Raw genomic sequence first — 57671 nt, 5'->3', positions numbered from 1 at the left:
CGCTGCTGCGAGGGGCCGTTCGGCGCGGTCAGCCCGTTCGAGGCGCCGTCCTGGTTGACGGCGCTGCCGCGCACCACCGCCAGCACCTGGTGCCCGTTGCGCCGCGCGTCGGAGAGCCGCTCCAGGACGAGCACCCCGACGCCCTCGGACCAGCCGACCCCGTCGGCGCCGTCGCCGTAGGCCTTGCAGCGCCCGTCCGGGGAGAGCCCGCGCTGGCGGGAGAACTCGATCAGCGAGGTCGGGGTGGACATCACCGTGACGCCGCCGGCCAGGGCCAGCGAGCACTCGCCGGCCCGCAGTGCCTGCATCGCCCAGTGCATCGCGACCAGCGAGGAGGAGCAGGCGGTGTCCACGGTGACGGCCGGGCCCTCCAGGCCGAGCACGTAGGAGACCCGCCCGGAGGCGATGCTCGGCGAGGTGCCGCTGCCCTGGTACCCCTCGTACTGACCGCCGGTCAGGTGGGCCGCGTAGTCGTTGTACATCACACCGGCGAAGACGCCGGTCCGGCTGCCGCGCAGCGAGAGCGGGTCGATCCCGGCGCGTTCGACCGCCTCCCAGGAGGCCTCCAGCAGCAGCCGCTGCTGGGCGTCGGTGGCCAGCGCCTCGCGCGGGCTCATCCCGAAGAACGCGGGGTCGAACTCGGCGGCCTCGTGCAGGAAGCCGCCGTAGCGGGTGTAGGCGGTGCCGAGGTGGTCCGGGTCCGGGTCGTAGAGCGCGTCGAGGTTCCAGCCCCGGTCGGTGGGCAGCCCGGAGATCGCGTCGGTGCCCTCGCTGACCAGGCGCCACAGGTCCTCGGGCGAGGCGACCCCGCCCGGGTAGCGGCAGCCCATGCCGACGATCACGATCGGGTCGCCGTCGGCGGCGACGGCGGGCGCGGCCTCGGCCGGCCGGTCGTTCCGGGCGCCCATCAGCTGGTCCAGCACGTGCCCGGCCAGCGCCGTCACGGTGGGGTAGTCGAAGACCGCGGTGGCCGAGGTCCGCAGGCCGGTGACCGCACCGAGCCGGTTGCGCAGTTCCACGGCGGTGAGCGAGTCGAAGCCGAGGTCCTGGAACTGCCGCAGCGGGTCGACGTCCGCCGGGCCGGCGTGCCGCAGCACCGCGGCCACCTGGGCGCGGACCAGCTCCACGACCGCCTCGGTGCGGGCCGCGCCGTCCAGCCGGGAGAGCCGCTGCGCCAGGCCCGCGGCCGCCTCCGGGCCGGCCACCACCGAGCGCCGGACCGGGGTGCGGATCAGCCCGCGCAGCAGCGGCGGCACCTCGCCCCGGGCGCGCAGCGCCGCGAGGTCCAGGCGCACCGGCAGCAGCGCGGGCCGGTCCAGGGCGAGCGCGGCGTCGAAGAGCGCCAGGCCGTCCCGCTCGGCGAGCGCGGGCGTGCCCAGCCGGGCGAGCCGCGCCAGGTCGGCCTCGGTCAGGCCGCCGGTCATGCCGCCGGTCGCCCCGTCCGACGGTGCCCAGGGGCCCCAGCCCAGCGAGACGCCCGGCAGCCCCTCGGCGCGGCGCAGCCGGACGAGGGCGTCGGCGAAGGCGTTGGCGGCGGCGTAGTTGCCCTGCCCGGCCGCTCCGACGGTGCCGGAGAGCGAGGAGAAGACGACGAAGGCGGCCAGGTCGAGCCCGCGGGTCGCCCGGTGCAGGTGCCACAGCGCGTCGGCCTTGGGGCGCAGCACCGCGCCGATCCGCTCCGGGGTCAGCGCGTCGATCACGCCGTCGTCCAGCACGCCGGCCGTGTGCACCACCGCGGTGAGCGGGTGTGCGGCCGGTATGCCGGCCAGCAGCCGCCGCAGCGCGGCGCGGTCGGTCAGGTCGCAGGCCGCGACGGTGACCAGCGCGCCCAGGCCGCGCAGCTCCTCGGCCAGTTCGGCGGCTCCCTCGGCCGCCTCGCCGCGCCGGCTCGCCAGCAGCAGGTGCCGTACGCCGCGCGCGGTGACCAGGTGCCGGGCCAGCACCCGGCCGAGCCCGCCGGTGCCGCCGGTGACCAGGACGGTGCCCTCGGGGTTCCAGTCGCTGCCGCCGCCGAGGTCGGCGGGGGCGCCGGCCCTGGTCAGCCGGGCCACCAGCACCGCGCCGTCCCGTACGGCCAGCTGCGGCTCCTCGGCGGCGAGCGCCTGCGCGGGGACGACCACGCTGTCCGGGTCCAGGTCCAGCAGCCCGAACCGGCCGGGGTGTTCGGCCTGCGCGGAGCGCACCAGGCCCCAGACGGCGGCGGCCGCCGGGTCGCTGACGGCCTCGCCGGTCACGGCCACCGCGCCGCGGGTCACGACGACCAGGCGCGCGTCGGCGCGGGCCTCGTCGCGCAGCCAGGACTGCAGCCGCTCCAGCACCCGCGCCGTCAGGGCGTGGGCGGCTTCGACCGGACCGTCACCGGTGGCACCCGCCACCGGGAGCAGGACCACCGGGGGCAGCGGAGCGGTACCGTCGGTCGGTTCGAACCCGAGCCCGAACGGGTCCTCGCCGAGCACCGCGACCGACCCGGGGGGGTTCACCGAGCCCGCGCGCAGCCGGGGCCAGCTCAGCTCGAACAGCGCCTCCCTCGGCAGCGCTCCTGCGGCGCCCGGCCGGCCGTCGGGGAGCGCGCGCAGCACCAGCGACCCGATCGAGGCGACCGGGCCGCCCTCGGGGTCGGCCACCGCGATCGACACCGCGTCGTCCGCGGCCCGGCCGAGCCGTACCCGCAGCGCCGAGGCCCCGCCGGCGTGCAGGGTGACGTCCTGCCAGGCGAACGGCACCGCACCGGAGCCGAGGCCGCCGGGCTCGCCGGGCTCCAGGAAGGCGCAGGCGTGCAGCGCCGCGTCCAGCAGCGCGGGGTGCAGACCGAAGGCCCCGGCCTCGGTGCCGCTCCGCCCGGGCAGCGCGACCTCGGCGAACACCTCCTCGCCACGGCGCCAGACGGCGCGCAGGCCCCGGAAGACCGGCCCGTACCCGAAGCCGCCGTCGCCGAGCCGCTCGTAGAGCCCGTCCAGGGCCAGCGGCTCCGCGCCGGCCGGCGGCCAGGCCTCGGCGGCGAACCGCTCGGTCGCGGCCCGCTCCTCACCGGCCGCCAGGACGCCCGCGGCGTGCTGCGTCCACGGCCGGTCCTCGGCACCGTCCGGCCGGGAGTGGATGCCGAGCGTCCGGCGGCCCGACTCGTCGGGGCTGCCGACCCACACCTGCACCTGGACCGCGCCCTGCTCGGGCAGGGTCAGCGGAGCGGTCAGCGTCAGCTCCTCGACCAGCTCGCAGCCGACCTCGTCACCGGCGTGCACGGCCAGTTCCAGGAAGGCGGTACCGGGCAGCAGCACGGCGCCGCGCACGGCGTGGTCGGCCAGCCAGGGGTGGGTGTGCACGGAGAGCCGCCCGGTCAGCAGCAGGCCCTCCGAGTTCGCCAGCGAGACGGCGGCGGCCAGCAGCGGGTGGTGCGCCGCACCGAGCCCGGCGGCGCGTACGTCGCCGGTGCGGCCGAGCACGCTCCTGGGCCAGAAGCGGCGGTGCTGGAACGCGTAGGTCGGCAGGTCCACCGGCCGGGCGCCGGTGCCGGCGAAGTACGGCTGCCAGCGGACCGGGATCCCGCGCACGTGCAGGCCGGCCACCGCCTCGGTGAGCGTCCGGGTCTCCGGGTGGCCCGCGCGCAGGACGGGCAGGGCCACCGGGCCGCCGTCGCCGGTGCCGTCGCCGGCCCCGTCCAGACAGGTCTGGGCCAGGGCGCTGAGCACGCCGTCGGGGCCGAGCTCCAGGAAGGTCCGGGTGCCGTGGCCGCTCAGCCAGGAGACCGCGTCGGCGAACCGGACGGTCCGGCGGGCGTGGTCCACCCAGTAGGCGGCGGAGGTCAGTTGCTCGACCGTGGCGGGCACGCCGGTCAGCGTCGAGACCACCGGCAGCGCGGGAGCCTGCGGCGACAGCCCGGCCACCACCTGCCGGAACTCCTCCAGCATCGGGTCCATCAGCGGCGAGTGGAACGCGTGCGAGACCCGCAGCCGCTTGGTCGTGCGGCCCAGCGCGCCGAAGTGGTCGGCGACCGCGGCGGTCGCCCCGGCCGTCCCGGACACGACCACGGCGGCGGGGCCGTTGACCGCGGCGATCGACACCTGCTCGGCCCGGCCGTCGACCAGCGGCGCGACCTCCTCCTCACTCGCCTCCAGCGAGATCATCGCTCCGCCGGCCGGCAGGGCCTGCATCAGCCGGCCGCGCGCGAGCACCAGGGTCGCGGCGTCGGCGAGCGAGAAGACCCCGGCCACGTGCGCGGCGGCGATCTCGCCGACCGAGTGGCCCAGCAGGAAGTCCGGCCGGACGCCCCAGGACTCGACCAGGCGGAACAGCGCCACCTCGATCGCGAACAGGGCGGGCTGCGCGTAACCGGTCCGCTCCAGCAGCTCCGCCTCCGGCGTGCCCGCGGCCGCGAACAGCACCTCGCGCAGCGGCCGCTCCAGCCCGGCGTCCAGCTGACCCAGCACCTCGTCCAGCGCCTCGGCGAACACCGGGAACCGGGCGTGCAGTTCACGCCCCGCCCCGAGCCGCTGCGAGCCCTGGCCCGCGAACAGGAAGGCCAGCCTGCCGCGGCCCTGGGTGCTGCCCCGCAGCAGCCCGGCCGGCATCGGGTCCCCGTCGGCCAGGCCCCGGAGGGCGGCCAGCGCCTCGGACCGGTCGGCGGCGACCACGGCCGCGCGGTGCTCCAGGCCGGACCGGGTGGTGGCCAGCGAGAAGGCGGTGTCGGTGGCGCTCGGCGCCGCGCCGACGGCCTCGACATGTTTGACGTGCTCGGAGCGGTCGGAGCCGTCGGGGTCCAGGAAGGCCACCAGCCGTCCGGCCTGGGCCCGCAGCGCGTCGACGCTGCGGCCGGACACCAGCCAGGGCAGCACCCGGGCCTCGACCGAGGGCTCCGGCGCCTCGCCGGTCCCGGGCGCCTCGCCGACCTCCGACGCGTCGTCGATCTCCGGCGCCTGCTCGATGATCGCGTGCGCGTTGGTGCCGCTGAGCCCGAAGGAGGAGACGCCGGCCCGGCGCGGCTCGGCCCCCTGCGGCCAGGCCGTCCGCTCGGTGAGCAGGCGCACCGCCCCCGACGCCCAGTCGACGTGCGAGGACGGCGCATCGACGTGCAGCGTCTTCGGCAGCACGCCGTGCCGCATCGCCAGCACCATCTTGATCACCCCGGCGACGCCGGCCGCCGCCTGGGTGTGGCTGATGTTCGACTTGACCGAGCCGAGCAGCAGCGGACGCTCCGGGTCGCGGCCCTGCCCGTAGGTGGCCAGCAGTGCCTGCGCCTCGACCGGGTCGCCGAGCGCCGTCCCGGTGCCGTGCGCCTCGACCACGTCGACCTGGTCCGCCGAGAGCCTGGCGTTGATCAGCGCCTGTTCGATCACCCGCTGCTGCGAGGGGCCGTTGGGCGCGGTCAGCCCGTTCGAGGCGCCGTCCTGGTTGACGGCGGTGCCGCGGACCACGGCGAGCACCCGGTGCCCGTTGCGGCGGGCCTCGGAGAGCCGCTCCAGCACCAGGACGCCGACGCCCTCGGCCCAGCCGGTGCCGTTCGCCGCGTCCGCGAAGGACCGGCAGTACCCGTCGGCGGCCAGCCCGCCCTGCCGGGCGAACTCGACGAAGGTGGTGGGGCTGGACATCACCGTCACGCCGGCGGCCAGCGCCAGCGTGCTCTCCCCCGCGCGCAGCGACTGGGCGGCCAGGTGCAGCGCCACCAGCGAGGAGGAACAGGCGGTGTCCACGGTGACGGCCGGGCCGACCGCCCCGAAGAAGTAGGAGAGCCGGCCGGAGATGATGCTGGTGGCATTGCCGGTCAGGACGAAGCCCTGCACGTCGTCGTCCGGCCCCACCCGGTAGTCCTGGGGCATCGCGCCGACGAAGACGCCGGTCCGGGTGCCACGGACCGAGGCGGGGTCGATGCCCGCCCGCTCGAAGGCCTCCCAGGAGGATTCCAGCAGGACGCGCTGCTGCGGGTCCATGGACAGCGCCTCGCGCGGCGAGATGCCGAAGAAGTCGGGGTCGAACCGCGCCGCGCCGTGCAGGAACCCGCCCCGGATCCCGGTCGGCCCGTCCTCGGCGTCGAGTTCCCAGCCCCGGTCGGCCGGGAAGCCCGAGATGCCGTCCTCGCCGTTGACGAGCATGGTCCAGAGGTCCTCCGGGCCGGCCACCCCACCGGGGAAGCGGCAGCTCATCCCCACGATGGCGATCGGCTCGTTCGCCGCGGCCTCCAGCTCGTTCACCCGAAGCCGTGAGCGCTGGAGGTCCGCGCTCGCCCGCTTGAGGTAGTCCCGGAGCTTCTGTTCCTTGTCCATAGCAACTCAACCCATCTGGAAGACCGGCGGACAGCAGGCGATTCGATGTGGACAGCCGGCGTGGACCGCACGTGCAGCGCTCGCATTCCTGCACACCAGCGATCAGTCTCGGGTCGGCCCGGCCGGGAAACCCCTAGGGTCACCGGGCCGAGCCGGGCCCGGCCGGGCCACCGGACCGCCGGGCGGACGGGGTCCGTCAGGAGCCGGCCGCGGGCCCCGGTCCGCCGCGCCGGGCGACGGCGTACAGCGGCCAGCCGTACTGGTCCGGACGGGCGGACACGTCGGTGTACCGGGGGTCGCCGCCGAGCAGCCCGGGCACCGCCGACGCATGCAGGTGGCCGTGCTCGACGACCAGCGTGCCGCCCGGCCGCAACAGCCTCGCCGCCAGCTCCACCACCTGCCGGATGACGTGCAGACCGTCCGGCCCGCCGAAGACCGCCCGGTGGGGCTGGTACACCCCGAACTCGGCGGGGACCTCGGCGCCTTCGGGCATGAAGGGGGGATTGGTCACCACCAGGTCCACCGCGCCGTCCAGTTCGGCCAGCAGCCCGGGTGCGAACACATCGGCCTGGTGCAGCTCGATCGGCGGGTCACCGAGCGCGGCCCGCCGCGCGCTGTTGGCCCGGGCGAACTCCAGCGCCACCGGGTCGCAGTCCACCGCGTGCACCGTGGCACGCGGCCGGTGGTGGGCCAGTGCGAGCGCGATCGCCGCGGAGCCGGTGCAGAGGTCCACCGCGAGCGGTCGGTCGACGCCCTCGATCGCGCGCAGCCCCTCCGCGAGCATCGACTCGCTCTGCGCCCGCGGCACGAACACGCCCGGCCCGACCGCCACTTCGACGCCGGCGAGCTCGGCCACCCCGGTCAGGTGGCCGAGCGGGACCCCGGCGGCCCGCCGCGCCACCAGCTCCAGGTACCGCGCGGCCTCCCGGTCGCCCGGCACACCGTCACGTTCCGACCCGGCGGGGCCCGCGCCGAAGAGATGGACGGCCAGCGCCTCGGCGTCCGGCCGCGGGCCGATCACCGTCCCGGTGTCGACCAGGGTCCGCACCGCGTCCTCGATCAGCATTCCGATGGTCGTTCCCACAGCGGCCTCCCTACGCTCCGTGCCGCCGGCTGCCGCCGGACGGCCTCGCGCGGTTCGCGCCCGCGCGACGAACAGCCACTATGCGGCGGGCGGAGCTAGGTGAGACCCGAGACTTTCGCTGCCGCGGCGGCCGTTTCAGGGCCCGAGGCGGCCGAATCTAGGGATTTGCCGGGCGCTCCGGCGGGACGATCGCTGGGCGAGCCATCGGCCCCCGGGACCGTGCCCGGCCGCCGACTTCCACGAGGATGCCTGCCATGCCCGAACCCGTTCTCCGCGGCGACCCACCGGCTTCCGTCACCGCCCTCGACGCGGGCAGCCCGGACGGCAGCACCGGGCGCGCCGAGCCGGTCGACCGTGCCGGTCACGCCCATCTCGCCGATCACGCGGGCCTCACCGGCCACGCCGGCCACACCGACCCGGCCGACGTCGCCGACGTCGCCGACCTGGCCGAGCTCGACGGGCAGCTCATCGCCCAGCTGCTGCGGCGCGCCCGGTGCGCCCGGGCGCAGCAGCTGGGCCGGCGCGCCGCGGGTCTCCCGGCCAGCACCCTCAGCCAGGAGAACGCGATGCTGCGCCAGTACTCGAGCCGACTCGGCCAGCCGGGCGCCGAGATCGCCCTGGCGATCCTCGCCCTGTCCCGGCCGCCGGCGACCCGGACCCGCGAAACCGACCGCCGACAGTGACCCGACGGAAGCGACACGCCGGCAGCGACACGGCGGCACTGACCCGACGGGCCCGTCGGTCACCCGGTGGCAGCACCGGCCGACCCACGGGCCCGGCTTCCCGGCCGGCGGCCGGCTACCGCCGCCCCGCGCTCACCAGCGCACCCCGGAGAGCGCCGAGCCGTACTCCCGTACCAGCCGCGCCTGTTCGAGGTCCGATTCCACCATCATCCGGATCAGTCCGCCGAAGTCCACGGCCGGCTCCCAGCCGAGCGCCTTGCGCGCGTTGCCGGAGTCGGCGCAGAGCGTCTCCACCTCCGCCGGCCGCACCAGCCCCGGGTCGATGACCACGTAGTCCTCCCAGTTCAGGCCCACGCACTCGAACGCGACCCGGGCCACGTCGCGCACCGTGTGCATCCGCCCGGTGCCCACCACGTAGTCCCCCGGCTCCTCCTGCTGGAGCATCAGGTGCATGGCGCGGACGTAGTCGCCCGCGAAGCCCCAGTCCCGCTCGGCGTCGAGGTTGCCCAGGCTGAGCTTCGTCTGGAGGCCGAGCTTGATCTGCGCGACCGCCAGCGAGATCTTGCGGGTCACGAACTCGGCACCGCGGCGCGGTGATTCGTGGTTGAAGAGGATCCCGGACACGCCGTACATGCCGTAGGACTCGCGGTAGTTCCGGGTGATGTAGTGCCCGTAGGTCTTGACCACGCCGTAGGGGCTGCGCGGGTGGAACGAGGTCGTCTCGGTCTGCGGCGACTGCGTCACCTTGCCGAACATCTCGGAGGAGGACGCCTGGTAGAAGCGGATCTGCCCGGCGGCCCCGGCCCGCGCCGCCGGCTTGTTGAGCCCGCTCACCATCCGGATCGCCTCCAGCACCCGCAGGACGCCGGTGCCGTTGACCTCGGTGACCAGCTCCGGCTGCTGCCAGGACATCGGCACGAAGGAGATCGCCCCGAGGTTGTAGACCTCGTCGGGCTGGACGGCGTTCACGGCGGACACCAGGCTGCCCTGGTCCATCAGGTCGCCGTCCACGAACCGCAGATCGGGGATCAGCCGGCTGACCCGGTCCTTGCGCGGGTTCGCCTGCCCCCTGGTCAGCCCCCAGACCTGGTAGCCGAGGGAGATCAGGTGCTCGGCCAGATACGATCCGTCCTGCCCGGTGACCCCGGTGATCAGCGCACGCTTGGACACATCATTCCCCTTTCACCACCATGGATGAGCCCGTCGAGCGGTCGTAGCCCTCAGCGCGGCAGGCCGTTTGTCGGCACAGTCAGCGAAGCAGAAAGAAGCTAAGGAATTTTCGAGACTTCGCCCGCGCCCGGACGGCCGCCCGGCTGCCATGCTGGGCCCATGGCGGAACTGAACGGCGTCCCGGTGCGCGCGGACGAACTCCAGACACTGGCCCTCACCAACTTCGGGCACTTCACCACGATGCGGGCCGAGGCCGGCCGGGTCCGCGGGCTCGGGCTGCACCTGGAACGGCTGGTCCGCGACTGCCGGGCGGTCTTCGACGCCGACCTCGACCCGGAGCGGGTACGGGCGTACGCGCGGCGGGCGGCGCCCACGGACGCGGTCACCATGGTCCGGGTGACGGTCTTCGACCCGGCGCTGGACATCGGGCACCTCGGGGCGGCCGCCGAGCCCCGGGTGCTGGTGACCACCCGCCCCGCGGGCGGCCTCGCCCTCCCGCCGCTACGGGTCCGTTCCGTCCCGTACGTCCGCGACCTGCCGGCGGTCAAGAGCGTCGGCCTGTTCGGCGCGCTGCACCACCGCCGCGAGGCCCAGCGGGACGGCTTCGACGACGCGCTCTTCGTCGACCGGCGGCAGCTCGTCTCCGAGGGCGGCACCTGGAACATCGGCTTCGTGCGGGGCGACCGGGTGGTGTGGGCCGAGGCCGAGCACCTGCCCGGGACGACGATGGAGCTGCTGCGTCGGGCCCGGCCGCACCGTGCGGAGGAGGTGCCGCTGGCGGCCCTCGACGGTTTCGACGCGGCCTTCGCCACCAACGCCGCGATCGGCGTCCGGCCGATCGCGGCCGTCGACAAGGTCGCCTTCCCGGCGGATCACCCGATGATCGCGGCCCTGCGCGACGACTACCTCGGCCTGCCGGGCGATCCGCTCTGACCGGGAGCCGGACCGGTCCCCGGGCCCCGGCGCCTCACGCCCCCACCTCCCGGGCCCGGCGGCGGCCGACCCGGCGCCAGACGTCCCGTTGCAGGCGGAGCGTGCCGGTGCCCACCGCGATCAGCACCACGATGTTGACCAGCAGTTGGAGGAGCGAACCCCAGGCCGACCTCCAGCTGGCGAAGGCGGCGGACACCGCGATGTCCGCCGCCGCCGGAATCGTGGTGACCGAGATGAACACGCCCAGCAGGGCGCTCGTCCTCGCCTCGGTGAGCGAGACGATGCCGACCACGCCGGCCAGCCCCGCCACGGCGAAGGAGAAGAAGTCGGGAGTGTCGATCAGCTCGGAGACCGGCCGCACGCCCCGGCGGAACGCCTCCGATTCGAAGCCGAATCCGCGGATCAGCAGGCTGAAGACCAAGGTGGCGGCGATGGCGAGGAGGAAGCCCAGGCAGAGGGCGGACAGCCCCTGGCGGATCCGCCGGCGGTCGTGCTGGTCGATGCCCAGCGCGACGGCCACGATCGCCCCGTACTCGGGGCCGACGACCATCGCGGCGACGATCAGGATCTGGGAGTTGGTGACGATCCCGACCGCGCCGATGAGACCGGCGACGACCAGGTAGAGGTAGAAGCTCGGCGCGTACGTCCCCTGGGCGCGGATCCGTGCCTCGACCTCCTCCCAGACGGGCGCGTGCGCGAGGGCGCCGAGCCGGCTCTCCCCGGCCTCGGCGCCGCCGCCGACGAAGGCCATGTCGACCGGTTCGATGACGATGGAGCCCTGGCGGTCCAGGTGCACCGCGCGCAGCGCGCGCAGGACGTCGTTCGCGGCGCCGGTCAGCACGTCGCAGACGATCGCGTCGCCGTCCGGGTTCCGCGCCGCACCGGGTTGCACGATCAGGTTGAGGACGGACGGGTCACCGGCGAGGAGGGCGACGATCCGGTCGGTGAGATCCGGTGGGCTCACCATCCGGACGTGGATCATGTCCAATCCTGCACCTCCACGGGATTCGGCGGCCCGGCCGGCCGCCGACCCTGGCAGGATCCCCCATCCGGACCGCTCCTTCGCGGCAACGCTCCGCAGCGGGTGCGCGCCTTGCCCCGCCGCAGGTCCACCGGCCGGGGCGGCCGCAAACGGGCACATCGGTCGGGCCGGGTCGATAGTGAGAGGAAAGGACCCTACCGACCCGGGGACCCTCATGGATCGCTACCCGCCCATCGCCGAGCACGGCCTCATCGGGGACCTGCAGACCGCCGCACTGGTCACCTCGCGGGGCGTCGTGGACTGGTTCGCCGCTCCGCGCTTCGACTCCCCCAGCATCTTCGCGGCCCTGCTCGACCACGACCGCGGCGGCTACTTCCGGCTCGCGCCGAACGACCCCGACGTGGCCTGCAAGCAGCTGTACTACCCGGACACCGCACTGCTCGTCACCCGGTTCATGTCGCCCGACGGGGTCGGCGAGGTGATCGACTGGATGCCGCCGAACACCGGCCGCACCCCGACCGACCGGCACACCATCGTCCGGACGGTACGGACCGTGCGCGGCACCGTCCACTACGACATGGAGTGCCGCCCGCGGTTCGACTACGGCCGGGCCGACCACGACCTCGACCTGCGGCCCGATCTCGCCGTCTTCCGGGCACCGGGCGTCTGCGCCTACGTCCGCAGCACCTTCCCGGTGGAGCGGGACGGCAACGACCTGCGGGGCTCCGTCACGCTGAACGTCGGCCAGTCGGCCGCGGTCGTCCTCACCGTGTGCGAGCCCGGCGGCGAGCCGCCACCGCCGCCCACCGTCGACGGGATCACCCGGGACCTCTGGGGCGCCGCCGATTTCTGGCAGGGGTGGGTGCACGGCTCCAACTACCGAGGCCGCTGGCCCGACATGGTCAACCGCTCCGCCATCACCCTCAAGCTGCTGACGTACGCCCCGACCGGCGCGCCGGTGGCCGCGGCCACCATGGGCCTGCCCGAGCAGGTCGGCGGCGAGCGCAACTGGGACTACCGCTACACCTGGGTGCGCGACGGCGCGCTCTCCGTTCGCGCCCTGCTCGACCTCGGCTTCGTCGAGGAGGCGACCGCCTTTATGCACTGGCTCGGTGACCGCGTGCGCGAGGCGCCCGAGCGGGCCGCGACCAGCCGCGAGCCGCTGCAGATCATGTACCGGGTCGACGGCGAGCCGATCCTGACCGAGGAGATCCTCGGCCACCTGGAGGGGTACCGCGGCTCCGCGCCGGTGCGGCTGGGCAACGCGGCCGCCGACCAGCTCCAGCTCGACATCTACGGCGAGGCGATGTACGCGCTGTCGGAGGGCCGCGAGATCGCCCTCCAGGCCGGCTACCGGGGCTGGAAACTGCTGGCGGGGATGATGGACTGGCTGGCCGACTCCTGGGACCGGCCCGACGAGGGCATCTGGGAGACCCGCGGCGGGCGCCAGGACTTCACCTACAGCCGGGTGATGTGCTGGGCGGCCTTCGACCGGGGGCTGCGCCTGGCCTCCGACTTCCGCCGCCCGGCCCACACCGAACGCTGGACGCGGACCCGGGACGCCATCCTGGAGCAGGTCATGGAGCGCGGCTGGAACGACCAGCTGCAGGCCTACGTGCAGCACTACGGCGGGGCCCCCGTCCTCGACGCCTCGCTGCTGCTGATGCCCCGGGTCGGGTTCGTGGCCCCCCGGGACCCGTCCTGGCTCTCCACCCTGGACGCGATGGACCGCACCCTGGTCTCCGACAGCCTGGTCTACCGCTACGACCCGGCCGCCTCCCCCGACGGCCTGCGCGGCTCGGAGGGCACCTTCAGCCTCTGCACCTTCCTCTACGTGGACGCGCTGGCCCGGGCCGGCCGGCTGCGGCCCGCGCGGTACACCTTCGAGAAGATGCACACCTACGCCAACCACGTCGGCCTGTTCGCCGAGGAGGTCGGGCCCAGCGGTGAGCAACTCGGCAACTTCCCGCAGGCGTTCACGCACCTGTCGCTCATCATGGCGGCCGGCACCCTGGACGAGGCCCTGGACCGGCAGCGCGGCTGAGGCGCCCCGAGGAGCGACGGCCATGGACGCGGCGGCGCACGGCCGGCAGGTCCGGCAGAGCCACGAGGACTTCCGGGCCCTCTACCGGCGCCTGCGGCAGCGGGCCCCGGGCGGTGCCGGCGGCGCGGTGGCCGCGATCACCCCGGACCGCGTCCGCGCGGCGGCGGCCGAGGTCAGCACCGGCCGGACGGTGACGCTGGCCGCGCCGGTCGAGACCGCGGCCGGCCCCGACAACCCGCAGCCCGCGGCCCACCGGCTCACCGGCCCGTCCGGGACCGCCGACGGCCCCGGACTCCGCTTCGCCACCGACCACTTCGGCATGAACGTGCACGGCGACGCCGACAGCCACCTCGACGCCCTCTGCCACGTCGTCTACGACGGCACCCTGTACGGCGGCGTGCCCGCCGCGACCCTCACCCCCGAGGGCGCGACGGCGCTGTCGGTGGAGCTGGTCCGCGACGGGATCGTCGGCCGGGGCGTGCTGCTCGACATCCCGCGGCTGCGCGGGGTGCCGTGGCTGGAGCCCGGCGAGCACGTCGGCGCCGACGAGTTGACGGCCGCCGAGCAGCACCAGCACGTCCGGTTCGGCGCGGGCGACCTGCTCTTCGTCCGGGTCGGCCACCGCCGCCGGCGGACCGAGACCGGCCCGTGGGACGCCGCCGGGGCCCGGGCCGGCCTGCACCCGACGGCGATGGAGCTGCTGGCCGAACGCCGGGTGGCCGCCCTCGGCAGCGACGGCAACAACGACGTCGCGCCCTCCGTCACCGAGGGTGTGGACTTCCCGGTGCACGTGCTGGCCGTGCACGCCCTCGGGCTGTACCTCCTCGACTACCTCCAGTTCGAGGACCTGGTGCCGCTCTGCGAGCGGGAGGGCCGCTGGTCGTTCCTCTGCGTGGTCGCGCCGCTGCGGCTCCCCCGGGCCACCGGCTCGCCCGTCAACCCGATCGCGATCCTCTGACCGACCCCGCGTGGCGGGCCCGCCCGCCACGCCGACCCACGAGCCGAGGTGGCCTCCATGGCCGAGAACCAGCACTACGACGTCATCGTCATCGGCACCGGAGCGGGCGGCGGCACGCTCGCCCACCGGCTCGCCCCGACCGGGAAGCGCGTCCTGATCCTGGAGCGCGGCGGCTACCTCCCCCGGGAGCGGGACAACTGGGAGTCGACAGCGGTCTTCGTCCGGGCCAAGTACCGGGCCCCCGAGTTCTGGTACGACAAACACGGCGAGCAGTTCCCGCCCGAGGTCAACTACTACGTCGGCGGGAACACCAAGTTCTACGGCGCCGCCCTGTTCCGCCTGCGGCCCGAGGACTTCGGCGAGTTGCACCACCACGGCGGCATCTCCCCGGCCTGGCCGATCCGTTACGAGGACCTGGAGCCCTACTACACCCAGGCCGAGCACCTCTACCTGGTGCACGGCCGGCACGGCGAGGACCCGGGCGAGGGCCCGGTCAGCGCGCAGTACGCCCACCCGCCGGTGCGGCACGCGCCCCGGATCCAGCAACTCAGCGACGACCTGGAGAAGCACGGCCTGCACCCGTTCCACCTGCCGATCGGGGTGAACCTCACCCAGGACGAGGAGGGCCGGGCGACCCCCGACAGCGTGTGCATCCGCTGCGACCGGGTCGACGGCTTCCCCTGCCTGGTCCGCGGCAAGGCGGACTCCCAGGTGATCTGCGTCGAGCCGGCGCTGCAGCACGAGAACGTCAGCCTGGTCACCGGCGCCAACGTCCGCACGCTGGAGACGGACGAGGGCGGCCGCACGGTGACCGGGGTGGTCGCGGAGCTGGCGGACGGCTCGACGGAGCGGTTCCGCGGCGACATCGTGGTGGTCGCCTGCGGAGCGGTGAACTCCGCCGCGCTGCTGCTGCGTTCGGCGAACGACCGGCACCCCCGCGGCCTGGCCAACAGCTCCGACACCGTCGGCCGGCACTACATGCGGCACAACAACCTGGCGCTGATGGCCGTGTCCGAGGAGCCGAACGACACCCAGTTCCAGAAGACGCTGGCCTTCAACGACTGGTACCTCGGCGCCGACGACTGGGACTACCCGCTCGGCGGCGTCCAGATGCTCGGCAAGTCGGACGCCGACCAGATCAAGGGCGAGGCACCCCGCTGGGCCGGGCTGGCCTCGCCCGACCTGCCCTTCGAGGTACTCGCCCACCACGCGGTCGACTTCTGGCTGTGCGGCGAGGACCTCCCGCAGCCGGAGAACCGCGTGACGCTGGACGCCAACGGCGACATCCACCTCGCGCTGGACGAGAAGAACAACATCGAAGGGCTGAAGCGGCTGCGGCACAAGTTCCAGGGCATGCTGGGCGGGCTCGGCATGCACCCGCACCACCTGCTCCCGCACAGCCTGTACCTGCACAAGGGCATGCCGATCGGCGCCACCGCGCACCAGGCCGGTACGGTCCGCTTCGGCACCGACCCGGCGGCCTCGGCCCTGGACGTCGACTGCAAGGCGCACGACCTCGACAACCTGTACGTCGTGGACACCGGCTTCTTCCCGAGCATCGGCGCGGTGAACCCGTCCCTCACCGCGATCGCCAACGCGCTGCGCGTCGGTGACCACATCGCCGAGCGCATCCGCTGAGCGGGCCGCCACGGCCCGGCGGGGCCTACTCCGCGGCTGCGGGCCCGGCCGCCGACGGTGCCGGCGCCGACGGTGTCAGCAGGACGGCGATGTCACCGCCGTCCGGCGCCGGGGCGGTGGCGCCGGTGACGGCGGTGAGCCGCCCGTCCGGCCGTACCAGGAACAGCACGTCGTGCCCGGCCGGGATCGCGCCGTCGACCCGGTGGGTGACGATCCGGCCGCCGCCCGCGTACCGGCGGGCCAGTTCGGGCCGGTTCAGCCCGGGCCCGAACAGCGCCTCGCCGTCGGTGTACGGGGCGACCACGCCGTGGCTGCGGGTGGGCGGCTCCAGCCGGTGGACGGGGCCCTCCACCGTCTCCTTGAGGGTCATCGCCGCGAGCGCGTTGAAGTCGTCCTCGTCGGTCAGCAGCAGGACGTCGGTGATGCCCTCCAGCTCGGCGCCGGCACCGGTGGCGGCGGCGAGCAGTTCGCCGGGGGCCAGGGCCAGACCGGCCTCCTCGATGCTCCGGCGCTCCCGGTCCAGGCCGGCCCACATGAGCACGTCCAGGCCCGCCGAGCGCAGCGCGCGGCCCAGCTCCACCACCCAGGGGCCGCCACCGACCAGCAGCGGCCGCGACCGCGCCGAGCGGCGGACCCGGAGGAACCGGGCGACCGGGAGTGCGGTCAGGCCGTAGACCATGACGGTGGCGACGATCACGACGAAGGTGGCCGGGAGGATGTCCTGGGCGCCGTCGACGCCGGCGCCGACCAGGGCGGCCGAGAAGGTCGAGGCGGTGGCCGCGGCGACGATGCCGCGCGGTGCCATCCAGCCGATGAACCAGCGCTCCGGGTAGGGGATCTCGGTGCGGGCGGTGGAGAGCAGCGCCACCAGGGGCCGGACCACCAGGACGAGCACGGCGACCAGGCCGAGCGTGGGCAGCGCGACATGACGCAGCGACTGCGGGGTCACGGTGGCCGAGATGGTGATGAACAGCACGCCGATGGTCAGCGAGACCAGCGTCTCGAAGAAGGGCCGGCGGGCCGAGAGGTTGAGACCCGGCAGGTTGGCCAGGGCCATGCCCATCACCACGGCGGCGATCAGGCCGGTGTCGTCGCGGAAGGCGTCGCAGGCCGCGGAGACCGAGACCACGGTGGCGAGCTGCACCGTCGTTCCGAGCACCTCGCCGAGGTCGAGGCGACGCAGCAGCAGCCGGATCACCGCCGCTCCGGCGGCGCCGCCGGCCAGGCCGACCACCGCGCTGCCGAGGAACTTGCCCAGCTGGGTGGCCGGGCTGTGCTGTTCGCCGGCCAGCACGCCGTGGAAGACCAGCGCCCCGAGGATGCCGCCGAGCGGGTCGATCAGCGTGCCCTCCCAGACGAGGATGCGCTGCAGGCGTTCGGTCGGGCGGACGAAGCCGAGCAGCGGCCCGACCACGGTCGGCCCGCTGACCACGAGGATGGCGCCCAGCATCACGGCCGCGCTCAGCGACATGCCGAGGACGGGGACGGCGAGCAGCGCCGCCGACGCCCAGGTGACCAGGGCCCCGAGCCAGATCAGCCGGACGACGACCCTGCGGGTGTGCCCCTTGAGCTGGTGCAGGTCGAGCCCGAGCCCGGCGTCGTAGAGGATCACGGCCACGGCCAGCGAGACCAGCGGGGAGAACGCCTGGCCGAGCAGCTTGTCGGGGTTGACGTCGTCGGTCAGCGCGCCCGCGGTGAACCCGGCCGGCAGCAGCAGGAGGATCGCCGGCACCCGCAGCAGGCTCGCCAGCAGCTGGGAGCCGACGGCCAGCGCCGTGATCAGCCCGAGGCCCACCGTGACCTGGGTCGATGTCATCGCTCCCGCTCCTCGGCTGCCGTCCCGCCGGTCGGACCGGCCGGGCCGTCGCCCGGCGGGCCGGTCATCCGGCGACGTCCTCGTCGGTGAGGGGTTCCAGCACGCCGTGCGTGTCGAGGCGGTACAGCACGACCAGCGCCGGGCCGATCAGCACGAGCGACACGGCCGCGACGATCAGCATCCACTGGAGCGGCGCACTCGCCCCGGCGGCCTGCTGGACGGTCAGCGAGGTGGGCACCAGGTAGGGCCGCTGGGCGAAGCCCCAGGCGCCGACCAGCAGGACCACGACGGCCACCGAGGTGTACCGGGCCCACCCGGCGGCCGGGCCGGCGACCAGCCAGACCGTGGCCGCCAGCGCCACCGCCGCGACGATGCCGAGGGCGAGCCCGGCGCCGTGGGTGAGCCCGTGGTGGACGTAGCCGGCGTGCGGGTCGGTCACGGTCAGGCCGATCACCCCGAGGACGACCAGGCCGGCGGCGGCGATCCGGGCCCGGAGCCGGAAGTAGCCGACGAGGTCGTGGGCGCCGAAGCGGCGGGCGTCCACGGTGAGGAACACCGCGCCGAGGAAGGCGGTGACCGCCACGGCGAGCAGTCCGGCCATGATCGACGTGGTGTTGGCCCACGCGTCGGCCGAGGCGGTGGTGCCGGGCGCGACCCGGCCGGAGGCCACCCCGCCGACGGCGGCGCCCAGGAAGAACGGCGTGAGCAGCGAGGAGACGGCGAAGACGGCGCCGTAGATCCGCCGCTCGGCGAGGCGTTTGGTGGGCTTGCGCAGCGCGAACCCGGCGCCGCGCAGGACCATGCCGACGGCCGCCAGCGCCAGCGGGAGCCACAGGGCGGTGAAGACGGTCTGGAAGAACACCGGGAAGCCGGTCCACATCACCACGAAGACGAAGATCAGCCAGACGTTGTTGACCTCCCAGACCGGCGCCATGGCGTGGTCGATCAGCCGGCGCGGCCGTCTGCCGCGCTCGGCGCCGCCGGCCAGCAGGTCCCAGAACCCGGCGCCGTAGTCCACGCCACCGCCGCCGGCGTAGGCGGCGATGGCGAGCAGCAGGATCCAGGCGACGACGGTCGCGGTCACAGCTCGCCCCCGGGTGCTCGACGGGTGCCCGGCGCGCCGGCGGCCGGCTCCGGCCGCGGACCGTACGGTGTGTCGGCCTCCGGGTCCTCCGCGGCGGCCTGCCCGGAGCCGGAGTCGGCGAGGCGCCAGCGGGTGCGCATCTTCAGGACGACGGCGAGGAACGCCCCGAAGACGAGCACGTAGACCGTGACGACGACGCCGAACATGGTCCACAGCGAGGCGGCGCCGGTGGGGGTGACCGCCTCGGAGACCCGCATGTTCTGGTAGACGATCCAGGGCTGCCGGCCGACCTCGGTGGTGATCCAGCCGCACTCCACCGTCACCACGCTGGCGACGCCGGCGACGGCCGCGCTGCGGAAGAACCAGCGGGACCTCGGCAGGTCGCGGCGCCGCCACCAGCACCAGGCGTACCAGAGGGCGAGCAGGATCAGGACGCTGCCGATGGTCGCCATGATGTCGAAGGCCCAGTGCGCGATGGTCGCCTGGAGCGCCGTGGGCCGGTCGTCGGCCGGGACCGAGCTGAGCCCGGTGACCTGGGTGTCGGTGCTCAACCCGGCCAGGACGGAGTCGAGTTGGGGGATCTTCAGACCGCCCTTGACGCTGCCGTCCTCCTGGAGGCGGCCGAACAGGTACTCGGGGACGTGGGTGTCGGTCTCCCAGACCAGCTCGACGGCGGCGAACTTGATCGGCTGCTTCTGGAAGATCTGCCGCGCGATGTTGTCCCCGAGCACGAACTGGACGGGGGTGAGGATCGCCGCGACGGTGAACGGCACGGTGAAGCCGAGGCGGTGGTAGTGGTCGCGGCGGCCGCGCAGCCAGCCGACCGCGTAGACGCCGGCCACCACGTAGCCCGCGGTCAGGAACATCGCGACGGCGAAGTGCCAGTACTGCGGGCCGAACATCGGGGTGAAGATCGCCTGCTGGACGCTGACGTTCACCGGCCTCCCGGCCGGGTCGAGGGTGAACCCCTGCGGGGTGTTCATCCACGAGTTCGCCGCGATGATGCCGAACGCCCCCATCAGGGCCGCCAGCGGCAGCGGCACGCCGAGCCAGAAGTGCGTCCACGGCTTCAGCCGGCGCCAGCCGTAGAGGTAGATCGCGATCAGGATCGCCTCCAGGAAGAACGCCCAGGCCTCGACTCCGAAGCCGAGCCCGAAGACGTCCCCCCAGCGGCCCATCATGCCGGGCCAGAGCAGCCCGAACTCGAAGGACAGCACCGTGCCGGTGACGATGCCGACCGCGAACTGGACGGCCATCACCGCGGACCACCGGCGTGCCAGCAGCAGCGCGACCGGGTCGGCGCGGCGCAGGCCCCGGTAGTGCATCAGCAGGGTGATCAGGGGCAGCGCCACGCCCAGCGGCACCAGGGTGATGTGGGAGGCCAGCGTGAACGCCATCAGCTCCCGGGCGGGGAGCAGCTGCGCGGGGGTGTCCGCCAGGAGGTGTGCGGCGGTGTTCATACGGACCTCCGCGGCCGGTGCGCGGCCCGTGCGGCGCACGGGGCGGTGTACGGGGCGCGGCGGGCGCTTCGGGCCCCCGGCCGGCGGTCGGCCCCACGGTTGTCCACGGTGCGGTCGTCCACGGCGCGGTCAGCCTCCGGTGGCGAAGCCGGGGAAGAGGGTCATCCCGCCGTCGACGTACAGGGTGGTGCCGACGACGTAGTCCATCAGGTCGGAGGCCAGGAGGGTCACCGCCCTGGCGATGTCCTCCGGATCGCCGACCCGGCGGTAGGGGATCAGCTCGAGGAGGTCGGCCTCGGCCTGCGGGGTGTCCCAGGCGGACGTGTTGATGGGTGTGCGGATCGCGCCGGGCGCGACGGCGTTCACCCGGATCCCCTGCGGAGCGAGCTCCTGCGCCAGGGTCTGCATCAGCATCAGGACGCCGCCCTTGGAGGAGGCGTAGTTCACGTGGCCCGCCCAGGGGATGATCTGGTGGACCGAGCTCATGCAGACGATCTTGCCGGCCGAGCGGGACACCTCCGGGACGACGCCGCGGCGGACGAACTCCTTCGTCGCCTCCCGGGCGCACAGGAACTGGCCGGTGAGGTTGACGTCCAGCACCTTCTGCCACTGGGCGAGGGTCATGTCGGTGACGGCGGCGTCCCGTTGCAGGCCGGCGTTGGCCACCATGATGTCGATCGTGCCGAACTCCTCGACCATCCGCGCGACCATCGCCACGACCTGGTCCTCCTGGGAGACGTCCGCCTCGTGGGCGTAGGCCCTCACCCCGAAGGACCTGATCTCCTCGACCACCTCCTCGGCGGCCTCGGCGCCGGAGACGTAGTTCACCACGACGTCGGCGCCGGCCCGGCCCAGGCCGATCGCGGTGGCCTTGCCGATCCCGGAGTTCGCACCGGTCACCAGGGCCTTCTGCCCCCGGAGGATCGGTGGCACCGACCGCCGGTCCTCGTCCACAGGCGCTGCCATGACTGTCTCCCGTCGTTCGCCGCAAGCCGGCACCGGGGGTCCACACTCGTGGGCGCGGGCCGTCGGCCGGGCGGACGGCTCGCACCGGTCGGCCATTCGGGTCGGCGGGATCCCCCGGAGGGCGCAACCGGGCGCCGCCGCCGTGCTCAGGCGGCCGGCGGGGCCACCACGTTGGCCAGCGGTTCGCCGGCCAGGAAGCGCTCCAGCTGGGTGCGGACCAGGCGCAGCGCCCGGGGCAGGAAGGCGGTGCTGTTGCCGCCCACGTGGGGGCTGATCAGGGTGTGGGGGGCGTGCCAGAGGGGGTGGCCGGCGGGCAGCGGCTCCGGGTCGGTGACGTCGAGCGCCGCGGCGAGCCGGCCGGCCCGCAGCTCGGCGAGCAGCGCGCCGGTGTCCACCACCGCGCCGCGGGCGACGTTGACCAGCAGCGCGCCGTCCTTCATCCGGGCGAGGAAGCCGGCGTCGACCAGCCCCCTCGTCCCGTCGGTGAGCGGGACGGTCAGCACCACCACGTCGGCGCGCGGCAGCAGGTGCGAGAGGTCGGCGAAGGCGTGCACCGGCCCGCGGGGAGCCGTCCTGGCCCGGCGGGCGATCCGCAGCACCTCGCACTCGAACGGCAGCAGCCGCTCCTCGACGGCCGCACCGATCGAGCCGTGGCCCACCAGCAGCACCGTGCGGTCGGCGAGCGAGGCGAACGCGCCGCCCTCCCCGCGGCCGTCCTCCCAGCGGCCGGCGTCCTGCGCCCGGACGAAGCCCGGCACACCCCGCAACGAGGCGAGCACCAGGGTGACGGCGAGTTCGGCCGTACTCGCGTCGTGGACACCCCGCGCGTTGCACAGCAGCACGCCCGGCGGCACGGCGGGGACCAGGTCGTCGACGCCCGCCGACAGGCTCTGCACGACGCGCAGCCTCGGCATCCGGGCGAGCAGCGGGAGGGCGGCCGACGTGCGGCCGTAGGGGACGACGAAGAACTCCACCTCGTCGAGCACCCGCTGGGCCGGGCCGTCGGAACTCCCGTCCCACACCGTGACGGCGGCCGCCGGTGGGCCGCCGACCCGCTCGGGCGGGTAGGGCAGCAGGATCCTGGCCGGGGGGCCACCGGGCTCGGTGCTGGACGGGCTCATACCGCGATCCCAACAGCGATCACCGGCGGCGGCAATCCGCGCGGCTCGCCCGGGGCCGGTCGTTGGCGCGGCGCGGCTGGGCGGCCTGACCCGCATGATCTCCTGGGACGGCCGTCCAGCCCACGTGCGATCCGGGAGAGGCCCTGTGGAGACGTCCGAACCGGCACCCGCCGTCGTCGTGGTCATGGGGGTCTCCGCCTCGGGCAAGAGCACGCTGGGCCGGCTGCTCGCGCGGGAGCGCAAGGTGCCCTTCGCGGAGGGCGACGACTTCCACCCGGCGGCGAACATCGCCAGGATGGCGGCCGGACACGCCCTGACCGACGAGGACCGGGAGCCGTGGCTGAGCAGCCTGGCCGACTGGATCCGGCGCACCACCCGGGCCGGGGCGGGCGCCGTCGTCTCCTGCTCGGCGCTCAAACAGGAGTACCGCGACGTCCTGCGGGCCGCCGGACCGGGCGTCCGGTTCCTGTACCTGGCCCTGGACCGGGAGGTCGCGCACGCCCGGATCGCCCGGCGCGCCGGGCACTTCATGCCGACCGCGCTCCTGCGGTCGCAGTTCGACACCCTGGAGCCGCTCCAGCCCGACGAGCCCGGGGTGACCGTGGACGCCGACGCCGACCCCGGTACCGTCCTGCGCCGGGCCCGGGAGGCGCTGGCCCGGTTCGAGGCCCCCGGACCGCCGGAGCCGGGGCCCTGACGGGGGCTTCGCCGTGCCGTTCGGCCGGCCGGCCGCACGAGCGGGCGCGGCCGGCCGGGGCGGTCGACCCGGCGGCTACCCGGCCTCGGCGGTGCCCGCCTCGTGGGCGGCCAGGGCCTCGGCGCGCAGGTCCTCCTCGGAGGCGCCGCGGCGCCAGTAGCCGGAGAACTCGATCCGGCGCCGGTCGATGCCGCGCTCGCCGACCAGGTGGCGGCGCAGGGCGCGGACGGTGCCGGCCTCGCCCGCGAGCCAGGCGTAGACCTGACCGTCGGGCTCGTCCTCGGCGGGCAGGGTCGCGCCGCGGACCGCCGGGAGCAGCAGGTCGGTGCCGACCAGCCACCGCGTCTCGGCCGTCGCCCGGGTGGGCAGGTCCTGGATGTCCGCGGTCTGCGGGACTTGCAGGAAGGCCTGCACGGTGACGTCCGCCGGGAGCCACTCCAGGATCGCGGCGGCGGCGGGCAGCGCGGTCTCGTCGGCGGCGAGCAGGACGGTCCTGGTCCCGGCCGGGGGGCGGAAGCCGACGCTGCGGTTGTCGGCGACGGCGGGGCCGAGCAGCAGCACCCGGTCGCCCGGTTCGGCCCGGGCCGCCCAGCGGGAGGCCGGCCCGGTGTCGCCGTGCAGCGCGAAGTCGACGTCCAACTCCGTGCCGCCGCCCGGGAGATAGCGCTGGGCCCGGACGGTGTAGGAGCGCATGACGGCCCGGACGGACTCGTCGAGGGCGCGCCACGCGGCGAACCAGCCGGCACCCTCCTCGACGGGCAGCACCGGGGCGTCCTGGCCGGGGTGCGGGAGGAAGAGCGAGAAGCTCTGGTCTCGGCCGCCGCTCGCGAAGCCGTCCAGCCCCGCGCCGCCGAGGGTGACCCGGACGGTGTTGGGCCGAGCCGCAGGCTCCGGACCACCTCGGCGGCGAAGAAGCGGAACTGCTCGGCGGCCTGCGCCACCGCGGTGTCGACGTCCTCGGTACCCACCGTGCTCACCCGAGCTTCTTGGCGCTCTGGACGGCCTTGGCGAGGTTCTCCAGCAGCGGGGCCGCGCCCAGCCAGGAGAAGCGCGGCACGGCGTCCCACGGGGTGACCTGGCCGGCCTTGACGGCGGGCAGCGCGGACCAGGTGGGCTTGGCCGCGAGGTCGGCGGGCTGGAGGGCGGTGCTCCGGTTGTCGAGCAGGATCAGGTCCGCCTGGTACTTGGCCGCGTTCTCCCAGCTCAGGCCCTCGTAGTAGCCGGTGGGGTCGAGCGTGTCGGGGACCACGAAGTCGATGCCCAGCTCACGGAAGTACATCAGGTCGGTGCTGAGCGCCGGGTTGGAGACGTAGAAGAGGTCGGCGCTGCCGGAGGCGGCCATGACCTTGATGCCGCCGGCGGCCTTGGCGGCCTGGCGCAGCGTCTCGGCGGCGGCCTCGAACCGGGCCTTGGCGTCGGTGACCTGCTTGGCGTTCAGGTCCGCGCCGAGCGAGGCGGCCAGCTCGGCGTACCGCTTGATCGGCTCGGGCAGCGGCACCCGGGCGGTGGTGATCGCGACGCTGGGCGCGAGCGCGAGGATCTTGTCCTTGCTCTCGTCCGGGACGTACCAAAGGGCGTCCGGGTCGTACATGTGGGTGACCAGGAGGTCGGGGCGCAGCGCGGCGTACTTCTCGATGGCGAACTCGCCCCAGGCGTTGCCGACGATGGTGACCCGGTCGACGTCGAGGTTGCCGGCGGCCGGGTCGGCCTTGCCGTCCGCGAGCTTGGTCTCGCCGAACACGCCGACCAGCCGGGAGTCCAGGCCGAAGTCGTGGAGGGCGGCGGCGGTGCCGGTGAAGGCGACGATCCGCCGGGGGGTGCTCTTGGCGGTGACGGCCTTCTTCCGGTCGTCGGTGAAGGACCAGGCCTTGCCGTCGGCGGAGTCCTGGCCGCCCGCTCCCTTGGAACCGCCGCCGCAGGCGGCGAGTGCGGCGCCGAGGCCGGTGACGCCGGCGGCGGTGAGCAGGGTGCGGCGGGTGGGCCGGGGCGGACGGGCGATGGGCATGGGGGTGCCTTTGTTCGGTAGGTGCTGGTACGGGGCCGGTGCTGCCGACGGCCCGAGATCGATCTTAGGTTAGCCTAGCCTTTTCTCCGCCGACGCTTCCCCGGCGGCACCCGTCCGTCCGTTCCCGGAGCAGCACCATGCACGTCGTCACCTCCCGTTCGGAGCCGCCCGAGCGGACCGGACCGCCCGAGCGGACCGGCCCGGCCGACACGCCCGCACCGGCCGCACCCCGGCGCCGGACCGGCGGCCGGACCCGCGCGCTCGGCCTGGTCGCCGCCGTCCTCCTGCTGGCCGCCGTCCTGGTGCTCAGCATCGCGGTGGGCGCCAAGTCGCTCTCCCCCGCCGAGGTCTGGCACGGGCTCACCGACCCCGCCTCGCCCGCGTACACCGTGGTGACCCGGATGCGACTGCCGCGCACCCTGCTCGGGCTGCTCGCCGGCGCCGCGCTCGGGCTGGCCGGCGCCGTCATGCAGGCCGTCACCCGCAACCCGCTCGCCGACCCCGGCCTGCTGGGCATCAACGCGGGCGCCTCGGCGGCCATCGCCTCGGCGATCGCCTTCCTCGGCATCGGCGGCTTCACCGGCTACGTGTGGTTCGGCCTGCTCGGCGCCGCCGTGGTGTCCGTGGCGGTGTACGCGGTCGGCGGCGGGCGGCAGGCCACCCCCGCCCGGCTGGCGCTGGCCGGCGCCGCCCTGAACGCCGCGCTCTACTCGTACGTCAGCGCCGTGATGCTGCTGGACTCGGCCTCGCTGGACCGGATGCGCTTCTGGACGGTCGGCTCGCTGGCCTCGGCGCTGCCCTCGACCGTCACCGCCGTGGCGCCGTTCGTCCTGACCGGCCTCGTCCTCGCGCTCGCGCTGGCCCGCCCGCTGAACGCGCTGGCCATGGGTGACGAGTCCGCCCGGGCGCTGGGCGCCCACCCGGCCCGGGTGCGGGCCGGCGCCATCGTGGCGGTCACCCTGCTGTGCGGGGCGGCCACCGCCGCCTGCGGGCCGATCGTCTTCGTCGGCCTGACGGTGCCCCACCTGGTCCGCGCCCTCACCGGGCCCGACCTGCGCTGGATGCTGCCGTACTGCGCCGTCCTCGCACCGGTGCTGCTGCTCGGCTCGGACGTGCTCGGCCGGGTGCTCGGCCGGCCCGGCGAGCTCCAGGTCGGCATCGTCACCTCGGTGCTCGGCGGCGTGTTCTTCCTGATCTTCGTCCGTCGTGGAAAGGCGGCCCGGGCATGAGCGCGACCACGCGAACCGCCGACCGGACCAGGACCGTGCGCACCCCGGGCGGCCTCTCGGTGCGGTACCGGCCCCGGGCCGTGATCGCCGGCGCGGCCTGCCTGCTCGCCGCCCTCGCGCTCGCCGTGGTGACGCTCGGCAGCGGCGACTACCCGCTCGACCCGGTCGAGGTGATCCGCGCCCTGACCGGCGGCGGCGACCCGGCGGCCGACTTCATCGTCAACGAGCTGCGCCTGCCGCGCGTGGCGACGGCGCTGCTCACCGGCGCCGCGCTCGCGCTCTCCGGCGCCGTCCTGCAGGCCCTGGTGCGCAACCCGCTGGGCAGCCCCGACATCCTCGGCGTCACCCAGGGCGCGGCCACCGGCGCGCTGCTGGCCGTCACGGCCGGCGGCGGCAGCCTGGTCCTGGCCGGCGGCGCGGTGGCCGGCGGGGTCGCCGCGGGAGCGCTGATCTGGGCGCTGGCCCGGCATCAGGGCGTCGGCGGCCACCGGCTGGTCCTGGTCGGCATCGGTGTCGCCGCCGTGCTCACCGGGGTGAACGGCTACCTGCTCACCCGGGTCAAGCTGACGGAGGCCGCCCGCGCCCTGCTCTGGCTCACCGGCAGCCTCGACGGACGCGGCTGGGACGACGCACTGCCCCTGCTGGTCGTGCTCGCCGTCCTCGTCCCCGTGGTGCTGCTCGCCTGCGGACCGGGCCTGCGGATGCTGGAGATGGGGGACGACGCGGCCGTCGCCCTCGGGGTGCCGGTGGCGCGGATCCGCCTGACCCTGCTGGCCGCCGCCGTGCTGCTCGCCTCGGTCGCGGCGGCGGCCGCCGGGCCGGTCTCCTTCGTGGCGCTCACCGCGCCGCAGCTGGCCCGCCGGCTCACCCGCGCCCCCGGGCCCAACCTCCTCGCCTCGGTCGCCCTGGGCGCCGCGCTGCTGGCCGGCGCCGACCTCGCGGCCCAGTACGCCTTCGGGGAGCGGCAGCTGCCCGTCGGTGTGGTGACGGGCGTCCTCGGCGGCGGCTACCTGGTCTGGCTGCTCGCCGCCCAGCGCCGCGCCGGACGGCTGTGAGGAGACCCCCGTGCCCATCGACCCGAGTTCGGACGGAAGAGACCACGCCATGACGCCCGTACCCCAGCAGGACCGACCGGACGCCAGCCGCCTCGCCGGGCGGGGGCTGACCCTCGGCTACGACCGGCGGATCATCGCCGAGGGCCTCGACGTCGCGATCCCCGACCACTCCTTCACCGTCATCATCGGCCCGAACGCCTGCGGCAAGTCCACCCTGCTGCGCGCCCTCGCCCGGGTGCTCAAGCCCGCCGCCGGGGCGGTGCTGCTCGACGGACAGGACATCGCCGGGCTCCCGGCCCGTCAGGTGGCCCGCACCCTGGGCCTGCTGCCGCAGTCCTCGGTGGCCCCCGAGGGCATCACCGTCGGCGATCTCGTCGCCCGGGGCCGCTACCCGCACCAGGGCCTGCTGCGCCAGTGGTCGCGCGAGGACGAGCGGATCACCGAGGAGTCGATGGCCGCCACCGGCGTCGCCGAGCTGGCGGACCGCACGGTGGACGAGCTCTCCGGCGGTCAGCGCCAGCGGGTGTGGATCGCCATGGCCCTCGCCCAGCAGACCCCGCTGCTGCTGCTCGACGAACCGACCACGTTCCTGGACATCAGCCACCAGGTCGACGTGCTCGACCTGTGCGACCGCCTCCACCGCGAGCAGGGCCGCACCCTGGTCGCCGTCCTGCACGACCTCAACCAGGCGGCCCGGTACGCCGGCCATCTGATCGTGATGCGCGACGGCCGGGTGGTGGCCGCCGGGGAGCCCGGCGCGATCCTCACCGCCGAGCTGGTCGAGGAGGTCTACCGGCTGCCCTGCCGCGTCATCGAGGACCCGGAGACCGGCACCCCGCTGGTCGTCCCGGCCGCCCCGGCCGGGAGGGCGGTGCCGGCCCGGAAGTGAGCGGTGCCGGCCCGGAAGTGAGCGGTCGCGGACAATCATGACGAAACCTTTACTCCGGGGGCCAGGAGCCCGGGTACGCGCTCCCTGACCTGCGTGAACGACCGCCGGGCGACCGGCCGGGCCGCGGTGTGCACCCCCGGGCCCGGCCGGAGCCCCGGGCCGGGCCCCTTCGCTCCCGGGATCGAACGCCCGCCGTCCAGTACGATCGCGCCGACCATGCGCCCGGTGGGTCGACGGCACGTCCGGTGACGATCAGCGCACTCAGGAGCCCGGCGGGCCCCGGGAGTTGCGCGCGGCACAACCGCTCCCCGTCCCCGGCCGGGCGCGCGAGGGAACGCACGGAACGGGGGCGGGCGAGCATGGGCACACCGGCAGGCGGCGGTCAGTTCAGTCTCAACAGCCAGGCGATGAACGGCGCGCAGTCGGCGCTGAACGGCATGGCACTGGACAGCGGGATTATCGGGGCGCTGGCCGACGAGTCGACCGCCGCCGCGGCCGCGGCGCACAAGGGCTGGGACACCGCCGGGGCGCTGCGCGCGGCACTGACCGAGTGGCACGAGCAGGTGGACCAGTTGACCGCGCGGCTGCACCGGAACAGCTCCGCGATGCAACAGACCACGTTCAACTACCACACCACCAACCAGTCCATCGCCGACTCGCTCAAGGTGAAGTGACCCATGCTCGGATACGAGGACGTCCTCAACGCGAACCCCGGCACCCTCTCCACCGCCGCGACGCAGTGGCGGGCGATGGCCGACCGGTTCCACGCCATGGAGGGCAGCTTCGACCGCGACGTGCTCTCGGTGACCCGCAACGGGCTGTGGACGGGCGGCACGGCCGGTCTGGCCGACTTCCAGCTCCTGGCCACCAAGGGCCAGATCACGGCCGCACAGGTCGAGGCGAAGGCCGTCGCCTCGCTGCTCGACGACGCGCGCGCGGACTTCGAAGCCGCCCAGAAGCAGGTCCGCGAGGCGGCCGACGGCGCGGTCAAGGCCGGCTTCAAGGTCACCGGCACCGGTGTCGCCGTCCTCGACCCCACCACGCTCGACCCGGGCACCCGCAACGACCTCCACCACGACGCCGACACCCAGCGGGCCTACCAGGAGGCCGCGGGCCAGTGGACGAAGGCCATCGAGGCCGGCATCCAGCGCGCCACCGACGCCGACCAGCGGGCCGCACACGCCCTGCGCGGCGCCTCGAAGGCCGGCAGCATCGACAACTCCTTCAACGGCCGGGCTCTGGGCGGCGGGGACAAGGCCGACGCGCAGCGGGCCGCCGACCTCGCCACCCGGATCGACAGCCTGAACGCCGACGAGCGGGCGCAGTTGGCGAACCTGATGAAGGCCAGTGCGGACAGCCCGGAGTTCTCGCGGACGCTGCTGGACACGCTCGGCCCCGACGGCACCCTGAAGCTCGCGGAGAAGCTCAACAACCCCGGCAAGGACGACGGGAAGAAGGGCAGCTACCCCGGCCTGCAGACCGATCTCACCCGGGCCGTCGCCTCCGCCACCCAGGACCCGACCACCGAGTTCTACAAGAAGTGGCGCGCGGGCCTGAAGGAGAGCGGCACCAGGAACTTCGGCTCCAACACCGAGCCGGTCTACGGGTACCAGATCCTCAGCACCCTGATGACCAAGGGCGACGCGAAGTACTCGACGCCCTTCCTCACCGACCTCGCCGACGACATCACCGCGAGCGAGAAGGACCACCCGGGCCTCTGGAGCTACAAGGCCTCCCACGACGGCACCTCCATCGGCGCCGACCCGCTGGACGAGGTGCTCGGCGTGATGGGCCGCCAGCCCGAGGCCGCCACCTCCTACCTCGACCCCGGCGCCGACGGCGCCAACAAGCGGCTGCACTACCTGCTGAAGGACCGCGACTGGCCGGAGGGCTACCTCACCGGCTACGGCGTGATGAAGATGCCCGACCCGCTCTCCCAAAGCGGGCTGGCCGCCGCGATCGAGGCCGCCTCCACCGGCGAGCGGGCCGGCACCGCGCACGACGGCAAGCACACCGAGGCCCAGGCCCGGGTCATGCACGACACCATCGTCACCCTGGACGAGGGCCACGGCGGCGACAAGATCAAGGACACCCTGCGCCGGCCGCTCGCCAACGCCCTCGCCGACTACGTCGGGGACACCCACGAGCTGCTCAACGGCCGCAACGACGCCTACAACGGCCACCTCGGGCACGACTCGGTGTGGAAGGACGGCGACACCACCCGGATGGCCGTCGGCCAGGACAGCCTGGTGCGGTTCATGCGCGGTCTCTCGGACGACCCGGCGGCCTACGGCACCCTGCACCGCGCCGAGACCGGCCGGATCGACCAGGAGTTCGCCGCCATCGGCCCCAACCCGACCGAGGCCCAGATGAAGGACCCGATGGGCAAGGGCGCCGCGGCCCTCGGGGTCTTCGACGCGATCCGGGCGGACGCCGCGATGGACCTGCGCGACGACAAGAACGCCCAGGCCGACTGGAAGGCCAAGGTCCTCTACCACACCATCGGCGCCCCGATCACGCCGATCGCCCCGCTCGGCGACGCCGCCCAGCGCCTGGTCGACACCTGGACGTACGCGGTCAGCCTGGAGGAGAAGGACCAGAACAACACCGAGGCCAACGCCAAGATCTCGGACACCTACCTCGGGGCCAACCGCCAGATGTCCGACATGGTCGGCATCTGGGCGAGGGACCGCGGCATGGACCCGGACGGCCCGACCGTCAACTCCCTGCAGGACGACATGCTCAACAGCCGCAACCGCAGCAACGACGTCGCCGGCCGCTACCTCGGCCGGGGCAACGCCTGATGGCGGCCGCCCCCACCGCCCGCCGCGCCGCGGCCGCCGCGATCGCCCTGGTGGTGGCGGCCGCGGTCGGCACCGGGCTGTGGTGGACGCTCGGGCGCGACGACCCCGACCGGGACTGCGCCGGCCTGCGCACGGACGACGGCGTGCGCACCGTCCTCGGGGCGTCCTGGCGCTCCGGGCTGCCGTGCGGCGAACTCGCCGACGGGCTGCGCCGCGCCACCACCGGCGAGCAGCCCGGCGTCCACACCCCGGCGCAGGCCCACGCGATGCGCACGGTCGTCCTGGCCGTCGCGGACGCCGCGCACGTCCGCGTGCACCCGGACGTGCGCGGCCCGCTCGCCCGGGCCCTCGCGGACTACGCCGCCGACACCCATGCGGTGCTCACCGGCATCAGCGACACCGCCATGGCGCACGACGGCCCGGACGCCGACGCCTGGCAGGACGACCGGGGGGTGCACTTCGCCGTCCGCAAGGACCAGCTGACCGGGGTCCTGCGCGGGCTCGCCGAGAGCCCGGCGGCCTACGCGACCCTGCGCGGCGCCGATCTGCGGCAGGGCGCGGCGGGCCTGGCCGCCGTCCCCGCCGGCCCCGCCCGGACCGCGATCGAGGACGCGCTGGCGCGCGCGGCCGCACCCGCCGGGGTCTTCGACGGCATCGCCGACGACGTCCTGCGCGGTCGCGGCGCGGGCGACCGCACGGCGTGGCAGCAGGCGGCGCTCCAGGGCCTGGCCCCCACCGGGCCGACGCCCCCGGCCTTCGGCGACGCCCCCGCCGAGTACCTCGCCCAGAGCTGGCTGCAGCAGCTCGCCCGGCCCGCGCCGACCACGCCGGAACGGTTCGCCCGCCTGGACGAGCAGGCCACCGGGCTCCTGGGCCTCTGGGCCGACGCCACCCGTCAGGACGAGGACGGGATCGGTCTGCCGGCGCTCCAGGACCGGGCCCGCGCGTCCACCGACCGGGAACGGGCCTCGGCGGCCGGGCAGCTGAAGCAGGCCGCCTCCTGACCGGGCCCGGGACGGCACGGCCGGTCTCCCGAGGGCGGTCGCATGAACGCCCCGAATCGGGGCAGACGCGGCACAGGTCCGCTCGGGACACCGGCGGACGGTCCGAACGTCACGAAGGAGATCAGCCATGAGCGGCGAGGACAAGGCCAAGAACATCGCGGAGAAGGCGAAGGGCAAGGCCAAGGAGGCGGCCGGCAAAGCGGTCGGCAACGAGCGCCTGACCGCCGAGGGCAAGGCCGACCAGATGAGCGGCGACGCCAAGCAGGCGGGAGAGAAGATCAAGGACGTCTTCAAGCACTGACCGCTCCGGGGAAGGGTGGTGCCCGCCGCACGGGCGGGCACCCCTCCTCCGGGCGGACGCCGGCCCGGGAGCGCGCTGCCCCGCCGGCCCGGGGCGACTACTCCGGCCGGTGGCCGGGGCGGTGCTCGTCGTGGCCGCAGAGCCAGGCGAGCGCCTGGTAGGCACCGAGGGCGTAGGCGGCGTCGGCCCCGTCCCCGGGCGCCGCGCTCACCCGGACGGCCGCCGCCTGGCATTCGGCGAGGAGCTGTGCGCGGCAGGGGCCGCCGGAGGCCCCGAGCGGAGCGGCAGCCGTCACCGGGGCACCGGGCTGGGCACCGGCGGCCCACCGGTAGGCACCGAGCACGCCGTGCTCGAAACCGGTCCACGGTTGCGGCGACCGGTTGGCCTCCTCGATCGCCTCGAACACCTCGTCCAGCCCCCGCACCCCCACGGCCGGGATCGTCGTCTCGTCACTGGTCATGCCCGAAACCTACGTCGCCCCGCCCACCGCCGCCTGCCGAGCGCGCCACCTCGTCACAGCGCGTTCACCCGTCCTCCGGACGGCCCGTGCGTGTGCGACGCGGCTCGGCGGGAGTCAGCCCTTGGCGCCGGCCCGCTCGCGCCACCACTCCACCGTCGCCCCGACCTGCTCGTCGACGGGGGTGGCCCGGACCGCGAACCCGGCCTCGTAGGCACTCGAATCGATCACGAACGGCCGGTCGAACTGGTAGCGGGTCTCCTTCAGCTCGCGGAGCAGCGGGGAGAACAGCGACGCGGCCCCCAGCACGACCGGCGAGAGCCTGCGCACCGCGACCGGCCCCGTCCCCGCCCGGGCGGCGAGGCGGTCGACCATCTCCCGGCCGGACAGCGCGGGCGCCGTCGGCACGTGCCAGGGCCGCCCCCAGGCCCGTTCCTCGCCCGCGACCTCGACCAGCGCGCGGGCCACGTCGGGGAGGTAGCTCCAGCTGTGCGGGGCGTCCGGATCCCCCAGCGTGGAGACCGGCTTGCCCCGCAGCACCCGCGGCACGACCCGCCCGGCCAGGTGCCCGCCGACGGTCACCCCGGGGCCGAAGAAGTCCGAGGCGCGCACCTCGACCGCCCTGATGCGGCCCTGCTCGTGCAGCCGGCGCGCCTGCTCCCACAGGGCGGCACGCACCCGGCCCTTGGGGCCGGTGGCCGCGAGCGGCAGCTTCTCGGTGATCGGGCCCTCCACCGGGCCGTAGCCGTACAGGTTGCCGAGCATGACCAGGACGGCTCCGCTCGCCTCGGCCGCCGCGCAGGCCGAGGAGGCCAGCGGCGGCCAGTCGCTCACCCAGCGGTGCAGGGGCGGCGCGGCGCAGCTGTGGATCGCGACGGCGCCCCGGGACAGCTCGGTCAGGCGCGCGCTGTCCGCCGCGACGTGCTCGATGCCCGGCTCCGGACTCCGGCCCGACCTGGTGACGACCCGTACCGAATGCCCCTGCCCGGCCAGCAGCCTGGCCGTGGCCGCCCCGGCGGGCCCGAATCCCATAACGACATGAAGGCTCACGCACGCACACTAGCGCGATCGTGCTGGCCCTCCGTCAGCGGTCCGTGCTCCCACGACCGGTGGCCGCACCGCCCGGCCGGACCGCGAACGGGGGCACGGCCCGGCGCTCAGGCCCTGCCGGGTGGTGCGCCGACGGCCAGGACCACCGCGGTGGTCGGCCCGGCGGGGGTGTCGTAGGTGACCGAGTCACCGCTGCGACGACCGAGCAGGGCATGGCCGAGCGGGCTGTCGTAGGTCGCCAGGGTCTGCTCCAACTCGTTGGCGAGTTCGCCGATCTGGACCGTCTCCTCGGTGCCGTCGGCGAACCGCAGGGTCACGCTGGTGCCCACCCCGATCACGTCGGGCGGGGCGGCGGTGGCCGTGGCCGCCTCGCTCAGCCGCGAGGTGACCGCGGCGATCCGGGCGTCCAGGCGGGCGGCCTCGGTGACGCGTTGCAGCTCGTCGGCCTGGTCGGCCAGGTCACCGGCGGTATCGGAGCCGGTGCCCTTCAAGGTCGCCGCGACCGCGTCGCGTTCGATGCGCAACTGGGCGAGCTCCGCTTCGAGGGCCTGGCGGGCCTCGGGGCTGATGGGCTCGGGGCTGGTGGGCTCGGGGCTCCCGGTCATTCCTGCTCCCGTGGTGGTGGCGGGACAGAACAAAGCGCCGTTAACAGGGCATTTCCGAGCATAGCAACTCCCGTTCGGGGCGGTCGCCCGGCGGGATCGTGCGGCCGGCCCGGGCCGCGCGGCCGCACGCGGCACACGGCGGGCCGGGCCGGGCCGGGGGCCGGTCAGTCGCCGGTGGCGGTGGGCCGGTGGTGGACGTACTCGACCACCGTGCCGTCGGGGTGGCGGACGTTGAAACCGGCGCCGGTGGGGACTTCCTGGAGCGGGAAGACGATCTCCGCGCCCTCGGCGAGCAGTCGCTCGTAGTAGGGGCGGACGTCGTCCACCAGCAGCGTGCCGGTGGTGGACCGGAACGGCGCCAACTCCTCCTCGTCACCCGCGATGAGCAGGAACGCGCCGACGGTCGCCAGCCCCAGGGAGCCGAAGGTGAACCTGGCGTCGGCCGTCACCGACTGCAGCCGCTCGTAGAAGGCGACGGCGGCGTCCAGGCCGTCCGGTTCGAGGAAGACCCGGATCAGGACGCGGGGCTCGGCGAGGTGGGAGGAGTCGTTGGTCCGGCGCCACACCCGGGGCGCCTGCTGCTCTGCTGTCATGCCGTCAGCCTCCCCCGCCCCGGCGGGCGATGGCAGGCCACTGTCCCTAGGGGTGAGTCGCACTCATAGGATCAGCGCATGGACGAGTCGCTGCGCCGAGAGCTCGGTGCCCATCTGCGCGCCGCGCGGGCGCTGATCGCCCCGCAGGACGTCGGCCTCGGCGCCGGCGGCCGGCGCCGCTCCCCCGGGCTGCGCCGCGAGGAGGTCGCCACGCTGGCCGGTGTCAGCGTCGCCTGGTACACCTGGCTGGAGCAGGGCCGGGTGAGCACCTCGCGGCAGGTCATCGACGCCGTCTGCCGGGTGCTGCGGATGGATCCGGTCGCGCACCGGCACGCCCTGGCACTGGCCGGGTTCCTGCCTCCGCCCCCGCTCGCCGGGCAGTGGGCGCCGGCCGTACCCGGCCCGGGCACGCTGGCGCTCGTCGACAGCTGGCACGGCACGCCGGCCCTGGTGCTGGACGAGCGCTTCGACGTCCTCGCCGCCAACGCGGCCCACCGGCGCCTGTGGGGCTCCCCGGACGACACCCCGGTCGAGGAGCGCAACCTGCTGCTGCACCTCGCCGCCGGGCCCTCCGGACGCCACCGGATCAGCGCCGGCCCCGCCGACGGGAGCGGCCCCGGCGGGCAGGCCCTGCTGCGCGGCCTCTACGAGCAGTTCCGCGCCGCCACCGCCCACGTCCCCGACGACGCCCGATCCGCGGAGATCGTGCGCCGGCTGCACGCCCTGCGACCGGACGCGGCGCACTGGTGGCAGTGCCGCGCGGTCGCGGACTTCCGGCCGACGACGGTCGAGGTGGTGGACGCCCGGGACGGGGGACGTGTGCTGCGGCTGACGTTCTCGCTGCTGAGGCCGGCGGCCGAGGCCGGGGTGCTGCTGCTCACCCAGCACCCCGCCGACGCCCCGAGCACGACCCTGCTCGGGGCGGCCCTGGCACCCTGACCGGGCGCCCGGTGCACACGCCGGGCGGCCCCCGGCGCGCGGAAAGGGCCGTCCGGGTCGGCGCCGCGGTGGCGTCGACCCGAACGGCCCCGGAAGCGGTCCGCGGGTGCGGGACGCTCAGGGAAGCAGCTTCTCGAGGGCGGCCGGGCCCTCCGCCGCCAGCTTGCGCTCCGCCCACGCGAGGGTCTCCGGGGTGATGTCGCGCCCGGAGGCCAGCACGAGGTCCTCGGCGGTGACCTCACCGCCGGAGCCGGTGTGCAGCAGTGCGTCCGGCGTGACCCCGCCGGGCCACTGGATCGAATCGGGTCGGTCGTTCATACCGTCTCCTAGGTCGTCCGGCACTCCATCCATCCATCCTGGCTCCCGGACCGCGAAAACGGGCATCGGTACGGGGTGCGCAGGGCCAGATGGTGGAACCGGCCGCGGCCACGGCCCCGCCGGCGCACACCGGCGGGGGCCGGGGTGGCGTCGGGACGGCGCCGGAACCCGGACAATGACGGGATGAGCAGCGCACACCCGCAACCCCGCGGCCTCACCGCCCTGATCCCGCAGTCCCGGGCCACCACCGCCAGCGAACGGGCCGCCGCCCAGCTCCTGCACCTGCGCGAGGCCACGCTGCCGGTGCCGGTCGTCGCGGCCGCCGCCGAGCTGATCGCCGAGCGGCTGGACGACCCGGACCCGGTCGCCCGGGAGGTCGCCGCCGCCGTCCACGCCCGCCTGCTCGCCGCCCTGGCGGACATCGCCCCCGCCCGGTGACGACCACCCGCCGACGACCACCCGCCGAGGACCACCCGCCGACGACCGGGGGCCGACCGGCCGGCCCGGCAGCACGCCGGGGGCCGGGCACGGCTACGGCGGAGGTGACCGGCCGGCGGCGGCCGGCCCACCGAAGGCCCGAGGCTCAGCGGGTGGCGACCGCGTCGAGGGTGCGCAGCGCCCGGTCGGGCAGCTCGACGGCGGCCGCGGCGATGTTCTCGCGCAGGTGCGCGACCGAGGACGTCCCGGGGATGAGCAGGATGTTCGGGGAGCGCTGCAGCAGCCAGGCGAGCGCGACCTGCCGGGCGGTGACGCCCAGGTCGCGGGCGACGTCGTCCAGGGCGTCGAGCTGCAGCGGGCGGAAGCCGCCCAGCGGGTAGTACGGCACGTAGGCGATGCCCTGATCGGCACACCGGTCGACGAGGTCGTCGTCCTCGCGGAGGGCGACGTTGTAGTAGTTCTGCACGCAGACCACCGGGGCGATGTCCTGGGCGGCCCGCACCTGCTCGGCACTGACGTTGCTGACGCCGAGGTGCCGGATCAGGCCCTGCTCGCGCAGGTCGGCGAGCACGGTGAACGGCTCGGTGAGGTCGGCGGCCGCCCGGGTGTCGGTCATCCGCAGGTTGACCAGGTCGAGCACCGGCACGTCCAGCCGCCGGAGGTTGTCGTGGACGGCGCGGACCAGCTCGTCGCGCGACAGGGCGGCGGGCCAGGCGCGGTCGGGGGTGCGGCGGGCACCGACCTTGGTGGCGATGCACAGGTGGCCGGGGTACGGGTGCAGGGCCTCGCGGATGAGGTCGTTGACCACGTGCGGGCCGTAGTAGTCGCTGGTGTCGAGGTGCGTGATGCCCGCCGCGACGGCGGCGCGCAGGACGGCGAGGGCGGCGTCCCGGTCGCGGGGCGGCCCCCACACCTTCGGGCCCGCCAACTGCATGGCGCCGTAGCCGATCCGGGTCAGCTCCAGGTCGCCGGTCTTCCAACTGCCCGCCGTGGCCGGTGCGGTCGTGTCCGATGTCATGTCCGGATGATCTCCGGGACGTAAGCTGGCCGCCAACGATTAGGGAATGTCCGAATCCTGGGGAGGCCCCGTGCCGGCAGAGCTGGCGTTCTCGGCGACCGACCTGGCCCTGGTGCGGTTCGCCGTCTCGCCGATGTGGGAGGTGGGCACCAGCTACCGGCTGCTCGCCTCCGGCGCCGCGCACCCCGTGCACCAGCCGTGGATCCAGCAGGTCCGGCCGCGGGTGGCCGCCGCCGGTCTCGACCGGGGGTGGCTCGCCGAACTCGTCCCGCGCTCGGGCTACGTCGCCGACTTCCTCAACCCGGCGCCCACCGGGCCGGCGCCCACCCTGGCGCAGGAGCTGGCCGGGATCCGCGCCGCGCCCGCCGCCCGGGTGCGCGAGGACCTCGACCGGCTCGCGGACGAACAGGGCCCGCCCGGCTCCCGCTCGCAGGCCCTGCGCGCCTCCCCGCAGAACGGGTTGGCCCGGGTCGCCGAAGAGATCGAGGCGTACTGGGAGCTCGCGATCGCCCCCTACTGGGCGCGGATCCGGGCGGTCCTCGACGCCGACGTCTTCCACCGGGCCCGGCAGGTCGCCGAACACGGGACCGGCCACCTCCTCAACGAGCTGCACCCCTCGGCGCGTTGGGACGACAACGCACTGCGGATCGCCCGCCGGCGGGCGGCGCTGTCCCGGCAGCGCGCCGGCGAAGGACTGCTGCTGATCCCCTCGGCGTTCACCGGACCGCACCTGCTCACCCGCCTGACGCCCCCGGAACCGCCGCAACTCGCCTACCCGGCACGCGGCATCGGCGCGCTCTGGGAGTCCCGGCCCGCCCCGAGGACGGACGCCCTCGCCGCCGTCCTCGGCCGGTCCCGGACGAGGCTGCTGACCGAACTGGACTCGCCGGCCTCCACCACCGAACTCGCCCGCCGTACCGGGCTCTCCACCGCCGGGGTGTCGCAGTACCTCACCGCGCTGCGCGACGCGGGCCTGGTCAGCGCCCACAGAGCGGGCCGATCGGTGCTCTACGCCCGCACCTCCGTCGCCGAGGCCGTCCTCTCCGCCGCCCGCCCCTGAGAACGCCCGCGGGGCCGACCGCGGTGGTTGCGGCCCCGCGTGGAAGGGACTTGACCGGTGGTCACCGGCGCTGCGATCTTGGCGGACGACCGCGTGGCCCGGGGGCCACCACCGACCGAAGCGCCAGGGGGAAACAGCGTGAACACGACGGGGGCCACGGGAGCCGCACCGGAGACGGCGACTCGGCGGCGGGCGCTGCTCGCCGGCGCCGTCGCGGGGCTGACGGGCGTGGCGGCGGTGGCGGGTGCCGCACCGGCCGGCGCGGCGACCGCGGGGAACAGCACGCCGGACTGGTTCGACGTGCACGGCTACGGCGCCGTCGGCGACGGCACGACCGACGACACCGCCGCCGTGCAGGCCGCGATCAACGCGGCGGCCGCGGCCGGCGGCGGGACGGTCTACTTCCCGGTCGGGAAGTACCGGGTCGTCCCGGCGGCGGGGGCGCCGGCACTGACCGTCGGCGGCAACGGGATCCGCCTGGTCGGCGCCGGCAGCAAGGCGTCCATGCTGGTCAAGGGCGCCGACGGCATCCTGCTGCGGGTCTCCGGCAGCGGCGCCGACGGGACCGGGGCCACCCACCGGCGGTACTGCGCGATCGAGGACCTGGGGTTCAACGGCAACCACCGGACCGGCCTGGTCCTGGAGCTGTACTACAACGACAACACCTACGTCCGCGACGTCTGCATCACCACCAACAACGACCTCTGCATCGACGCCGTGGAGTGCTGGGACTCCCGGTTCCACAACCTCGTGGTCGAGTCGAGCACCGGCCCGGCGGGCAGCACCACCCAGCCCAACGTCTGGCTGCGCAACAGCTCCGCCGTCCAGGGCTGGGGCTTCAGCGAGGACAACGTCAACCAGATCCACTTCACCGGCTGCCGGTTCGAGGCGTTCGGCACCGGCGGTCTGTGGATCACCCAGGGCCCGTACGCGTACAACAACCCGAACGGGATCTACCTGACGGACTGCAAGTTCGAGACCTCCCAGATGCAGGGCGGACCGCACCTGAAGATCGACGCGTCCTGCAAGCACGTCTACGCCCGTGACATCTACGCCTACGCCGGCAACTTCGCGCCCGGCTACTCCACCCCGCAGAACATCATCGCCTGGGCCGGCATCGCCAGCGCCCTGGAGAACGTGCTGATCGCCAACGGCCCGGTCGCCACCGTCAATTCCGGCGTCGACCTCTACTCCGGCCCCGGCACGGTCGCCGTCCTGCGCGACGTGGTCGGGCTCTACGGGACCAGGCCGACCGGCCACCACGTGTACTACGAGAGCTCCAGCTCGGGCGACTTCCGGGTCGAGAACACCTACGGGAACACCACCCAGGCCGGCGCCACCGTCAGCCAGTCCGGTGGCACCCTGCCGACCAGGCACGCGCCCAACGCACCGCTGCGCCTGGTCGCGGGCCCGGTCGGCGACGCGTCCTTCACCCGGCCGCCGGCCGACGGGACGCTCGCCGTGGACACCGCGTCCAAGCGGCTGTACGTCCGGGTGAACGGCGCCTGGCTCTGGTCGCCGCTCAACGCGTAGCCGGTCGCGGCGCAAGCCGTCGGGGCCGGGCCGCTCGACGTGTGGCCGCTCACGGCGGCCCGGCCTGCCTCAGGCCGGGCCGCCGCCCTCGTGGGTGACGGCGGCCTCCGCGGCCGGGGCGGCCTCCGCGGTGACCCGGGTGCCGGGGTGCAGCAGCGCGCACCCGAACGCGACCGCGAGGGCGGCGGCCATGCCGTACAGCACGGGCCCGTTCGCCTCCGCGAAGTCCTCCCGGATCGCGTCCAGCAGCGCGGACCCGATGCCGGCCGGGGCCTGCCCGCCCGCGCCGTGGCCCGTGATGCCCCGGGTGACGGTGTCGGCGACACCGGGCGCGGCGTCCACCGGGACGCCGTTGGCGATCAGGGTGGTCTGCACGTTCCTGGTGGTGCTGTGCAGCAGGACGGTGCCCAGCACCGCGAGGCCCAGGCTCGCGGAGTAGTTGCGCACGGTCTGGGTGATCCCGGTGACCTCGCCGTAGGAGGCGTCGATCGAGCGGTTGACGGCGTCCGTCGAGGCGGGGGTCAGCAGCAGCCCGATGCCCGCGCCCGCCAGCACGATGTACGGCCACTGCGCGCCGAGCGACAGGTCCGTGATCTTCGACGCCCAGAGCGCGAAGCCGACCGCGGACACGGCCGTGCCCAGCAGCATCGGCGGACGGGCGCCGCGCCGGTCCAGCATCCGCCCGCCGATCTGCGAGCCGGGGGCGAAGCCGGCGAAGAAGACCAGCAGGTAGAGGCCCGCCTCATTGGGTGACTGGTCCAGCGCCACCTGGGCGTAGACGGAGGCGAAGAAGAACACCGGGACGAAGGCGATCATGGCGAAGAACAGCACGGCGTTGTCCGCCGCGAAGGCACGGTCGGCGAAGACCCGCATCTTGATCAGCGGGTGCACGGTGCGCAGCTCCACCGCGACGAAGACCACCAGGAGGACCAGCCCGCCGACGATGCACAGCCAGGTCGCCCAGCTGCCCCAGCCCCAGGCCGCCGCCTGCTGAAGGCCGAGCACGCTCAGCCCCATGCCGACGGCCACCAGGGCGGCGCCCGCCCAGTCGACCGGCTCGCGGCGGGGAGTGTTGCGGATCCCGGCCAGCACGGTCAGCACGACCGCGACGACCGCCACCGGCACGTTGACCCAGAAGATCGCCCGCCAGGTCCAGCTGGTCAGCCAGCCGCCGAGGATCGGGCCGATCGCCGTCAGACCGCCGGCCACCCCGAAGAACAGTGCCAGCGCCCGGCCGCGCCGCTCGACCGGGAACACCTCCACCACCACCGCGAGCGCCGCCGGGAACATCAGCGCCGCGCCGAGGCCCTGCACCGCCCGGAAGCAGATCAGCCAGGCCTCGGCGGCGCCGCCGGACGGCACCGCGCCGCACAGCGCGGAGGCGATCACGAAGGTGAGCGTCCCGATCAGCATCATCCGCTTGTGGCCGAGGACGTCGGCCAGCCGGCCGCCGAGGGCGAAGAACGCGGCGAGTGACAGCAGGTAGGCGTTGACCACCCACTGCATGCCGACGGCCGACAGGCCCAGCTCGCGGATGATGTCGGGCGCGGCGATGGAGACGATCGTCTGGTCGATGAAGGTCATCGAGACGGCGAAGAGCATGGCCGCAAGCGTCAGGGACTGGCTCGTCGCGACGGGCGCGGTCGCCTTCGGGGTGCGGTCGGGCCGACTACCCATCCGTTCCGTCCTTCCGTTCATCCAGGCCGCTCGGTGCGCGGGCCGCTCGCTGCGCGGGCCGCTCGCTGCGCGGGCCGCTCGCTGCGCGGGCCGCTTGTGCAGTGCGCGGGCCGCTCGGTGCGCAGGGCCTCGCCCGCGCGGGTCCCACGGGCGGACGGACGCCGACACCCCTGCGACAGCTCCGAACGGGGTACCGCGCCGTCGGCTCCCGATGGGTGCGGCGCACGATCCGGGCGGGCCGGAGCGTACGCCGCGGGGCGCGGCCCGGGCGGGCCGCGCCCCGCGACAGAGGTCGGCCCGGACGCACCGGTGCGCCTGGCGTCCGAGCCGGACGGCGGACGTCACAGTGTGACGGTCCGAGGTCACCGGCGACCCCTCGCCGGGCCGCCGGTGACCGCTCAGGAAGTGTTCAGCACTGGGGTCGGCGGCCGTGATTGGCCCTGTGCTTCGCCCGTGCCTTCTTCTTGCGGCGTCGCTTCGACGACATGGCCACTCCTCTCCCGACAGGATGCGCTGCCCCCGGATTCCACGGTGGCACATCGTGCCCCGGCAGGCCTCCGGAGCGCCCGCGCGGGGACTCCCGGCCGCGGAGAGCCCGGCGGCCGCCGTCGCACCCCACGTGCCGGGCCGGTGCGGCGGCGGAGCGGCACGACCGGTCCGCGCCGGGGCCCCACCGGTCGGCTCCCGACCCGGGCCGGCAGCCGGTCGCCCCAAAGGGCAGCCGACAACCGGAGTCGTACCTGCGCTTCTCAAACCTCTTTTGACTGCCCATCAGGTCCGACGGACCGTCAATCGGGCTCCCCGGCCGGACAACGTCCCCATGGGGCAAGCCCCGAGGGGACGCCGGAGCCCTTTGAGGCACTTCTGTAGGCAGGCGGACCATGACGCCGCCTCCCCGATTAGGTTCGTTGACAGACGGGTCGTGGACGCGGCCCGCTATCCACCCATGGAGGTATCAGTCATGCGACGTACCATCACCAAGGTCGCCAGCCTCGGCGCGGTCGCCATGTTCGCCGTGGCGCTGGCCCAGCCCGCGCAGGCGGCCCAGACCGACGTGCGCCCCGCGGCCGCGGTGGCGCCGACCTACTTCGAGTTCACCGACGGCACGAACACCTTCGTGTTCCAGCTCACCGACGCCACCCGGATCCAGCAGGCCCGGAACATCCTGAGCGGGGTGGAGACGGAGAACATCAGCGTCATGGGCAAGGTCGTGAAGGCCCCCGCCTCCTACAACAAGCCGTGGAAGTACCAGCTCGCCCCGAACACCGTGTCGTTCTTCGGCATGGCCGTGGAGGCGTGCGACGCGAGCATCGCCTACGTCAACGACCACCTGCCCGAGGTGGGCGGCGCGCTCCTGCCGGGCTCGACCTGGTGCCCGTGGCAGTCGAAGCTGACGCGCGAGGTCACCGCGCCGTAAGGGGTCACACCCCGAGGGCGCCGACCGCGCCCGTTGTCGCTCCGGCCGTCGGATCCTCCGGCGGCCGGAGCTGTCATGTTCCGGACATGACTGCGAGGGGCCGACGACCCGACCAAGCACCCGAACGGCGCTCGACCGCCGGACCGCCGGCAGGCCGTCTGCGGGACACGAGCGGGGCGGACGACAGCGAACCGTCGATCCCGCGACCGGCCCACCGGTCCACCGGTCCACCGGCCGAACACGGCGAGCAGCACCGCCGGCAGGAGCGTGAACACCGCCGCCCCCGCCGCCGAGGCCGGCCGTACGCCACACCGCACCCGCCACACCGGCGGCCAGCGTGCGCCCGAGCGCGTCGGCAGACCGGTGCGCAACGGATCGGCGCCCATCGGCGGGATGTGACGATCCGTCATCTCGATCGCAAAGGCCGTACGACCGGCTCCCTGCACGCCCTCGGCAGGCCGCGCGGCCTGCGGGCCGTCGCCTGTCGGCTGCCGCAGAAGCCGGCCGTGCGCCACCGGACCCACTCGAACCACCCCGTCGACGCACCACCGTGTCGCACCGAAGTGCCGTACGACAGGCCGACCCGACAGACCCGCACGACTGGGCCACCCACCGGCGTCCCGTCGGTGCGTCCGGTCCGTACGGGCGTCCGCCCGATGCGGGCGGTCCGGTCGCGGCGACGGGCCGAACGGGCAGTGGGCTTCTGCCCGTATCGGCCCACCGCCGTTGCACTCGGGGCAGGAGAGCGACCCCCAGGAACCATTCGGAGGCGCCGTCCAGCGCGCTGCCATGGAATCGCAGGACTGATCCTTCGCGGGTTCTCCCGGGCGCGCGGAGGTTCTCCCGAGCGCGCGCAGGTTCTCCCGGGCACGCGCAGGTTCTCCCGGGCGCGCGGACGAGCGGAGCGCCCCGCGAGGAGTTCCCGCCCGGCGGGTCAGAACGCCGAGGTGTAGGCGGTCAGGAAGGGGGCCGAGACCGGCGAGCCGGCGGCGTTGAAGCAGATCGTGTAGAGCTTCACCGTCCCGGCGCTACGGGCCCACGGCAAAGCGAGCCCGCACCAGCCCGGCCCGGGGCCGTACGCCGTGGCGTGCGCGGTGTCCGAGGGGACGGCCACGCCGGGCAGGGTGATGGTGAACGGGACCGACCCGGCGAGCGTGTTGGTCGCGCCGCTGGAGTTGAAGTTGGTCGCCGCGGGCACCCCGCCGTTGAACCAGAGGTAGCCGAACGACTTCGGCGGGAACGCCGGCCCGTGCAGGGCGCGCTTGAGGGAGTAGCTCAGCGTCCACCTGGTGTCGTACGGGGCGTTGGCCGCGTCGAAGCAGCTGACCACGACGGTCTGGCCGGACGCGGCGGGCGCCCAGTCGGCCACCTTGCAGCGCGCGCCCTGGACGGCGTCGACCGCTGTGACCTCGATGTTCCCGGCCGCGGTGGACAGCCCCAGGCCGGGCAGCCAGGCCTTCCAGATCCCGGTCGAGCCGTGGCTCACCGTGTTGACCGCGCCGGCGGAGTTGTACTGGGCGAGTACCGCGCCGGAGACGTCCGAGTAGGTGTAGCCGTAGCTGCCACCGGCCGGCGAGGGCGTTCCGCTGCTGGTGGTGTAGAGCACGGTGAACAGGGTGTTGTCGGGGGCGCCGCCGGGCCGGTAGCAGTTCACCGCGACATCCTGCCCGGTGCCCGCCGTGGACCAGCCCTTGATCTGGCACCAGTTGCCGGTGCGGCCGACGGCGGTGGCGTGGGCGATGCCACCCGGGCCGGCGAGGAACGGGAAGTGCACGAGGTACGAGCCGACCGCGAGCTGGTCGACCTTGACCGGGTTGCTGCCCGGCGCGGGCCAACTGCCCCACTGCCGGGTCGGGTCGGGGACGTACCCGGACGGCGGCGTCGGGTTGTCGAGGAAGGCGAAGCCCCAGCGGTCGGGCACGGCGGCCCGGGCGGGCCCGGCCGCCGGCAGGGTGACGGCCACCACGGCGGCCAGCATGGTCAGTACGAGCAGGACGGCGCGGACGGGTCTGAACGACGGTGCGACAGTGCGGGCGTGCATGGGCGTACTCCCTGGGTGGTGAGGAGGGGTGTGCGGCCTGCGTGGTGCAGCCTGCGCTACGAGCCCGCTCCCGGTGCCCGGGGCGGGCCGTGGCCGACAGGACGCACCGGTGCCCTTGGAGCCCGGTGGTGTCCGGCGTCGGCCGACGCTGTCGGGGTCAGGCCGACGGCGCCTCACATCGTAGGAGCGCACCCCTCGCAGGCCCAGGCCTCTGGCATGTTCGCGAGGGCCGTTGCCGGCCGTTCGCCGACCCGCCCCACCGGCCCCGGCGGCCTCCCCCGGGCGCTGCGCCCCCACTCCTCGGCCGTCGCCGGCACCCACCGGTGCCCCGGCGCCCCACGGCTCGCCCGCCGCCCCGGCCGTACCCCGCCTGCGCCGCTCCGCCGGTGGCCGGATCCGGCCCGGTCGAGCCGGACCGGACACCTCGGCGCGGCGGCCCTCAGGGGGCGGGCGACTCCGCCCCCGGGGCCGGCGCGGGGGCCGGGCCGGTCGAGGAACGGATGACCAGCTCGGGGTCGAACAGCAGCTCGCCGGTCGGCACCTCCCGGTTGCCGACGAGGGCCAGGATGCTGCGGCCCACCTCCAGCGCGAGCCGGTCGGCCGGCTGACGGACCGTGGTCAGCGGAGGGTCGACGAACTCGGTGATGGCCGAGCCGTCGTAGCCGACCACCGACACGTCGCCGGGGACGGAGCGCCCCTGGCGGCGGATGCCGCGGATCGCGCCCAGCGCCATGTAGTCGCTGGCCGCGACGATGGCGGTGGCGCCGCGGGCGAGCAGCGGCGCCACGGCGGCCTGGCCGCCCTCGACCGTGTAGGACTGGCGGATCACCCAGCCGTCGGCGCCCTCGATGCCGCGCCTGGCCATGGCGTCGAGGAAGCCCTGGACGCGCCGGTCGGCGGGGTGGTTGCCGGCCGGCCCGGACGCCATCCCGATCCGCCGGTGCCCGAGCCGGTAGAGGTGGTCGACGGCCTGTTCGGCGGCGAGCGCGTCGTCGGTCGAGAAGACCGGGGTGGGTACCCCGTCGGCGAATTCGCCGTTGATCCCGACGAACGGGACGCGGCGCTGGCGCAGCAGTTCGTACGTCTCGGTGTCCGCGCCGTCGACCGTGTTGGAGGCGGACAGGAAGACGACGGCCGCGATGCCCTTCTCCACCAGCGTGGCGATGAAGTCGCGTTCCTGCACGCCGCCGGGGAAGGCGGGGCACAGCACCGTCTTCAGCCCGTGCGGCGCGAGGGCCGACTCGATCCGCTCCGCGACATCGGCGAAGAACGGGTTCGAGACGAACTCGGTTATCACCGCTACCAGTTGACCCTGGGTCTGACGCTCGTAGCCGAGTTCGGCCATCGCCTGCTCGACCGCGTCCCTGGTCTTCTTCGCCACACCCTGGCGCCGGTTGATCACCCGGCTGACCGTGGCCTCGCTGACGCCCGCCCGGGCTGCCACGTCGGTGATCCCGACCTTCATCTCGGTCCTTCCGTGTGCGTGCTTCCGGGCCACCGCGGGGTCGGCCGCCGATCGGGGTCCGTCCGGCGGGGGCTCCGGCGAGCGGCCCATGATACGGCCCGGCGGGTCCGTGGATCACGCCCCGGTGCCGGCCGTGCGCGGCCGGCACCGGCGGGCCGCGGGGGCTCCGCCGGCTCCCTCGACGCGTGGAACGCCGACCTCGCTCCGTCCGACTTGCACGAAATCGATGAAAACCTTCAGTCGCATGCGGCAACTGATCCTGCTCTGTCCATTGCAAGCCTTCACCCGCACTTGTTAGCGTGCCTCGCGCCCGGCCGACGACGGCCGACCCCACCCCCTGCCCGGGAGACCCCGATGAAGCGTTCCCGCCTGTCCCTGCTGACCGCGTGCGCGTTACTCGCACCGCTCGCCCTCGGCGCTCCGGCCGCGGCGGCCGCCCAAGCGGGCACCGGACGACCCGGTCCGGGCACCGCCGGCCCGGCGCCGCTCGCCCTCGTCAACCCCGGCTTCGAACAGGGCGGCGAGGGCTGGGTGTTCAGCTCCGGAACGGGCGTCGCGACGAACTACCCGCACGGCGGCAAGGGGCTCGTCTACCTGGACGACGGCCCCGGGAAGAGCATCACCCAGACCGTCACGGCCACCGGCCGGGGCAGCTACGACATCTCGGCCTGGATCGCGACCGGCGGCGCGAACGGCACGTACGTCGCCCGCGTGAACGGCGCCGTCGTCGCCTCGGTGACCCTGCCCAGCGCCTCCGGCTACCGCCGCTACACGCTCAGCAGGATCACCCTCGCCCGGGGCGACCGGCTGGAGATCGGCTTCGGCTCGGGGGACGGCTGGGTCAACGCCGACGACCTGATGGTCTCCCCCTCCTCCCCCGCGGACCCCCGGATCAGCTCCTCGGACCCGAAGATCGTCGAGATGTTCGACTGGGCCAAGCGCAAGGCCAACAGCTGGGTCCAACTCCCGGGCACCCAGGGGCCGCTGAACGTCGACGAGTGGAACACGGCCGGCACCGGCACCGGCACCTACGGGGCCTCCTACTGGGCCGGCTACGCCAACCGCAGCGGCTACTACTCGCGCGACTTCGCCCACCAGCTGGCCGGCGCGGGCGTGCTCGGCCTGAGCGGCGCCAACAAGGCCATGCTCCGCTCGTTCGCCGCCTCCGCCACCGCGGAGCACGCCTACTACCCGGTGTGGGCGCTGAACTTCGACACCACCAGCTACCTGTCGATCGACTACCGCAGCCCCACCAGCTTCGTCCGCGAAGTCCCCGCCACCTTCGAACTGGTGCAGAAGGCCGCCGAGGCGTACCGGTGGAGCGGCGACCGCGCGTACGTCGACGACCCGGCGCTCTGGGACTTCTACCGCCACGCCACCGGCGAGTTCGTCGACCTGCACAACGGCGGCCGGGACAACGGCGCCGTGAAGGTCGCCGAGGGCACCGGCAAGGGCATCTTCCAGGGCACCGCCAGTTACAACGAGCAGAGCGGCGAACCGCTCGCCGAAGCCGGCGACGCGATCGGCTCCCAGTACCAGGCGTACCTCGCGATGGCCGAACTCGCCCGCGGCAAGGGCGACCGCACCCTCGCCGCGACGTACGACCGGAAGGCCCGGGAGCTCAAGGCGTACTTCAACTCCACCTGGAGCGGCACCGGGTCGGGCGCGGACATGGTGCGGGGTTACACCACCGACGGGCGGGCGCTGACCGGTTGGGGCAAGGAGAACAGCTGGTTCATGCCGATGAAGCAGATCCTCGCCCCCGGGGCCCGCCTGGACGCCTACCTCGACTACATCGACCAGCAGGCCTCGGGCGAGGACGCCCCCTCCAACATCGAGGCGCTCACCTACCTGCCGGACACCTTCTTCACCAACAACCGCGGCGACACCGCCTGGAAGTGGATGAACCACGTCTACGACCGGAAGGACGTCCAGCACGTCAACGCCGAGCAGGGCACCAACGGCGACTACCCGGAGGTCTCCTTCACCCTGCTCGGCCAGACCGTCGAGGGCCTGCTGGGCGTCGAGCCCGACGCGCCCGCGCGCACCCTCACCACCCGGTCCCGGCTGCCCGCCGGCATGGACTGGCTGAAGATCGACGACCTGCGGATCGGCGCCGGCACCTTCTCGCTGCGGCACGACGGGGCCACGAAGTCGACCCTGACCAACACGTCGGACAGCGGTGCCTACACCTGGGAGGCCCGCTTCCCCGGCGCCCACGCCACGATCACGGTCAACGGCGTGCCGTGCAAGGCGCGGACGAAGGTGGTGGACGGCGTCACGTACACCTACGCCACCCCGACCGTCGCCGCGGGCCGGACCGTGACGGTCCAGGTCGGCTGAGGACCGCCGGACCCGCCCGTCCGTCCGGTGCGGACGGACGGGCGGGTCCGGCCGCCCGCGCCGTGGGGTTCCTCAGGCCAGGACCTTGGCCTTCGCCTTCTCGTACTCCTCCTCGCTGAGGTGGCCCTGCGTCTTCAGATCGGCGAGCCGGGCCAGCTCCGCGGCCGCGCTCGGCCGGTCGGCGCCCGGGGCGGCGCTCTGCCGGATGTAGGAGCGGAACTCCTCCTCGTGCTTACGCGCTCGGGCGACCTCGCGCTCCCCCATGCCCGAGCCCCGGGCGATCAGGTACACGAAGACACCGAGGAACGGCAGGAAGATGACGAAGACCAGCCAGCCGGCCTTCCCCCACCCTCCGAGCCCGTCGTCACGGAAGATGTCACCGATGATCCTGAAGAGCAGCATGAACCAGAGGACCCACAGGAAGAACCAGCACATCGTCCAGAACACGTTGAGCAGGGGGTAGTCCGCGGCCAGGTTTTGCACTGCAACGTCCATCGCCGGTCTCCTGTCCGACTCCTCCCACGGCCGGTCTCGGATCGCGTGGGGGTGGCACCACCGTGGCTGTCCCGCCGCGTCGCACCCACCACCGGGCAGGGGTACCCGGTGACGGTCCGGCCCGGTCGGCGGAGGCGGCAGCGCCCCGGCCCACCGGCCCAACCACCCGTCGGGGGCGGCGAGATCGGCCCCGGTCGTCGGCCGGGCGTGCCGATTCGGTGGCCGATCGGCACGCCTCCGTCAGGAACCCGACGACACTGCGGGCACCGTTTCAGCGTAGACCTTCCCCGGGGCACGGGCATGACCGTCGGGGTCCGGCTCCGGGAGGCCGGCCGACGGTGCTCGCGCACCGGTGCCCCGATCCCCCCGCGGACCGAGGCGGTCGCGCGGGCGGCCGCTCCGGCCGGCGACCGCAGCGGCGTGCGGCCGCCACCCATCCGGCCTATGGTCGGTATGCGGGAGCACGGCGTACGAGCGGTCCGCTGCTGCCCGGCGGCGGCGTGCCGGCTCCCGTCCGCCGAAGGAGATGCCCGGCTATGACCAGCTCGTCAGAAACCCCCGTGCTCGACACCCTGGCCGCCATGACCCTCGACTCGGTCGAGCGGTGCGGCCTGCCGATGGACACCTTCCTCCTCACCCGCATCGCGGCACTCGTCGCGATGGACGCGCCGCCGATGTCCTACCTGGCCCACATCGGCGTCGCCGACCGCTCCGAGGTGACGGCCGAACAGCTCCAGGACGTGCTGGTGGCCATCGCGCCGATCGTGGGCACCGCCCGCGTGATGTCGGCGGCCGCCCACATCGCGGAGGCCCTCGGCCTGGCCATCGCCGTGGCCGAGTCCGACATGGCGGCAGGCGCCTGAACCTCCGCCGCGGCGAGCGCTCGGCCGCCCGGCCCGAGCGCTCGGTGAGCGCTGGACCACCGGCGCCGGGCGAAGGCTGAGGAGGCGCGGAGGATGGCGTCCCGTTCCCTCGCGAGTGCCCGGTGGGCCGCCCGGGCGGCGCTGGCCTGTGCCCTGGGCTCCGTCGCGGTGCTGGTGGCCGTGGTCGGACCCGGCGGCTTCCTGGTGGTCGCCATCGGGCTGGTCGGCCTGGCCCTCACCGCCGCCGGGACGTGGTGGGTGGTGTCCCACCACGGGGCCGTGCGGCTGGCCGGCGCACTGCTGGTGATCGCGGCGCCCGCGGCCGTCGTGGTGAGCTACGCCATGGCCGACCTGTGGCCGGCGGCGCTGGGCGCGCTCGCGCTCTGGGCCGCCGCCGCGGTGCTCGCCCGCTCGGCCCTGCGCCGGGCCCGGCCCTCCGAGGGCATGCGCGCCGTCGCCCGCGCACTCCCCCGGCACCCCGTGCTGATCATGAACCCGAAGTCCGGCGGCGGCAAGGTCGTCCGGTTCGGACTGGTCGAACGGGCCGAGGCCCTGGGCGCCCGGGTCGTCCTGCTGGACACCTCCACCCACGTGGACATCGCCGACCTCGCCCGCCGGGCGGTCGCGGAGGGCGCGGACCTGCTCGGTGTGGCCGGCGGCGACGGCACCCAGGCCACGGTGGCCGAGATCGCCGCCGAGCACGACCTGCCGTTCCTGGTGATCTCGGCGGGGACCCGCAACCACTTCGCCATGGACCTCGGCCTGGACCGCGAGAACCCGGCCAACTGCCTGGACGCGCTCACCGACGGGGAGGAGCTCCGGGTCGACCTCGGCACCGTGGGCGGCCGGCCCTTCGTCAACACGGCCTCGTTCGGAGCCTACGCCGAGATCGTGCAGAGCCCGCAGTACCGCGACGCCAAGGCCGGCTCGGCCCTGGACGCCCTCCCCGACCTCCTCCTCGGGAATTCCGGCCACGCCCTGGAGGCGGTGCTCGCCGACGGCACCCGGCTGACGGCGCAGCAGGCGCTGCTGATCAGCAACAACCCCTACGCGGCGCCCGAACCGACGGCCGCGGGCAACCGGCGGCCGCGGCTGGACCGCGCGACGCTGGGGGTCGTGGGGATCCGGGTGGGCAGTGCGTCCCAGGCGGCCGCCGTCGCGCTCCGGGGCAGCCGGGCGGCGGGCCTGCGCGTGCTGACCGCTCCCCGCGTGGTGGTCGACGCCGACGCGGAACGGATCGCGGTCGCCGTGGACGGGGAGGCGCTGCAGCTCCCGACGCCCGTCACCTGCGCCGTCCGTCCCGGTGCCCTGCGGGTGCTGGTGCCGCACGACCGCCCGGGTGCTCCGGTGGCCTCGCCCGCCATGGACTGGCGGACAGTCGCCGCCCTCGCCTTCGGCCGACCGCCCGTGGCGTCCGGGGCGGCGGGGGCATCCACGGCGTCCGCGGCGCCGTGACCCGCTGAGATCCGGTCCGGCCGAGGTACCGGGCCCGGGTGGTACCGGTTCACGCCGTCGGGGGCGTGCGGGTGCGGCCGCGCGCCTCGGGTGACCTTCGACCGCCCCTGCCCCGGGCGGAACGGGCCGCGCTCAGGACAGGTCCCAGGCGTCGATCGTCAGCACCCGGTCGGCGGGGCAGGCGGCGATCCGGTCGGGGTGCAGCTCCAGGAGGAACGCGCCCGCCGTGGGCCCGGCGCCGGGCGCCCCGGCGGCGGCGAGCAGCGGCAGCACGTCACCGGCGCGGGCGGTGAAACGACTCGGATAGCCGTGGTGCAGCAGCTGGGCGGCCCTGCCCTCGGCGACGAGGCCGGTCAGCCAGTCCAGGCCGCCCAGCCCGATCTCCCAGTGGCCGAGCAGCGCCGCCTTGCGGGCCTCGTCCCCGGCGCCGTCCCGCTGCTCCGGGGTCTGCGTCGATATACCGATCCACCAGCCGAGCACGCGACGCGTCCTTCCGTCCGCTACGGGTCACCCGGCAGCGTACGCCGGTCCGACCGGGCCGTGCGGGGAAAACCGGCCCGGGGGGGAGCTTTCCGACGGCCACGCGCCGGCCCCCCGGCCCCGGCCCCGACCCGGCGCAGGCCCCCACGTAGCACGAACTCGCCGTGCTGCGGGGAGATTTCGGTGGGATACCCCTCGCATGAGCGAACCCGCCCCCGGCCACGGTACGACCGGGCCGGGGCAGGGCAAGTCTGGTGCCTGTACCCGCCCGGCCGGGCCCTTTCCGGCCGGCGTCCGGGTTCCGTGGAACATGCGACAGGGCGACCCCAAATCGGCTATAAAACACTGCTACTGATCTTTCGTCAGAAATGTCCTGGACACTCCGGTCGTCCCGCCCCCGGGGCAGCCCCGCCGCGCATCCGTCGCGCCGGGGCCGCGCCGGGGGCGGTACGGCTCCGGAACGCCCGCACCCACGGCCCCGGCACCACCGGCGCCCACCCCCGACCGCCGCTCCCCACTCCTTCGACCGCTTGAGGATGCTGATGCTTCGTGCTGGATCGTCACCCGGAGGCCGACGCCCGGCTCCCGTACTCGTGTGGCTGGTGCCCGCGGTCGTGACGGCGGGCGCCGCTGTCGTCGCCGCGCTGGTGACCTCCACCGGCGCCCGCGCGGAAGTCCTCTGGTGCGGAGCGGTGGGCACCGCGGCGGTGGCGGTGGTGGCCGCCGAGGCCGCCCGCCGGGGCCGCGCACTGGCAGCCCTGCGCGAGCGGTTCGCCCTGCAGGAGAACGAACTGCGCCGCCGGCTGGCCCGGCAGGAGGCCGAGACGCTCCGGCTCGCCCGGACCGGCCTGCCCGAGGCGGTCGCCCGGCTCCGGCGCGGCACCTCGACCGACGAGGTGCTGAGGTCGTACGAGTCCCAGGACATCGGCACCGGCCCGCAGTTCCAGGCCGCCCTGCTGGCCGTGCTGCGCAGCATCCTGGAGACGGTCGACAACGAGGAGGGCATGCGCGAGAACGCCCAGCGGGCCTTCGTCAACATCGCCCGCCGCGTCCAGGCGATCGTCCACCGCCAGGCCCAGGACCTGCGCGAGATGGAGGACCGGCACGGCAACGACCCGGCGGTCTTCGACGACCTGCTGCGGCTGGACCACGGCAACGCCCTGATCGGCCGCCTCGCCGACAGCATCGCCGTCCTCGGCGGCGCCCGCCCCGGCCGCCAGTGGAGCAAGGCGGTCCCGTTGTACAGCGTGCTGCGCGGCGGCATCTCGCGCATCCTGGACTACCGGCGGGTGGAACTGCACCCGGTCTCCGAGGTCGCCGTGGTCGGACCGGCCGTCGAGCCGCTCATCCACGCGGTCGCCGAACTGCTGGACAACGCCACCCGCTACTCCCCGCCGCAGACCAGCGTGCACCTGACCGCCGTCGAGGTGCAGACCGGCATAGCGATCGAGATCGAGGACGGCGGCCTCAGCCTCAGCGAGGAGGGCCGGGCCCGCGCCGAGCGGATGCTCCTGGAGGCGCAGGCCGGCATCGACCTCAACGACCTCGGTGAGACCCCCCGGCTCGGCCTGGCCGTGGTCGGCCGGCTCGCGCAGGCCTACGGCTTCCAGGTCTCGCTGCGGCCCTCCGCCTACGGCGGGGTGCGCGCGGTGCTGATCGTGCCGCAGGAGCTCATCACCACGGCTCCCGCCACCGGCCGGGCCCACGGCATCGGTGCCGCCGCCAACCCCCGGCCGGCGCCGGACACCGCGCCCCGCCCGTCGGAGCGCCCGCGCCCGCGCCCGGTCGCCGCCTCGCGGCCCTGGGGTTCGCGGACCGTCGCCGCCTCCTCCTCGGGGTCGTTCCCGGTCGACGACGACATCCCGGTGGTGACCGAGCGGACCGCGAACGGTCTGCCTCAGCGCCGCCGCCACGCCGCGCCCTCCCGGCGGGGCGCGGCCGAGCCCCCCAGGATCGCCGCGGCCCCCCGGGCCCCGGAGCCGGTCCAGACACCGGTCCAGGCGCCGGTCCAGCCCGGCATGTGGCTGGCCGCGTTCAACGAGGGGGTGAACGGCCACGCGCCGTCCGCCGGCGCGACCGGTCCCACCAGCGAAGAGTCGGCAGGGAAGAGCGAGCAGTGATTCAGCAGCGGAGCAACATGGACTGGATGCTCAAGGATCTGGCGGACAGCGTCCCGCACGCCCGGCACGTCGTCGTGCTCTCCGCCGACGGTCTGCGCATGGCCCAGCACGGCACCGACAACGACACCGCCGACCGGCTCGCCGCCGCCTGCGCCGGCCTGCAGAGCCTCGCCGCCGCGGTCGGGAACGAGTTCCCGCACAGCGACGGCCGGATGCGGCTGGTCGTGATCGAGATGGGCGGCGGCTTCTTCTACCTGATGGCGGCCGGCGCCCGGGCGTACCTCGCCGTGCTGGCCGACGAGGGCGTCGACGCGGGGCTGATGGGCCAGCGGATGCGCGACCTGGTCGCCCGGATCGGCGAGCATCTCAGCACACCGGCGCGCAACGGCGGGCAGGTCGCGTGAGTGCGACCGACCAGGACTGGGACGACGGAAAACCCGAACGCCTCTACGTGATCACGCGCGGTCGCAGCGGGCTGACCGAGCAGACCTCGTTCGACCTGGTCACCCTGATCGTCTCCCGCGCGCAACCGGCGCCCACCATGCAGCCGGAGCACGCGGCGATCCTGCGGATCTGCGAGTCGCCGCTGTCGGTGGCCGAGATCTCCGCCTATCTGCGGCTGCCGATGAGCGCGGTCACCGTGCTCCTGGCGGACCTCCTCGGCGAGGAGCTGATCGAGGCCCGCACGCGTGTCCCCCAGGCAATCCTTCCCGAGCGCGCCCTGCTGGAGGCGGTGATACATGGACTTCAGAGACTCTGAGACGGCCTTGGGGCCGCAGAGCGCAGACCTGCTGCCGGCCTCGGCCACCACGGCGGTCAAGGTGGTGATCGTGGGAGGTTTCGGGGTCGGCAAGACGACCCTGGTCGGCTCCGTGAGCGAGATCCGCCCGCTGACCACCGAGGAGACGATGACGCAGGCCGGAGCCGACGTCGACGACACGGCCGGGATCGAGCGCAAGACCTCGACCACGGTCGCGATGGACTTCGGCCGGATCAGCATCAACGAGGAACTGGTGCTGTACGTGTTCGGCACCCCCGGGCAGGAGCGGTTCTGGTTCCTCTGGAACGGCCTCTTCGAGGGCGCCCTCGGCGCCGTCGTGCTCGTCGACACCCGCCGGCTCGAAGTCAGCTTCGAGGTGATCGGGCGGCTGGAGGACCGCGGCGTGCCGTTCGTCGTCGCCGCCAACACCTTCCCCGAGTCGCCGAGTTACCCGATCGAGGAGCTGCGGGCCGCACTCGACCTGCCGCCCGAGGTGCCGATCGTCGCGTGCGACGCCCGCACCCGCGAGTCCAGCCGGGACGTCCTGCTCGCCCTGATGCGCTATCTGTACGAGCTCCCGGCGCCGTCGGCGCGGTGACCGCCCGGCCACCGCCCGCACCCGCCGTTCCCCGCCCCGCACCCGGCCCGTCCACGACGAGGGCCCACCACCACCGTTCACGACGACCGCGCGCGAGGACCGCCTGCCGGCGACCTCCTCGCCCCGACCCCGGAGACACCGTGACCACCCCGTTCCCTGACGACGCGCTCCCCACCCCACCGCCCGGCTGCCCCGCCCACGGCCTCGGCACCGGCGGCCTGGGCGCCGACGGCCTCCGGCGGCTCTACGGGCCCGAGGCCGAGGCCGACCCGGCGGGCCTGTACGAGAAGCTGCGCGCCGAGCACGGCGAGGTGGCGCCCGTCCTGCTGCACGGCGACCTCCCGGCCTGGCTCATCGTCGGCCACTCGGCGAACCTCATCGCGATGCGCACCCCCTCCCGCTTCTCCCGGGACTCCCGCCGCTGGGCCGCCTTCCAGGACGGGCTGGTCGCCCCGGACTCGCCGCTGATGCCGGTGATCGCCTGGCAGCCGCTCTGCGTGTTCGCCGACGGCGAGGAGCACAAGCGGCTGCGCGGCGCGGTCACCGACGGCCTGAACAGCTTCGACCGGCGCGGCATCCGACGCCACGTCACCCGCTTCACCGACCAGCTCGTCCAGGAGTTCGGCCCCACCGGCCGGGCCGAGCTGGTGACCCAGTTCGCCGAGCACCTGCCGATGCTGGTGATGACCCAGCTGGTCGGCATGCCCGAGGAGTACGGCCCCCACCTGGTCGAGGCCGCCCGCGACCTGATGAAGGGCACCGAGACGGCCATCGCGAGCAACGACTACGTCGTCGCCACGCTGCGCCGGATGATGGAGCGCAAGCGGGTCGCCCCCGGCGCCGACCTGGTGTCCTGGCTGATGCAGCACGAGGCCGGACTCACCGACGACGAAGTGCTGGAACACCTGCGGGTGGTGCTGCTCGCCGCGAACGAGACGACCGTCAACCTGATCGCGGACACCCTCAAGATGGTCCTCACCGACCACCGGTTCCGCACCCACCTGTCCGGCGGGCACATGACCCTGCCCGACGCCCTGGACCAGGTCCTCTGGGACTCCGCGCCGATGTCACTGGTCGCGGGCCGCTGGGCCACCGGCGACACCGAACTCGGCGGCCAGCAGATCAAGGCCGGCGACATGCTCCTGCTCGGCCTCGCGGCCGGCAACGCCGATCCCGCCGTCCGCCCCGACCCGACCGAGCCGCTCCACGGCAACCGCTCCCACCTCGCCTTCGGCGCGGGCCCGCACGAGTGCCCCGGCCAGGACATCGGCCGGGCCATCGCCGAGACGGGCATCGACATCCTGCTCACCCGTCTGCCGGACCTCCACCTCGCCGTCGAGGAGGAGGAGTTGACCTGGACGTCCGCCTGGATCTCCCGCCACCTGTCCGCCCTCCCCGTCCAGTTCACCCCGCGGACGACGCCCGAGGAGGAGCTCACGGCCCCCGTGGTCAGCACGCCCGCGACACCGGGCGCCGTACCGGCCACTCCGCCGCCCGCAGCACCGGCCGCCGCCCCGCAGGCCGGCCCCGCCGAACCTGCCGAACCCGCCGTCCCTGCCGAACCCGCCGTCACCGCCACCGTCCCCCGGCAACGGCGGTCCTGGTGGGACTCGCTCACCCGGTGGCTCCGGCTCTGACCCGGCGCGCCCGGTAGCGGGTCGGGCAGCGCGCGCTCCGCCGAGGTGGCCCGGATCCTGCAGGCCGAGACCGGCGCCGGTGCCGAGGGCGTCGCCGGGGCGTACGCGGCGGGCAGCCACCGCACCCTGCAC

47 protein-coding genes and 1 pseudogene (1 of these 48 running past the window's edge) are annotated in these 57671 nt (G+C 74.6%); 26 read left to right on the top strand and 22 right to left on the bottom strand.

The genetic code is table 11. The annotated features are described in order from the left end of the window. Both ACWDRR_RS30975 and ACWDRR_RS30970 read right to left on the bottom strand, forming a co-directional pair. On the bottom strand, positions 1–6254 hold the beginning of the coding sequence (locus ACWDRR_RS30975) for a type I polyketide synthase (RefSeq protein ID WP_449775562.1). 22372 nt of this gene lie to the left of the window's left edge; only the first 6254 of its 28626 coding nucleotides appear in the window; the start codon lies at positions 6252–6254; the stop codon falls past the left edge of the window. A gap of 196 nt (positions 6255–6450) precedes the next feature. Further along, positions 6451–7338: a N5-glutamine methyltransferase family protein gene (locus tag ACWDRR_RS30970; protein WP_449775561.1), complete on the bottom strand. Its 888-nt coding sequence runs from the start codon at positions 7336–7338 to the stop codon at positions 6451–6453. Positions 7339–7592: 254 nt separating this feature from the next. Here ACWDRR_RS30970 and ACWDRR_RS30965 point away from each other — a divergent pair, with 254 nt between their 5' ends. Further along, positions 7593–8021 (top strand): hypothetical protein, encoded by a 429-nt coding sequence (locus ACWDRR_RS30965; RefSeq protein ID WP_449775560.1) that lies wholly within the window; start codon positions 7593–7595, stop codon positions 8019–8021. 132 nt (positions 8022–8153) lie between these two features. On the opposite strand, the gene ACWDRR_RS30960 is transcribed toward ACWDRR_RS30965, so the two are convergent. After that, positions 8154–9191 (bottom strand): GDP-mannose 4,6-dehydratase, encoded by a 1038-nt coding sequence (locus ACWDRR_RS30960; protein WP_449775559.1) that lies wholly within the window; start codon positions 9189–9191, stop codon positions 8154–8156. Positions 9192–9350: 159 nt separating this feature from the next. Here ACWDRR_RS30960 and ACWDRR_RS30955 point away from each other — a divergent pair, with 159 nt between their 5' ends. After that, positions 9351–10124 (top strand): aminotransferase class IV, encoded by a 774-nt coding sequence (locus tag ACWDRR_RS30955; protein WP_449775558.1) that lies wholly within the window; start codon positions 9351–9353, stop codon positions 10122–10124. A 34-nt stretch (positions 10125–10158) separates the two neighbouring features. On the opposite strand, the gene ACWDRR_RS30950 is transcribed toward ACWDRR_RS30955, so the two are convergent. After that, positions 10159–11112, bottom strand: coding sequence for a DUF389 domain-containing protein (locus tag ACWDRR_RS30950; protein WP_449775557.1), 954 nt, complete (start codon positions 11110–11112; stop codon positions 10159–10161). A gap of 208 nt (positions 11113–11320) precedes the next feature. Between ACWDRR_RS30950 and ACWDRR_RS30945 the strand changes: the two genes are divergently transcribed. From ACWDRR_RS30945 to ACWDRR_RS30935, 3 genes are read left to right on the top strand one after another with little or no spacing between them, the layout of a single operon-like run. Continuing rightward, a complete protein-coding gene (locus ACWDRR_RS30945; protein ID WP_449775556.1) occupies positions 11321–13150 on the top strand; it encodes a glycoside hydrolase family 15 protein in 1830 nt (609 codons plus the stop codon). A gap of 22 nt (positions 13151–13172) precedes the next feature. Continuing rightward, the gene (locus ACWDRR_RS30940; RefSeq protein WP_449775555.1) at positions 13173–14108 is read left to right on the top strand and encodes a cyclase family protein; all 936 of its coding nucleotides are present in this window, start codon (positions 13173–13175) and stop codon (positions 14106–14108) included. Positions 14109–14165: 57 nt separating this feature from the next. After that, positions 14166–15746, top strand: a complete 1581-nt coding sequence (locus ACWDRR_RS30935; RefSeq protein ID WP_449775554.1) for a GMC oxidoreductase — start codon at positions 14166–14168, stop codon at positions 15744–15746. Between the two features lie 25 nt (positions 15747–15771). On the opposite strand, the gene ACWDRR_RS30930 is transcribed toward ACWDRR_RS30935, so the two are convergent. The 5 genes from ACWDRR_RS30930 to ACWDRR_RS30910 all read right to left on the bottom strand — a co-directional run bounded on the left by ACWDRR_RS30930 (position 15772) and on the right by ACWDRR_RS30910 (position 22193). Further along, a complete protein-coding gene (locus tag ACWDRR_RS30930) occupies positions 15772–17562 on the bottom strand; it encodes a cation:proton antiporter (protein WP_449775553.1) in 1791 nt (596 codons plus the stop codon). A 64-nt stretch (positions 17563–17626) separates the two neighbouring features. After that, entirely contained in the window at positions 17627–18646 is a 1020-nt protein-coding gene (locus tag ACWDRR_RS30925) for a cytochrome d ubiquinol oxidase subunit II (protein WP_449775552.1), read from the bottom strand. Beyond that, entirely contained in the window at positions 18643–20106 is a 1464-nt protein-coding gene (locus tag ACWDRR_RS30920; protein ID WP_449775551.1) for a cytochrome ubiquinol oxidase subunit I, read from the bottom strand. The genes ACWDRR_RS30925 and ACWDRR_RS30920 overlap by 4 nt, the downstream gene beginning before the upstream one ends. Positions 20107–20235: 129 nt before the next feature. Next, on the bottom strand, positions 20236–21072 hold the full coding sequence (locus tag ACWDRR_RS30915) for an SDR family oxidoreductase (protein WP_449775550.1): 837 nt from the start codon (positions 21070–21072) through the stop codon (positions 20236–20238). A gap of 146 nt (positions 21073–21218) precedes the next feature. Beyond that, positions 21219–22193 (bottom strand): 2-hydroxyacid dehydrogenase, encoded by a 975-nt coding sequence (locus ACWDRR_RS30910; RefSeq protein ID WP_449775549.1) that lies wholly within the window; start codon positions 22191–22193, stop codon positions 21219–21221. A gap of 184 nt (positions 22194–22377) precedes the next feature. Between ACWDRR_RS30910 and ACWDRR_RS30905 the strand changes: the two genes are divergently transcribed. Continuing rightward, entirely contained in the window at positions 22378–22890 is a 513-nt protein-coding gene (locus ACWDRR_RS30905) for a gluconokinase (protein WP_449775563.1), read from the top strand. A gap of 75 nt (positions 22891–22965) precedes the next feature. On the opposite strand, the pseudogene ACWDRR_RS30900 reads toward ACWDRR_RS30905, so the two are convergent. After that, a pseudogene (locus tag ACWDRR_RS30900) lies at positions 22966–23867 on the bottom strand (siderophore-interacting protein). Further along, on the bottom strand, positions 23864–24895 hold the full coding sequence (locus ACWDRR_RS30895; RefSeq protein ID WP_449775548.1) for an ABC transporter substrate-binding protein: 1032 nt from the start codon (positions 24893–24895) through the stop codon (positions 23864–23866). The pseudogene ACWDRR_RS30900 and the gene ACWDRR_RS30895 overlap by 4 nt, the downstream one beginning before the upstream one ends. 137 nt (positions 24896–25032) lie before the next feature. Between ACWDRR_RS30895 and ACWDRR_RS30890 the strand changes: the two genes are divergently transcribed. The 7 genes from ACWDRR_RS30890 (at position 25033) to ACWDRR_RS30860 (ending at position 32177) form a co-directional block, all read left to right on the top strand. Beyond that, positions 25033–26124, top strand: coding sequence for a FecCD family ABC transporter permease (locus ACWDRR_RS30890; RefSeq protein WP_449775547.1), 1092 nt, complete (start codon positions 25033–25035; stop codon positions 26122–26124). Beyond that, positions 26121–27179: a FecCD family ABC transporter permease gene (locus ACWDRR_RS30885; protein WP_449775546.1), complete on the top strand. Its 1059-nt coding sequence runs from the start codon at positions 26121–26123 to the stop codon at positions 27177–27179. The genes ACWDRR_RS30890 and ACWDRR_RS30885 overlap by 4 nt, the downstream gene beginning before the upstream one ends. A 49-nt stretch (positions 27180–27228) precedes the next feature. After that, complete coding sequence (locus ACWDRR_RS30880; RefSeq protein WP_449775545.1) at positions 27229–28068, top strand: ABC transporter ATP-binding protein; 840 nt, start codon at positions 27229–27231, stop codon at positions 28066–28068. A 359-nt stretch (positions 28069–28427) separates the two neighbouring features. Further along, entirely contained in the window at positions 28428–28742 is a 315-nt protein-coding gene (locus ACWDRR_RS30875) for a hypothetical protein (protein ID WP_449775544.1), read from the top strand. A gap of 3 nt (positions 28743–28745) precedes the next feature. Then, a complete protein-coding gene (locus ACWDRR_RS30870) occupies positions 28746–30872 on the top strand; it encodes a hypothetical protein (protein ID WP_449775543.1) in 2127 nt (708 codons plus the stop codon). Beyond that, the gene (locus ACWDRR_RS30865; protein ID WP_449775542.1) at positions 30872–31876 is read left to right on the top strand and encodes a hypothetical protein; all 1005 of its coding nucleotides are present in this window, start codon (positions 30872–30874) and stop codon (positions 31874–31876) included. Before ACWDRR_RS30870 ends, ACWDRR_RS30865 begins: the two co-directional genes overlap by 1 nt. 127 nt (positions 31877–32003) lie before the next feature. Further along, a complete protein-coding gene (locus ACWDRR_RS30860; protein ID WP_449775541.1) occupies positions 32004–32177 on the top strand; it encodes a CsbD family protein in 174 nt (57 codons plus the stop codon). A gap of 97 nt (positions 32178–32274) precedes the next feature. Here the strand turns inward: ACWDRR_RS30860 and ACWDRR_RS30855 are convergent, their stop codons facing one another. The 4 genes from ACWDRR_RS30855 to ACWDRR_RS30840 form a co-directional block, all read right to left on the bottom strand. Continuing rightward, a complete protein-coding gene (locus ACWDRR_RS30855) occupies positions 32275–32637 on the bottom strand; it encodes a hypothetical protein (protein WP_449775540.1) in 363 nt (120 codons plus the stop codon). A 114-nt stretch (positions 32638–32751) separates the two neighbouring features. Then, positions 32752–33684 (bottom strand): NAD-dependent epimerase/dehydratase family protein, encoded by a 933-nt coding sequence (locus ACWDRR_RS30850; RefSeq protein ID WP_449775539.1) that lies wholly within the window; start codon positions 33682–33684, stop codon positions 32752–32754. Between the two features lie 107 nt (positions 33685–33791). Then, entirely contained in the window at positions 33792–34289 is a 498-nt protein-coding gene (locus tag ACWDRR_RS30845) for a GreA/GreB family elongation factor (RefSeq protein ID WP_449775538.1), read from the bottom strand. Between the two features lie 164 nt (positions 34290–34453). After that, positions 34454–34882, bottom strand: coding sequence for a VOC family protein (locus tag ACWDRR_RS30840; protein WP_449775537.1), 429 nt, complete (start codon positions 34880–34882; stop codon positions 34454–34456). Positions 34883–34960: 78 nt separating this feature from the next. On the opposite strand from ACWDRR_RS30840, the gene ACWDRR_RS30835 reads away from it, so the two are divergent. Beyond that, the gene (locus ACWDRR_RS30835; RefSeq protein ID WP_449775536.1) at positions 34961–35821 is read left to right on the top strand and encodes a helix-turn-helix domain-containing protein; all 861 of its coding nucleotides are present in this window, start codon (positions 34961–34963) and stop codon (positions 35819–35821) included. A gap of 117 nt (positions 35822–35938) precedes the next feature. Here the strand turns inward: ACWDRR_RS30835 and ACWDRR_RS30830 are convergent, their stop codons facing one another. Beyond that, positions 35939–36139, bottom strand: a complete 201-nt coding sequence (locus tag ACWDRR_RS30830) for a hypothetical protein (protein WP_360629181.1) — start codon at positions 36137–36139, stop codon at positions 35939–35941. 183 nt (positions 36140–36322) lie between these two features. On the opposite strand from ACWDRR_RS30830, the gene ACWDRR_RS30825 reads away from it, so the two are divergent. Beyond that, a complete protein-coding gene (locus ACWDRR_RS30825; protein ID WP_449775535.1) occupies positions 36323–36577 on the top strand; it encodes a hypothetical protein in 255 nt (84 codons plus the stop codon). 145 nt (positions 36578–36722) lie between these two features. On the opposite strand, the gene ACWDRR_RS30820 is transcribed toward ACWDRR_RS30825, so the two are convergent. After that, positions 36723–37595, bottom strand: coding sequence for an oxidoreductase (locus ACWDRR_RS30820; protein ID WP_449775534.1), 873 nt, complete (start codon positions 37593–37595; stop codon positions 36723–36725). A gap of 70 nt (positions 37596–37665) precedes the next feature. Here ACWDRR_RS30820 and ACWDRR_RS30815 point away from each other — a divergent pair, with 70 nt between their 5' ends. Both ACWDRR_RS30815 and ACWDRR_RS30810 read left to right on the top strand, forming a co-directional pair. Then, positions 37666–38655: a DUF5937 family protein gene (locus tag ACWDRR_RS30815; protein ID WP_449775533.1), complete on the top strand. Its 990-nt coding sequence runs from the start codon at positions 37666–37668 to the stop codon at positions 38653–38655. 138 nt (positions 38656–38793) lie between these two features. Continuing rightward, positions 38794–40188 carry a glycosyl hydrolase family 28-related protein gene (locus tag ACWDRR_RS30810; protein WP_449775532.1) on the top strand — a complete coding sequence of 465 codons (1395 nt, stop codon included), beginning with the start codon at positions 38794–38796 and terminating at the stop codon, positions 40186–40188. A gap of 69 nt (positions 40189–40257) precedes the next feature. On the opposite strand, the gene ACWDRR_RS30805 is transcribed toward ACWDRR_RS30810, so the two are convergent. Next, positions 40258–41865 (bottom strand): MFS transporter, encoded by a 1608-nt coding sequence (locus ACWDRR_RS30805; RefSeq protein WP_449775531.1) that lies wholly within the window; start codon positions 41863–41865, stop codon positions 40258–40260. Positions 41866–42826: 961 nt separating this feature from the next. On the opposite strand from ACWDRR_RS30805, the gene ACWDRR_RS30800 reads away from it, so the two are divergent. Continuing rightward, positions 42827–43282, top strand: coding sequence for a BP74-related protein (locus ACWDRR_RS30800; protein WP_449775530.1), 456 nt, complete (start codon positions 42827–42829; stop codon positions 43280–43282). A 934-nt stretch (positions 43283–44216) separates the two neighbouring features. On the opposite strand, the gene ACWDRR_RS30795 is transcribed toward ACWDRR_RS30800, so the two are convergent. Together ACWDRR_RS30795 and ACWDRR_RS30790 are read right to left on the bottom strand one after the other, a co-directional pair. After that, complete coding sequence (locus ACWDRR_RS30795; protein ID WP_449775529.1) at positions 44217–45323, bottom strand: hypothetical protein; 1107 nt, start codon at positions 45321–45323, stop codon at positions 44217–44219. Positions 45324–45762: 439 nt separating this feature from the next. Beyond that, positions 45763–46788, bottom strand: coding sequence for a LacI family DNA-binding transcriptional regulator (locus ACWDRR_RS30790; RefSeq protein WP_449775528.1), 1026 nt, complete (start codon positions 46786–46788; stop codon positions 45763–45765). Positions 46789–47142: 354 nt separating this feature from the next. Here ACWDRR_RS30790 and ACWDRR_RS30785 point away from each other — a divergent pair, with 354 nt between their 5' ends. Next, positions 47143–49131 (top strand): hypothetical protein, encoded by a 1989-nt coding sequence (locus ACWDRR_RS30785; protein ID WP_449775527.1) that lies wholly within the window; start codon positions 47143–47145, stop codon positions 49129–49131. Positions 49132–49203: 72 nt separating this feature from the next. Here the strand turns inward: ACWDRR_RS30785 and ACWDRR_RS30780 are convergent, their stop codons facing one another. Continuing rightward, positions 49204–49626: a PLDc N-terminal domain-containing protein gene (locus ACWDRR_RS30780; protein WP_449775526.1), complete on the bottom strand. Its 423-nt coding sequence runs from the start codon at positions 49624–49626 to the stop codon at positions 49204–49206. A 536-nt stretch (positions 49627–50162) separates the two neighbouring features. On the opposite strand from ACWDRR_RS30780, the gene ACWDRR_RS30775 reads away from it, so the two are divergent. Together ACWDRR_RS30775 and ACWDRR_RS30770 are read left to right on the top strand one after the other, a co-directional pair. Next, on the top strand, positions 50163–50489 hold the full coding sequence (locus ACWDRR_RS30775; RefSeq protein WP_449775525.1) for a carboxymuconolactone decarboxylase family protein: 327 nt from the start codon (positions 50163–50165) through the stop codon (positions 50487–50489). A gap of 93 nt (positions 50490–50582) precedes the next feature. Beyond that, positions 50583–51944: a diacylglycerol/lipid kinase family protein gene (locus tag ACWDRR_RS30770; protein ID WP_449775524.1), complete on the top strand. Its 1362-nt coding sequence runs from the start codon at positions 50583–50585 to the stop codon at positions 51942–51944. A 132-nt stretch (positions 51945–52076) separates the two neighbouring features. Here ACWDRR_RS30770 and ACWDRR_RS30765 read toward each other — a convergent pair whose 3' ends face one another. After that, a complete protein-coding gene (locus ACWDRR_RS30765; RefSeq protein WP_449775523.1) occupies positions 52077–52424 on the bottom strand; it encodes a hypothetical protein in 348 nt (115 codons plus the stop codon). A 542-nt stretch (positions 52425–52966) separates the two neighbouring features. Here ACWDRR_RS30765 and ACWDRR_RS30760 point away from each other — a divergent pair. The 5 genes from ACWDRR_RS30760 to ACWDRR_RS30740 all read left to right on the top strand — a co-directional run bounded on the left by ACWDRR_RS30760 (position 52967) and on the right by ACWDRR_RS30740 (position 57539). Continuing rightward, positions 52967–54544, top strand: a complete 1578-nt coding sequence (locus tag ACWDRR_RS30760) for an ATP-binding protein (protein ID WP_449775522.1) — start codon at positions 52967–52969, stop codon at positions 54542–54544. After that, the gene (locus ACWDRR_RS30755) at positions 54541–54948 is read left to right on the top strand and encodes a roadblock/LC7 domain-containing protein (RefSeq protein ID WP_449775521.1); all 408 of its coding nucleotides are present in this window, start codon (positions 54541–54543) and stop codon (positions 54946–54948) included. The genes ACWDRR_RS30760 and ACWDRR_RS30755 overlap by 4 nt, the downstream gene beginning before the upstream one ends. After that, the gene (locus ACWDRR_RS30750) at positions 54945–55304 is read left to right on the top strand and encodes a DUF742 domain-containing protein (RefSeq protein ID WP_449775520.1); all 360 of its coding nucleotides are present in this window, start codon (positions 54945–54947) and stop codon (positions 55302–55304) included. The genes ACWDRR_RS30755 and ACWDRR_RS30750 overlap by 4 nt, the downstream gene beginning before the upstream one ends. Then, complete coding sequence (locus tag ACWDRR_RS30745) at positions 55285–55902, top strand: GTP-binding protein (RefSeq protein WP_449775519.1); 618 nt, start codon at positions 55285–55287, stop codon at positions 55900–55902. The genes ACWDRR_RS30750 and ACWDRR_RS30745 overlap by 20 nt, the downstream gene beginning before the upstream one ends. A gap of 140 nt (positions 55903–56042) precedes the next feature. Continuing rightward, the gene (locus ACWDRR_RS30740) at positions 56043–57539 is read left to right on the top strand and encodes a cytochrome P450 (protein ID WP_449775518.1); all 1497 of its coding nucleotides are present in this window, start codon (positions 56043–56045) and stop codon (positions 57537–57539) included. The last annotated feature ends 132 nt before the right edge of the window (positions 57540–57671 follow it).

Source organism: Kitasatospora sp. NPDC003701, from assembly GCF_053587085.1.
The sequence above is the reverse complement of the archived record's forward strand: the minus strand, read 5'-3'. Positions and strand labels throughout refer to the sequence as shown.

Coding starts and splice junctions, on each gene's coding strand:
- ACWDRR_RS30795 (WP_449775529.1), bottom strand. CDS start 45,323: ATGCACGCCCGCACTGTCGCACCGTCGTTCAGACCCGTCCGCGCCGTC.
- ACWDRR_RS30905 (WP_449775563.1), top strand. CDS start 22,378: ATGGGGGTCTCCGCCTCGGGCAAGAGCACGCTGGGCCGGCTGCTCGCG.
- ACWDRR_RS30860 (WP_449775541.1), top strand. CDS start 32,004: ATGAGCGGCGAGGACAAGGCCAAGAACATCGCGGAGAAGGCGAAGGGC.
- ACWDRR_RS30840 (WP_449775537.1), bottom strand. CDS start 34,882: ATGACAGCAGAGCAGCAGGCGCCCCGGGTGTGGCGCCGGACCAACGAC.
- ACWDRR_RS30830 (WP_360629181.1), bottom strand. CDS start 36,139: ATGAACGACCGACCCGATTCGATCCAGTGGCCCGGCGGGGTCACGCCG.
- ACWDRR_RS30945 (WP_449775556.1), top strand. CDS start 11,321: ATGGATCGCTACCCGCCCATCGCCGAGCACGGCCTCATCGGGGACCTG.
- ACWDRR_RS30955 (WP_449775558.1), top strand. CDS start 9,351: ATGGCGGAACTGAACGGCGTCCCGGTGCGCGCGGACGAACTCCAGACA.
- ACWDRR_RS30920 (WP_449775551.1), bottom strand. CDS start 20,106: ATGAACACCGCCGCACACCTCCTGGCGGACACCCCCGCGCAGCTGCTC.
- ACWDRR_RS30825 (WP_449775535.1), top strand. CDS start 36,323: ATGAGCAGCGCACACCCGCAACCCCGCGGCCTCACCGCCCTGATCCCG.
- ACWDRR_RS30935 (WP_449775554.1), top strand. CDS start 14,166: ATGGCCGAGAACCAGCACTACGACGTCATCGTCATCGGCACCGGAGCG.
- ACWDRR_RS30775 (WP_449775525.1), top strand. CDS start 50,163: ATGACCAGCTCGTCAGAAACCCCCGTGCTCGACACCCTGGCCGCCATG.
- ACWDRR_RS30965 (WP_449775560.1), top strand. CDS start 7,593: ATGCCCGAACCCGTTCTCCGCGGCGACCCACCGGCTTCCGTCACCGCC.
- ACWDRR_RS30745 (WP_449775519.1), top strand. CDS start 55,285: ATGGACTTCAGAGACTCTGAGACGGCCTTGGGGCCGCAGAGCGCAGAC.
- ACWDRR_RS30855 (WP_449775540.1), bottom strand. CDS start 32,637: ATGACCAGTGACGAGACGACGATCCCGGCCGTGGGGGTGCGGGGGCTG.
- ACWDRR_RS30780 (WP_449775526.1), bottom strand. CDS start 49,626: ATGGACGTTGCAGTGCAAAACCTGGCCGCGGACTACCCCCTGCTCAAC.
- ACWDRR_RS30890 (WP_449775547.1), top strand. CDS start 25,033: ATGCACGTCGTCACCTCCCGTTCGGAGCCGCCCGAGCGGACCGGACCG.
- ACWDRR_RS30940 (WP_449775555.1), top strand. CDS start 13,173: ATGGACGCGGCGGCGCACGGCCGGCAGGTCCGGCAGAGCCACGAGGAC.
- ACWDRR_RS30930 (WP_449775553.1), bottom strand. CDS start 17,562: ATGACATCGACCCAGGTCACGGTGGGCCTCGGGCTGATCACGGCGCTG.
- ACWDRR_RS30875 (WP_449775544.1), top strand. CDS start 28,428: ATGGGCACACCGGCAGGCGGCGGTCAGTTCAGTCTCAACAGCCAGGCG.
- ACWDRR_RS30800 (WP_449775530.1), top strand. CDS start 42,827: ATGCGACGTACCATCACCAAGGTCGCCAGCCTCGGCGCGGTCGCCATG.
- ACWDRR_RS30770 (WP_449775524.1), top strand. CDS start 50,583: ATGGCGTCCCGTTCCCTCGCGAGTGCCCGGTGGGCCGCCCGGGCGGCG.
- ACWDRR_RS30785 (WP_449775527.1), top strand. CDS start 47,143: ATGAAGCGTTCCCGCCTGTCCCTGCTGACCGCGTGCGCGTTACTCGCA.
- ACWDRR_RS30910 (WP_449775549.1), bottom strand. CDS start 22,193: ATGAGCCCGTCCAGCACCGAGCCCGGTGGCCCCCCGGCCAGGATCCTG.
- ACWDRR_RS30895 (WP_449775548.1), bottom strand. CDS start 24,895: ATGCCCATCGCCCGTCCGCCCCGGCCCACCCGCCGCACCCTGCTCACC.
- ACWDRR_RS30880 (WP_449775545.1), top strand. CDS start 27,229: ATGACGCCCGTACCCCAGCAGGACCGACCGGACGCCAGCCGCCTCGCC.
- ACWDRR_RS30805 (WP_449775531.1), bottom strand. CDS start 41,865: ATGGGTAGTCGGCCCGACCGCACCCCGAAGGCGACCGCGCCCGTCGCG.
- ACWDRR_RS30870 (WP_449775543.1), top strand. CDS start 28,746: ATGCTCGGATACGAGGACGTCCTCAACGCGAACCCCGGCACCCTCTCC.
- ACWDRR_RS30865 (WP_449775542.1), top strand. CDS start 30,872: ATGGCGGCCGCCCCCACCGCCCGCCGCGCCGCGGCCGCCGCGATCGCC.
- ACWDRR_RS30885 (WP_449775546.1), top strand. CDS start 26,121: ATGAGCGCGACCACGCGAACCGCCGACCGGACCAGGACCGTGCGCACC.
- ACWDRR_RS30790 (WP_449775528.1), bottom strand. CDS start 46,788: ATGAAGGTCGGGATCACCGACGTGGCAGCCCGGGCGGGCGTCAGCGAG.
- ACWDRR_RS30915 (WP_449775550.1), bottom strand. CDS start 21,072: ATGGCAGCGCCTGTGGACGAGGACCGGCGGTCGGTGCCACCGATCCTC.
- ACWDRR_RS30820 (WP_449775534.1), bottom strand. CDS start 37,595: ATGACATCGGACACGACCGCACCGGCCACGGCGGGCAGTTGGAAGACC.
- ACWDRR_RS30835 (WP_449775536.1), top strand. CDS start 34,961: ATGGACGAGTCGCTGCGCCGAGAGCTCGGTGCCCATCTGCGCGCCGCG.
- ACWDRR_RS30845 (WP_449775538.1), bottom strand. CDS start 34,289: ATGACCGGGAGCCCCGAGCCCACCAGCCCCGAGCCCATCAGCCCCGAG.
- ACWDRR_RS30760 (WP_449775522.1), top strand. CDS start 52,967: ATGCTTCGTGCTGGATCGTCACCCGGAGGCCGACGCCCGGCTCCCGTA.